General features: G+C 63.5%; 52 protein-coding genes and 1 other RNA gene (2 of these 53 cut by a window edge). 29 read left to right on the forward strand and 24 right to left on the reverse strand.

What is annotated here, in order from left to right; all coding sequences use genetic code 11:
- On the forward strand, positions 1–1,025 hold the 3' portion of the coding sequence (locus tag GGR23_RS03760) for an aminopeptidase P family protein (RefSeq protein WP_183364749.1). It extends 811 nt beyond the left edge of the window; the window shows 1,025 of its 1,836 coding nt (coding positions 812–1,836); its start codon lies beyond the left edge, outside the window; the stop codon is at positions 1,023–1,025.
- Between the two features lie 79 nt (positions 1,026–1,104).
- Here GGR23_RS03760 and GGR23_RS03765 read toward each other — a convergent pair whose 3' ends face one another.
- Complete coding sequence (locus tag GGR23_RS03765; protein ID WP_183364750.1) at positions 1,105–1,419, reverse strand: AzlD family protein; 315 nt, start codon at positions 1,417–1,419, stop codon at positions 1,105–1,107.
- A 3-nt stretch (positions 1,420–1,422) separates the two neighbouring features.
- Positions 1,423–2,130 carry an AzlC family ABC transporter permease gene (locus GGR23_RS03770; RefSeq protein WP_183364751.1) on the reverse strand — a complete coding sequence of 236 codons (708 nt, stop codon included), beginning with the start codon at positions 2,128–2,130 and terminating at the stop codon, positions 1,423–1,425.
- 239 nt (positions 2,131–2,369) lie between these two features.
- On the opposite strand from GGR23_RS03770, the gene GGR23_RS03775 reads away from it, so the two are divergent.
- Positions 2,370–2,633, forward strand: coding sequence for a DUF2164 domain-containing protein (locus tag GGR23_RS03775; RefSeq protein WP_183364752.1), 264 nt, complete (start codon positions 2,370–2,372; stop codon positions 2,631–2,633).
- Positions 2,634–2,696: 63 nt separating this feature from the next.
- Here the strand turns inward: GGR23_RS03775 and GGR23_RS03780 are convergent, their stop codons facing one another.
- The 5 genes from GGR23_RS03780 to GGR23_RS03800 all read right to left on the reverse strand — a co-directional run bounded on the left by GGR23_RS03780 (position 2,697) and on the right by GGR23_RS03800 (position 8,435).
- Positions 2,697–3,092, reverse strand: a complete 396-nt coding sequence (locus GGR23_RS03780; protein ID WP_183364753.1) for a hypothetical protein — start codon at positions 3,090–3,092, stop codon at positions 2,697–2,699.
- Between the two features lie 13 nt (positions 3,093–3,105).
- The gene (panB, locus tag GGR23_RS03785; RefSeq protein ID WP_183364754.1) at positions 3,106–3,936 is read right to left on the reverse strand and encodes a 3-methyl-2-oxobutanoate hydroxymethyltransferase; all 831 of its coding nucleotides are present in this window, start codon (positions 3,934–3,936) and stop codon (positions 3,106–3,108) included.
- Position 3,937: 1 nt separating this feature from the next.
- Positions 3,938–4,813 (reverse strand): pantoate--beta-alanine ligase, encoded by an 876-nt coding sequence (panC, locus tag GGR23_RS03790; protein WP_183364755.1) that lies wholly within the window; start codon positions 4,811–4,813, stop codon positions 3,938–3,940.
- Positions 4,814–4,957: 144 nt separating this feature from the next.
- Positions 4,958–5,593, reverse strand: coding sequence for a bifunctional nicotinamidase/pyrazinamidase (pncA, locus tag GGR23_RS03795; protein ID WP_183364756.1), 636 nt, complete (start codon positions 5,591–5,593; stop codon positions 4,958–4,960).
- Between the two features lie 97 nt (positions 5,594–5,690).
- Entirely contained in the window at positions 5,691–8,435 is a 2,745-nt protein-coding gene (locus GGR23_RS03800; RefSeq protein WP_183364757.1) for a M16 family metallopeptidase, read from the reverse strand.
- A gap of 159 nt (positions 8,436–8,594) precedes the next feature.
- Here GGR23_RS03800 and GGR23_RS03805 point away from each other — a divergent pair, with 159 nt between their 5' ends.
- Positions 8,595–8,927 (forward strand): ArsR/SmtB family transcription factor, encoded by a 333-nt coding sequence (locus GGR23_RS03805; protein ID WP_183364758.1) that lies wholly within the window; start codon positions 8,595–8,597, stop codon positions 8,925–8,927.
- Positions 8,927–9,391: an SRPBCC domain-containing protein gene (locus tag GGR23_RS03810; RefSeq protein ID WP_183364759.1), complete on the forward strand. Its 465-nt coding sequence runs from the start codon at positions 8,927–8,929 to the stop codon at positions 9,389–9,391. Before GGR23_RS03805 ends, GGR23_RS03810 begins: the two co-directional genes overlap by 1 nt.
- A 68-nt stretch (positions 9,392–9,459) precedes the next feature.
- On the opposite strand, the gene GGR23_RS03815 is transcribed toward GGR23_RS03810, so the two are convergent.
- Complete coding sequence (locus GGR23_RS03815; protein WP_183364760.1) at positions 9,460–11,922, reverse strand: ATP-dependent helicase; 2,463 nt, start codon at positions 11,920–11,922, stop codon at positions 9,460–9,462.
- A gap of 235 nt (positions 11,923–12,157) precedes the next feature.
- On the opposite strand from GGR23_RS03815, the gene GGR23_RS03820 reads away from it, so the two are divergent.
- Together GGR23_RS03820 and GGR23_RS03825 are read left to right on the forward strand one after the other, a co-directional pair.
- Positions 12,158–13,306, forward strand: a complete 1,149-nt coding sequence (locus GGR23_RS03820) for an efflux RND transporter periplasmic adaptor subunit (RefSeq protein ID WP_183364761.1) — start codon at positions 12,158–12,160, stop codon at positions 13,304–13,306.
- Positions 13,303–16,476, forward strand: a complete 3,174-nt coding sequence (locus GGR23_RS03825; RefSeq protein ID WP_183364762.1) for an efflux RND transporter permease subunit — start codon at positions 13,303–13,305, stop codon at positions 16,474–16,476. The genes GGR23_RS03820 and GGR23_RS03825 overlap by 4 nt, the downstream gene beginning before the upstream one ends.
- On the opposite strand, the gene GGR23_RS03830 is transcribed toward GGR23_RS03825, so the two are convergent.
- Positions 16,477–17,349, reverse strand: a complete 873-nt coding sequence (locus GGR23_RS03830) for a carbon-nitrogen hydrolase family protein (protein WP_183364763.1) — start codon at positions 17,347–17,349, stop codon at positions 16,477–16,479.
- A complete protein-coding gene (locus GGR23_RS03835) occupies positions 17,346–17,933 on the reverse strand; it encodes a GNAT family N-acetyltransferase (protein WP_183364764.1) in 588 nt (195 codons plus the stop codon). The genes GGR23_RS03830 and GGR23_RS03835 overlap by 4 nt, the downstream gene beginning before the upstream one ends.
- Positions 17,934–18,019: 86 nt before the next feature.
- On the opposite strand from GGR23_RS03835, the gene GGR23_RS03840 reads away from it, so the two are divergent.
- The 4 genes from GGR23_RS03840 to GGR23_RS03855 all read left to right on the forward strand — a co-directional run bounded on the left by GGR23_RS03840 (position 18,020) and on the right by GGR23_RS03855 (position 24,554).
- Complete coding sequence (locus tag GGR23_RS03840) at positions 18,020–18,421, forward strand: ketosteroid isomerase-related protein (RefSeq protein WP_183364765.1); 402 nt, start codon at positions 18,020–18,022, stop codon at positions 18,419–18,421.
- A gap of 113 nt (positions 18,422–18,534) precedes the next feature.
- Positions 18,535–19,200: a YiaD family glycine zipper/OmpA-like lipoprotein gene (locus GGR23_RS03845; RefSeq protein WP_183364766.1), complete on the forward strand. Its 666-nt coding sequence runs from the start codon at positions 18,535–18,537 to the stop codon at positions 19,198–19,200.
- 34 nt (positions 19,201–19,234) lie between these two features.
- Positions 19,235–20,635 (forward strand): FAD-binding oxidoreductase, encoded by a 1,401-nt coding sequence (locus tag GGR23_RS03850; RefSeq protein WP_210296824.1) that lies wholly within the window; start codon positions 19,235–19,237, stop codon positions 20,633–20,635.
- A gap of 190 nt (positions 20,636–20,825) precedes the next feature.
- A complete protein-coding gene (locus tag GGR23_RS03855; protein ID WP_343066597.1) occupies positions 20,826–24,554 on the forward strand; it encodes an AsmA family protein in 3,729 nt (1,242 codons plus the stop codon).
- Here the strand turns inward: GGR23_RS03855 and GGR23_RS03860 are convergent, their stop codons facing one another.
- The 4 genes from GGR23_RS03860 to ssrA form a co-directional block, all read right to left on the reverse strand.
- Positions 24,555–24,767, reverse strand: a complete 213-nt coding sequence (locus GGR23_RS03860) for a ribbon-helix-helix domain-containing protein (RefSeq protein WP_183364769.1) — start codon at positions 24,765–24,767, stop codon at positions 24,555–24,557. It lies immediately after the preceding gene.
- 83 nt (positions 24,768–24,850) lie between these two features.
- Positions 24,851–25,054 (reverse strand): DUF4169 family protein, encoded by a 204-nt coding sequence (locus GGR23_RS03865; RefSeq protein WP_183364770.1) that lies wholly within the window; start codon positions 25,052–25,054, stop codon positions 24,851–24,853.
- 7 nt (positions 25,055–25,061) lie between these two features.
- A complete protein-coding gene (locus GGR23_RS03870) occupies positions 25,062–25,565 on the reverse strand; it encodes an SspB family protein (RefSeq protein ID WP_183364924.1) in 504 nt (167 codons plus the stop codon).
- Between the two features lie 251 nt (positions 25,566–25,816).
- Positions 25,817–26,180: a transfer-messenger RNA gene (gene ssrA / locus GGR23_RS03875) on the reverse strand.
- A gap of 106 nt (positions 26,181–26,286) precedes the next feature.
- On the opposite strand from ssrA, the gene GGR23_RS03880 reads away from it, so the two are divergent.
- The 7 genes from GGR23_RS03880 to GGR23_RS03910 all read left to right on the forward strand — a co-directional run bounded on the left by GGR23_RS03880 (position 26,287) and on the right by GGR23_RS03910 (position 35,911).
- The gene (locus GGR23_RS03880; protein ID WP_183364771.1) at positions 26,287–27,201 is read left to right on the forward strand and encodes a thymidylate synthase; all 915 of its coding nucleotides are present in this window, start codon (positions 26,287–26,289) and stop codon (positions 27,199–27,201) included.
- 126 nt (positions 27,202–27,327) lie between these two features.
- Entirely contained in the window at positions 27,328–27,873 is a 546-nt protein-coding gene (locus tag GGR23_RS03885; protein WP_183364772.1) for a dihydrofolate reductase, read from the forward strand.
- A 168-nt stretch (positions 27,874–28,041) separates the two neighbouring features.
- The gene (gene hflK, locus GGR23_RS03890; RefSeq protein WP_183364773.1) at positions 28,042–29,151 is read left to right on the forward strand and encodes an FtsH protease activity modulator HflK; all 1,110 of its coding nucleotides are present in this window, start codon (positions 28,042–28,044) and stop codon (positions 29,149–29,151) included.
- Positions 29,151–30,095 carry a protease modulator HflC gene (hflC, locus tag GGR23_RS03895; RefSeq protein WP_183364774.1) on the forward strand — a complete coding sequence of 315 codons (945 nt, stop codon included), beginning with the start codon at positions 29,151–29,153 and terminating at the stop codon, positions 30,093–30,095. The genes hflK and hflC overlap by 1 nt, the downstream gene beginning before the upstream one ends.
- 191 nt (positions 30,096–30,286) lie before the next feature.
- Positions 30,287–31,915: a Do family serine endopeptidase gene (locus GGR23_RS03900; protein ID WP_183364775.1), complete on the forward strand. Its 1,629-nt coding sequence runs from the start codon at positions 30,287–30,289 to the stop codon at positions 31,913–31,915.
- Between the two features lie 220 nt (positions 31,916–32,135).
- Positions 32,136–34,022 carry a calcium-binding protein gene (locus tag GGR23_RS03905; protein ID WP_183364776.1) on the forward strand — a complete coding sequence of 629 codons (1,887 nt, stop codon included), beginning with the start codon at positions 32,136–32,138 and terminating at the stop codon, positions 34,020–34,022.
- Positions 34,023–34,072: 50 nt separating this feature from the next.
- Positions 34,073–35,911 carry a M10 family metallopeptidase gene (locus tag GGR23_RS03910; protein WP_183364777.1) on the forward strand — a complete coding sequence of 613 codons (1,839 nt, stop codon included), beginning with the start codon at positions 34,073–34,075 and terminating at the stop codon, positions 35,909–35,911.
- A 7-nt stretch (positions 35,912–35,918) separates the two neighbouring features.
- Here GGR23_RS03910 and serB read toward each other — a convergent pair whose 3' ends face one another.
- Positions 35,919–36,806 carry a phosphoserine phosphatase SerB gene (gene serB, locus GGR23_RS03915; protein ID WP_183364778.1) on the reverse strand — a complete coding sequence of 296 codons (888 nt, stop codon included), beginning with the start codon at positions 36,804–36,806 and terminating at the stop codon, positions 35,919–35,921.
- 17 nt (positions 36,807–36,823) lie between these two features.
- On the opposite strand from serB, the gene miaA reads away from it, so the two are divergent.
- Together miaA and GGR23_RS03925 are read left to right on the forward strand one after the other, a co-directional pair.
- Complete coding sequence (gene miaA, locus GGR23_RS03920; protein WP_183364779.1) at positions 36,824–37,711, forward strand: tRNA (adenosine(37)-N6)-dimethylallyltransferase MiaA; 888 nt, start codon at positions 36,824–36,826, stop codon at positions 37,709–37,711.
- Between the two features lie 93 nt (positions 37,712–37,804).
- A complete protein-coding gene (locus tag GGR23_RS03925) occupies positions 37,805–40,834 on the forward strand; it encodes a calcium-binding protein (RefSeq protein WP_183364780.1) in 3,030 nt (1,009 codons plus the stop codon).
- Between the two features lie 57 nt (positions 40,835–40,891).
- On the opposite strand, the gene GGR23_RS03930 is transcribed toward GGR23_RS03925, so the two are convergent.
- Positions 40,892–42,976 carry an ATP-binding protein gene (locus GGR23_RS03930; RefSeq protein ID WP_246364886.1) on the reverse strand — a complete coding sequence of 695 codons (2,085 nt, stop codon included), beginning with the start codon at positions 42,974–42,976 and terminating at the stop codon, positions 40,892–40,894.
- A 438-nt stretch (positions 42,977–43,414) separates the two neighbouring features.
- Between GGR23_RS03930 and GGR23_RS03935 the strand changes: the two genes are divergently transcribed.
- The 6 genes from GGR23_RS03935 to GGR23_RS03960 all read left to right on the forward strand — a co-directional run bounded on the left by GGR23_RS03935 (position 43,415) and on the right by GGR23_RS03960 (position 48,296).
- Positions 43,415–45,193 (forward strand): acetolactate synthase 3 large subunit, encoded by a 1,779-nt coding sequence (locus tag GGR23_RS03935; protein WP_183364782.1) that lies wholly within the window; start codon positions 43,415–43,417, stop codon positions 45,191–45,193.
- 24 nt (positions 45,194–45,217) lie between these two features.
- Positions 45,218–45,790: an acetolactate synthase small subunit gene (gene ilvN / locus GGR23_RS03940; protein WP_183364783.1), complete on the forward strand. Its 573-nt coding sequence runs from the start codon at positions 45,218–45,220 to the stop codon at positions 45,788–45,790.
- Between the two features lie 236 nt (positions 45,791–46,026).
- Positions 46,027–46,623 carry a LysE family translocator gene (locus GGR23_RS03945; protein WP_183364784.1) on the forward strand — a complete coding sequence of 199 codons (597 nt, stop codon included), beginning with the start codon at positions 46,027–46,029 and terminating at the stop codon, positions 46,621–46,623.
- Entirely contained in the window at positions 46,620–47,273 is a 654-nt protein-coding gene (nthA, locus tag GGR23_RS03950) for a nitrile hydratase subunit alpha (RefSeq protein WP_183364785.1), read from the forward strand. Before GGR23_RS03945 ends, nthA begins: the two co-directional genes overlap by 4 nt.
- Complete coding sequence (gene nthB / locus GGR23_RS03955) at positions 47,270–47,929, forward strand: nitrile hydratase subunit beta (protein ID WP_183364786.1); 660 nt, start codon at positions 47,270–47,272, stop codon at positions 47,927–47,929. Before nthA ends, nthB begins: the two co-directional genes overlap by 4 nt.
- Positions 47,916–48,296 (forward strand): nitrile hydratase accessory protein, encoded by a 381-nt coding sequence (locus tag GGR23_RS03960; RefSeq protein ID WP_183364787.1) that lies wholly within the window; start codon positions 47,916–47,918, stop codon positions 48,294–48,296. Before nthB ends, GGR23_RS03960 begins: the two co-directional genes overlap by 14 nt.
- A 4-nt stretch (positions 48,297–48,300) precedes the next feature.
- Here the strand turns inward: GGR23_RS03960 and GGR23_RS03965 are convergent, their stop codons facing one another.
- On the reverse strand, positions 48,301–48,876 hold the full coding sequence (locus GGR23_RS03965; RefSeq protein WP_183364788.1) for a TetR family transcriptional regulator: 576 nt from the start codon (positions 48,874–48,876) through the stop codon (positions 48,301–48,303).
- Between the two features lie 76 nt (positions 48,877–48,952).
- Here GGR23_RS03965 and GGR23_RS03970 point away from each other — a divergent pair, with 76 nt between their 5' ends.
- Positions 48,953–50,071, forward strand: a complete 1,119-nt coding sequence (locus tag GGR23_RS03970; RefSeq protein WP_183364789.1) for a DUF418 domain-containing protein — start codon at positions 48,953–48,955, stop codon at positions 50,069–50,071.
- 3 nt (positions 50,072–50,074) lie between these two features.
- On the opposite strand, the gene GGR23_RS03975 is transcribed toward GGR23_RS03970, so the two are convergent.
- On the reverse strand, positions 50,075–51,109 hold the full coding sequence (locus GGR23_RS03975) for a polysaccharide deacetylase family protein (protein WP_183364790.1): 1,035 nt from the start codon (positions 51,107–51,109) through the stop codon (positions 50,075–50,077).
- A gap of 157 nt (positions 51,110–51,266) precedes the next feature.
- Here GGR23_RS03975 and GGR23_RS03980 point away from each other — a divergent pair, with 157 nt between their 5' ends.
- Positions 51,267–52,394: an ATP-dependent DNA helicase gene (locus GGR23_RS03980; RefSeq protein WP_183364791.1), complete on the forward strand. Its 1,128-nt coding sequence runs from the start codon at positions 51,267–51,269 to the stop codon at positions 52,392–52,394.
- Positions 52,395–52,477: 83 nt separating this feature from the next.
- Here GGR23_RS03980 and GGR23_RS03985 read toward each other — a convergent pair whose 3' ends face one another.
- Complete coding sequence (locus GGR23_RS03985) at positions 52,478–53,164, reverse strand: MerR family transcriptional regulator (protein WP_246364890.1); 687 nt, start codon at positions 53,162–53,164, stop codon at positions 52,478–52,480.
- Positions 53,165–53,574: 410 nt separating this feature from the next.
- Here GGR23_RS03985 and GGR23_RS03990 point away from each other — a divergent pair, with 410 nt between their 5' ends.
- On the forward strand, positions 53,575–54,327 hold the full coding sequence (locus GGR23_RS03990) for a pyridoxine 5'-phosphate synthase (protein ID WP_183364792.1): 753 nt from the start codon (positions 53,575–53,577) through the stop codon (positions 54,325–54,327).
- Positions 54,328–54,339: 12 nt separating this feature from the next.
- Here GGR23_RS03990 and GGR23_RS03995 read toward each other — a convergent pair whose 3' ends face one another.
- The gene (locus GGR23_RS03995; protein WP_183364793.1) at positions 54,340–54,846 is read right to left on the reverse strand and encodes an L-2-amino-thiazoline-4-carboxylic acid hydrolase; all 507 of its coding nucleotides are present in this window, start codon (positions 54,844–54,846) and stop codon (positions 54,340–54,342) included.
- A gap of 64 nt (positions 54,847–54,910) precedes the next feature.
- Positions 54,911–55,624, reverse strand: coding sequence for an aspartate/glutamate racemase family protein (locus GGR23_RS04000; RefSeq protein WP_183364794.1), 714 nt, complete (start codon positions 55,622–55,624; stop codon positions 54,911–54,913).
- Positions 55,625–55,774: 150 nt separating this feature from the next.
- On the opposite strand from GGR23_RS04000, the gene GGR23_RS04005 reads away from it, so the two are divergent.
- Positions 55,775–56,239, forward strand: a complete 465-nt coding sequence (locus GGR23_RS04005) for an Lrp/AsnC ligand binding domain-containing protein (protein ID WP_183364795.1) — start codon at positions 55,775–55,777, stop codon at positions 56,237–56,239.
- A 6-nt stretch (positions 56,240–56,245) separates the two neighbouring features.
- Here GGR23_RS04005 and GGR23_RS04010 read toward each other — a convergent pair whose 3' ends face one another.
- From GGR23_RS04010 to GGR23_RS04020, 3 genes are all read right to left on the reverse strand, one after another.
- Positions 56,246–56,677 carry an ion channel gene (locus tag GGR23_RS04010; protein WP_183364796.1) on the reverse strand — a complete coding sequence of 144 codons (432 nt, stop codon included), beginning with the start codon at positions 56,675–56,677 and terminating at the stop codon, positions 56,246–56,248.
- Positions 56,678–56,819: 142 nt separating this feature from the next.
- Positions 56,820–57,185 carry a DUF4087 domain-containing protein gene (locus GGR23_RS04015; RefSeq protein ID WP_183364797.1) on the reverse strand — a complete coding sequence of 122 codons (366 nt, stop codon included), beginning with the start codon at positions 57,183–57,185 and terminating at the stop codon, positions 56,820–56,822.
- 14 nt (positions 57,186–57,199) lie between these two features.
- On the reverse strand, positions 57,200–57,202 hold the 3' portion of the coding sequence (locus GGR23_RS04020; protein WP_183364798.1) for a hypothetical protein. It continues 444 nt past the right edge of the window; the window shows 3 of its 447 coding nt (coding positions 445–447); the start codon falls outside the window, past its right edge; it ends in the stop codon at positions 57,200–57,202.

Consider the following 57,202-nt stretch of genomic DNA (forward strand, 5'->3'; position numbering starts at 1 on the left):
TGGCTGGCGAAGGCAAGCGGATTGCCGTCGACCCCGACCTGACACCCTATGCGCTCGTGCGTCTGATCCGCGATGCGGGCGGCGAGGTTGTCGAAGCGGGCGATCCCGCGAAAATTCCGCGCGCCTGCAAGAATCAGGCGGAGATCAATGGTTCGGCGGCGGCCCATCTGCAGGATGGCGCTGCCATGGTGGAGTTCCTCGCCTGGCTCTCTGCCGTGAAGCCCGGCACCCTCACCGAAATCGATGCGGCAAAGCGCCTCGAAGCCTGCCGCCGCGCGGTCGGCGAGCGGATGCAGAACCCGCTGAAGGACATCTCTTTCGACACGATTGCCGGCGCTGGCGAGCACGCGGCCATCATGCATTATCGCGTCACGACCGATACGGACCGGATCATCGCACCCGGTGAACTGTTCCTGATCGATTCCGGCGGACAGTATATCAACGGGACGACCGACATCACCCGTACCGTCGGCATCGGCGAGGTGCCGGAGGAGCAGCGCCGCTTCTTCACGCTGGTGCTGAAGGGGATGATTGCCATTTCCACCGCCCGCTTCCCCAAGGGCACGCGCGGACAGGATCTCGACCCGCTCGCGCGCATCGCGCTGTGGAAGGCGGGCGCGGACTATGCCCACGGCACCGGGCATGGCGTCGGCTCCTATCTCTCCGTCCACGAGGGGCCGCAGCGCATCTCACGGCTCGGCACGCAGGAACTGCTGCCGGGCATGATCCTTTCGAACGAGCCCGGCTATTACCGGCCCGGCGCCTTCGGCATCCGCATCGAGAACCTCATCTTCGTCAGGGAGGCGGAGGAGATCGAGGGCGGCGACATGGCGATGCTCGGCTTCGAGACGCTGACCTTCTGCCCCATCGACCGGTCGCTGATCGTGACTGCGCTGCTGACCCGGGAGGAGCTTTTCTGGATCGATGCCTATCACGCGGAAACGCGGGAGCGTCTCCTGCCCCTCATCGAAGACGAGGCTGTACGCCAATGGCTCGTCGAGGCGACGGCGCCGCTCAGAAACTGATTCAGGAAAACCGGCCGCCGCGCAGAAACTGATTCAGCGGGCGGCCGCAACGTGTTGAAATCGAAGCGGTGCGGCCGGCTTACCAGCCGCCGCCGTGGCGCAGGGCCATGACCACAACCCAGCCTGCGGCCAGCATGGTCAGCACATTGAAGCGCAGCCCGACAACGAGCGCGACGGCCATGGCGATCTTCAGCTCCGGCCCGCCGGCATAGAAGTTCGGCGCGACGAGTGTCGTCAGAACGGCCGCGGGAACGGCGTTCAGCGCCGCATCGAGCCGGGGCGGGATGGTTTTCATCCGCGTGATCAGAAAATAGCCGCCGATACGGGTGGCGAAGGTGGCAACTGCTGCTGCCAGAATGAGAATCAGCATGTCGAGGTGCAGGAAGCCGTCCATGGATCAGGCCTCCTCGACGGTTGCGGGTGCGGACGCCTTGACCGGCATCAGCGCCGCCACGATCACGCCGGCAAGCGCCCCGACACTCACATGCCAGGGCGAGCCGATGTAGCGGTAGGCAAGAATCGACCCGATGGCCGCCGTCAGCGCGACGGGCAGGAAATTGTCCCGCTTGCGGAAGCCGAAGACCAGCCCGAGGAAATAGACCGGCAGCAGGACATCGAGCCCGATGACCTTGGGGTCGGTGATGAGGTTCCCCAGGAGCGCGCCGATCAGCGTTACCACGAGCCACGGCACATAGATGATCGTGCCGAGCCCCATATACCAGGCGAAGGTGACCGCGCGGCCGCTTTCCCCCCGTTTCACGGTCTCCGCAAACTGCGGGTCGGTAAGCAGGAAGAAGGTGAGGAATTTCTGCATTCCGTTGAAATGCAGGATGAAGCGGGTCATGGCGGCAGAATAGAGAATATGCCGGAAATTGACCGCGAAGATCGAAAGTATGATCAGCCAGGGCTGAACGCGATGGCCGAAGAGCTCGAGGCCGACCAGCTGGCTTGCCCCGGCAAAGACGGTGGCGCTCATCAGCGTCGCCTCGAAGATCGTCTGCCCATTCTGCACCGCCACCGCGCCGAAAAGGGCGCCGAAGGGAGCGGCGGACAGCACGATGGGAACGCCGACGCGCATGCCCTCGCGGAAATCGGAACCGGTCATGAAGGAGAACCTTTCGAAACGAATATCCTGAAGTAGCCGCAGAGGGGGCTCTGCACAAACGTCTTTGGCTGATGCCCCCATTTATTCTGCTTATCGTTATGGACCGCCTCCATCTTCGGGCAAGCCAGCCCCCCGAAGATCGGCTGCAAGGGACTATGAGAGTCCATCAACGAGGATCACGCCATCATGACGATGGACCGGCTGCGCCGGCAGTGCTCTTTCGAGAGGTTCAGGAGTTCATGAAAAAGGTCGAATTCTCCAAGGAACAGAAAACCGCCATTGCCCGACGCGTGCAGCGCTACTTCATGGAGCAGCTGGATGCGGAGATCGGAACCGTGTCGGCCATATTCCTACTTGATTTCTTTGCCGACGAAATCGGCGGGCATTTCTATAATCGTGGCCTGATCGATGCCCATGAAGCGCTCGCTGCCCGCCTCGACGATGTTTTCGACGAGGTCTGGAAGCTCGAGATGCAGACGGCGCCCGTTCACCACAACGCCTGAAGGGCCCCAATCAGAGAAAAGGTAGCGCCGCAGCGCTGCCTTTTTTCGTTGGGAGGACATCATTCATCTGCGCCCGGGCAACCTGCCTTCCAGGGCAGGCATGAGGGCGAAGACGATCTGGCCGGCCAGACCTGCTGCCCCCTCCGGCGTCGACAGCGCCGCCAGAAATGCGCCGATGCCCGCGCCGGTCAGCACCGCGGAAAGAAGATACTCCGCCAGCATCAGAAGACAGAAGGCGAGAAAGCCCATCCCCAGCCGTAGAGGCAGGGCAGGGTTTACCGGCCGAAGCCGGAGAACGAGCCTGAGCGCAGCCCAGGAGAGGGCCAGTATCAGCGGCAGCTCGATCAGCACCGCGCCAAGCGCACCTGTCACGGGCGCAACAACAAGCACCCGCAGGGTGCCTATCAAGGCTCCCGCTGCAAAGACCAGCACGAAATAGAGGAAGGCGGCACGCGGCATGGCACGCCCTTCGTCAGAGCGGCTGCTTCTTCATCTGGAACGTATGCTCCGGGCCGGGGAACGACCGGGCCTTGACCTCGGCTGCATAGTCCTCGACGGCCCTGGAGATCACCGGCGCCAGAGAAGCGAAGTGCTTCACGAAGCGCGGCTTGAAATCCGTGAAGACACCCAGCATGTCGTCCACCACGAGGACCTGACCGTCACAGGCGGGCGAGGCGCCGATTCCGATGGTGGGAATGGGGCAGTCATCGCTGATTTCGCGGGCGAGCGGCTCTATCGTCCCCTCGACGACCATCGAAAAGGCGCCGGAATGACCGACCGCAAGCGCATCGCGCTTGATCTTTTCCGCTTCAGCAGTGGTCCGGCCCAGGGAGCGGTAACCGCCCGACGCATTCACCTGCTGCGGCATGAGGCCGACATGGCCCATGACGGGAATGCCGCGGAGGGTGAGGAAGGATATCGTCTCGGCCATCTCCGCGCCGCCTTCCAGCTTCACGCCGTCACAGCCGGTTTCCTTCATCAGCCGGGCCGCATTGCGGAAGGCCTGTTCCGGTCCCTCCTGATAGGAGCCGAACGGCATGTCCACGATGACGCAGGCATTCTCCACGCCCCGCATCACGGCCTGGCCATGCGCGATCATCATCTCCATGGTCACGGGGATCGTGTTGGGCAGCCCGTAAAGCACCATGCCAAGGCTGTCGCCGACAAGCAGGAGATCGCAATGCGGGTCGAGCAGCTTGGCAATCGGCGTGGTATAGGCCGTGAGGCTGACCACGGGCCGAACGCCCTTCAACGCAGTGATATCGGCGGTGGTGAGCCGCTTCTTGCGAACAGCCATGCTCATGTCAGGCAGCCTTCGTTATGGGAGCGATTGCCTTGCGGCCGATCACGCGATTGTCGAGAAGCTTGGTCCGGCCGAAGCGGACGAAGAGCAGGAGCAGAACCGGCCCGTCGACGCGATCGAGGGCCTCGAGCGTCTCCGGATGGCGAAGGGCCACCACTTCCGGATCCGCCAGCGGCTCGCGGCGGATGAAGTCCCGGATCGCGGCCTCGAAGGCCTTGATGTCAGTCATCCCGCTGCGGAAGAGGCGCTCGGCCTCTTCGAGGGCATGCGGCACGATCACGGCCGCCTTGCGCTCTTCGGGCGTCAGATAGACATTGCGGGACGAGCAGGCGAGGCCGTCCTTCTCGCGCACCGTTTCGACGGGGACGACGCGGACCGGCATCGCCAGATCCTTCACCATGCGCTGGATGATGGTGACCTGCTGGTAGTCCTTCTCGCCGAAATAGGCGGCATCGGGCTGCACGATGTTGAAAAGCTTGGTGACGACCGTTGCCACGCCGGCAAAATGGCCGGGGCGCACGGAGCCTTCGAGTTCGGAACCGAGGCGCGGCACGTCGACCACCGTCTGCATAGGCTCCGGATACATGTCCTCCACCTCGGGCGCGAAGAGGATGTCGACGCCGCCGGAAACGAGCAGGGCGCTGTCGCGCGGAAGGTCGCGGGGATATCGGGCGAGGTCCTCGTTCGCACCGAACTGCAGCGGGTTCACGAAGATGGACACGACCGTCACATCATTTTCTGCGCGGGAATGGGCAACGAGCGACATGTGGCCGTCATGAAGATAGCCCATTGTGGGAACGAGACCGATGCTGCGGCCTGCCTTGCGATGGGCGGAAACGAGTTCGCGCAGCCGGGCGATAGTCTTGACGGTTTCCAACTCCAGCCCTCCCTCTGCCGGGTTAGCGCGGGATCAAGGCCCGCGGGCGTCCATGGGTTCTGTGGTAAACTGTGCAGTGCAAAAAAGCAAACCCAACATTTGGGCAACTGTCCAAAAGGCGGGCAGGGATTGCCTTCTCCGGCGTCACCGGGAGGCTTCGGCGAGAATGTCCGCACTCGTCACGACCGGCACGCCTGCCGCCCGCATCTGCGAAACGGCGGCCTCGACTCCCTCAGGAGAAATGCCGCGGGAGAGGTCCGAGACGAAGCGGACCCTGACGCCGGGCAGGAGCTCGAGAGCGTCGAGAACCGAGAATTTCACGCAGTAATCCGTTGCCAGTCCGCCGATGTCGAGTGCCGTGACGCCCCGGCGCCGGATCTCGTCGGCGAGGCCGGTGAGGGCTGAGCGATCATTGTCCCGGAAGGCGGAATAGCTATCCACGCCAATATCTTGGCCCTTCTTCTGGACAAAGTGAATCCGGCTTTTCTCAAGTTGTGGATGAAAGTCGGCGTCCTCCGTCCCCCGGACGCAGTGGTCGGGCCAGAGCATCTGCGGCTTGCCTGACAGCGTGCCCATTTCGAAGGGCCGTGCGTGCGGATGCTGGGAGGCGAAGCTGCCGTGATTGGCAGGATGCCAGTCCTGCGAGGCGAGGATGAGGTCATAGCCGCCATCCCGCATCAGCCGGTTGGCCACGGGTATCACCTGATCGCCTTCCGCAACGGGCAGGTTTCCGCCCGGGCAGAACCCGTTCTGCAGATCGACAAGAAGCAAAGCCTTCATCAGCGCCATCCTTTCTTTGCGCTGCAACATGGCAAGGCCCGGCGGCCACGGCAAGAGCGGCGGCAGAAAAAGACCGCCCTCATGCTCGGCAAGGCCGTCACTTCATCTGTTTCGGATCGCCCGCAACCGAGATCGCGATCGGCTGGGCTGCGATGCGGCTTGCCTGCGCCTGAACGTCCTGAAGCGTCAGATCGTCGATCCGCTTCAGGTAGGTTGCCAGATCGCCAAGCGTGTAGCCGGTGGATTCGAGCCCCACCACGAGGCCGGCCAGACTGCTGCCATTGGCCGTGGCGGACAGAAACTCCGACTTCATCGTCTTGCGGGCGGTTTCGAATTCCTCCGGCGTGATGGGCCGGGTTGCCATCTCCTTCACGATCCTGCGGATTTCGCCGAGGGAATCGCTGGTGTGAGCGGTGTCGACCGCGGCCTGGATGTAGAGAAGGGCATTGTCCAGTCCGCGCGTTCCCTGCGTTTCCGCGCTGATGCCGTAGGACCAGCCCTTCTCCTCGCGAAGAACGAGGTTGAGACGGCTCTTGAAGGTGCCGCCGAGGATGCGGACCGCGAGGTCGAATGCGGGGCCGTCCGCGGTTTCGGGAGAGGGGGCCTTCATCGCCGCGATGATCATGCTCTGCGTCGCGCCTTCGACAGGCCGCCTGGTCAGGCCCTCCGCGACCGTCGGACGGACGGGCTCGGGCGAAAGGGGGGCATTGCGTCCGCCTGTCCAGCCGGCAAAGGCCTTGTCGAGACGAGCCTTCACATCGTCGGCATCGAGGGCGGCGACGACATGGACCGTTGCCCGCTCGGGCTGCACCAGTCCGTCGAAGATGCTGCGCGCCCGCTCCGGTGTCAGCGCCTGCAGGCCCTCCGCGGTGCTTTCGCGCGCTTCTGCCGCATTCGCCGGATAGATCTGGCCGACAAGGCCGCGGAGGGCCTGATAGCCGGGATCCAGCCTGCGCTGTTCGATGCCGGTCATCGCACCCTCGATCATCGCCTTCCATTCCTTGGCATCGAAGCGGGGGCGCATGATCGCCTGCGAAAGATAGAATGCGGCAGTGTCGAATTTTTTCAGCGGTGCGGAGGCGCCAAGGACGGAGCGATAGGCCCCCGCATTGCCGCTGAGGCTTATCCCCTCCTGCTTCAGTTTTTGATCGAGTGACACCAGGGGCGTATCTCCCAGTCCGCGGCTGCCGATCCCGAGCGCGATGTCGGCAAGGGCAGGCTCCGCTGCGGTCGTTCCGCCCGGGACGACGATCGCTATGCTTGCCCGCTGCGCGTCGCTGCTCTTGTAGACGAGCAGTTTCGCACCGTTTGCCAGCACGCGCTCCGACATCTCCGGCAACTCAAGGCCCGCAACCGCGTCCATTTCGAGCTTCGGCATGGGAATGTCGGGTCGCGCCGGGGCCTCTTCCGGCTGGAGCGCACCGGTCGAATCCGCCAGCGCCGGGGGATAGGTGGCATTGCGTGGTCCCGGGAGCAGCCGCACGGAGACGGCGGGTCTGTCGAGCAGCGACTTCAGCAGATCGGTCAACTCCTCCGGGGTGACCTCCCGGGCGAGCGTTTCCTGATCGCGCCAGGTCGCGGCATCTCCTCCCCAGGCGGCGGCATTGGCAAGGCCGATGGCAAAGCCGAGCGGCGAGTTGGGCAGGTTGTCGAGGCCCTCCTTGAGTTGCGACCGCGCCGCATCGAGAGCTTCCGGGGAAATGCCCTCCGCCGCGATGGCACCGAGCGTTGTCCTGAGTGCCGTCTCCAGCTTCTCGACAGGCACGCCCTTTGCGGCCGATGCGCTGACGGAGAAGGTGCCACCCAGGTTGCGAAACTCGAAGCCTGCCCCTGCCGAATTCGCAATGCGCTCGTCGATGACCAGCTTCTGCTGGAGCGAGCTTTTGCCCGTGGAAAGCACTGCCCCCAGCAACATGTGCTCGACCGCTTCCTTCGACAGTCCTTCCGGACCGGGCCAGGCCATGCTGATCGCGGGCTCGGTGACGGCATCCTTGAAGACGAGCTGCTTCGGCTCGCCAAGGGGCGGCACAGGGCCGGCTTCGGAACCCAGTCCGATCTTCTCGAGCATCCGGTTGAACCACCGGGTGACTGCCCAGCCGCGATCGGGTGCCGGGATGAGGCCGAAGGTCAGCTCGATGTCCGCTTTAGCCCGCGTCACATCGAAATTTCCTGAAATCGCCAGTGTGGCCCGATCCGGCAGGTAGTTGAGCCGGTGGAAGGCGACCACATCCTCGAGGCGGGCCGCCTGCAGGTCCTTGATCGAGCCGATCACCGCATGGGCATAGGGATGGCCGGCAGGAGCGAGCTCGACATTCATCTGCTCGACAGCCGCGCCGCCGGGCGAATCCAGCGTGTTCTGCCGCATTTCGTTGAGGACGACCGCGCGCTGGTTGTCGAGATCTTCCTGCGTCACGCCATTGGCAAGATTGGCCATGCGGTCGGCTTCCAGCCGGATGAATTCCGGCAGGGCCTCCTTCGGGCCGGTGTTGTGATAGGTCGTCGAATCCCATTCCGTGTAGGCATTGTTTTCTCCGCCGACGGCGGAGATGGCCGCATCGTAATCGGGCACGTCGGGCGTGCCTTCGAACATCAGGTGCTCGAAGAGATGGGCAAAGCCCGAACGACCCGGTTTTTCATCGGCCGATCCCACTTCGTAAAGCACGACCGTGCTGACCGTCTGGGAATTGCGCGTCGGAGCCAGAACCACCGTCAGCCCGTTTTCCAGCTTGTACTGTTCTATCTCGGGTGCCTGCTGCTCCGCGCCCAGCGGCAGCGGGAAGGAAAGCGTCGCGGCCAGAAGCGAGGCGGACACGATACGGGCGAGAGGCGATCTGATCAGCATGAGGTTTCCGGTTCCAGACATGGGTCCGCGAGGGCTGCGGGATCATAGCGGCCAAACTGGGGCGGAAAAGCCGCGACACTACGCAGGGCACAAGAAATACGGCCGCTTGACATATCCATAGCTGTAAAGTTATATAACTCAAAAGTTATGGAGTGCGGCATGCAGAATCTCGATCAGTCCTTCAATGCGCTGGCTGACCCGACCAGGCGTGCGATCCTGGCGCGGCTGGCGCGCGGTGAGGCGACCGTGCTGGAGCTTGCGGCGCCGTTTTCCATGTCTCAGCCTGCAATCTCCAAGCATCTGAAGGTGCTGGAGGGGGCAGGGCTGGTATCCCGGCGGGTGGACGGCACACGCCGGCCGTGCCGTCTGGAGCCGGCAGCGCTGGATGCGATCGACCGGTGGATCGCCGATCTCAGACGGGTTCTGGAAACCAATTACAGCCGACTGGACGCCTTGCTGGCGGATATCGAAATGAACGAAGGAGAAGCATGATGACCGGACTGACCCTGAAACGTGACGGCGACCGGCAAGTGGTCGTGACCCGCCGCTTCGCCGCCCGGCCCGAACTCGTCTACCGCGCCCACACCGAGCCGGCTCTCCTGCAGAAATGGCTGCTTGGGCCCGAGGGCTGGACCATGCCGGTCTGCATCAGTGAACCCCGTCCCGGCGGCGCCATCCGTTTCGAATGGTCCGACGGGCAGGGCAATGGCTTCTACCTGACAGGCGAATACCTGGAACTCGAACCCTTCAGGCGCATCCGCCATGTGGAACGCATGTTCCTGCCGGATCCGACGCCCGACAACCACGTCGAGACCACGTTCGAGGCCGATGGCGGCGGAACGCTGATGACGCTCCGCATGACCCTTCCGGATGCCGCCACCGTCGAGGCCATGCTCGCAACCGGCATGGAACACGGCATGGAAGCAAGCTACAAGCGGCTTGAAGGGGTGGTTTGATAGGGATCGGCCTTGTGCTCGCAGGGGAGAGGATTTCTTCAATCTAGGACTGGCGGGCAAGCAAGCCTTCACCCAACCTTCTCGACAAATCCCTCCAGCACCCGCTTCTCGCCGGCCTTGTCGAAATCGATGGTGAGCTTGTTGCCTTCGATGTTCCTGATGTTGCCGTTGCCGAATTTCAGGTGGAAGACCCGCTCGCCGACGCTGAAGCGCGAGGGCGTGTCGGAAACGGATTTTGCCACCAGCTCGCCGTCGATGGTGCGCCCCCGCGGGCCGCTTTCGCCATAGCCGATCCGCTCCACCTGATGGCCGGAGCGGGTGCCCCAGTTGTCGCGCGTGGAGGAATTCGCGTTCTGCTGGGCCCGCTTCCAGCCGGGCGAATTGTAGGAATTGGCAAAGGGATCGGCCCGGTCGAAGCGCGACTGGCCGTAGCCGCCACGCCCGCCATAGCCGCCATAGGAGGTTTCCGATTCCGCCACGTCCACATGGGCAGGCGGAAGCTCGTCCAGGAAGCGCGAGGGCAGGGTCGACTGCCAGAGGCCATGGATGCGCCGGTTCGACACGAACCAGATATGGCAGCGGCGCTTTGCCCGGGTGATGCCCACATAGGCGAGCCGGCGCTCCTCTTCCAGCCCGGCACGGCCGCCTTCGTCGAGTGCGCGCTGGTGCGGGAAGAGGCCTTCCTCCCAGCCGGGCAGGAAGACGGTGTCGAATTCCAGGCCCTTGGCGGAATGGAGGGTCATGATCGAGACGGCGTCCATCTCCTCGTTCTGCTCGGCATCCATGACGAGGGCCACGTGCTCCAGGAAGCCGCGCAGGCTCTCGAAGGCTTCCATCGAGCGGATGAGTTCCTTGAGGTTCTCCAGCCGCCCCGGAGCTTCCGCAGATTTGTCCGCCTGCCACATGGCGGTATAGCCGCTTTCGTCGAGGATCTGCTCGGCAAGTTCCGTATGCGGGGTGTTTTCCAGCAGGCCCTGCCAGCGCCTGAAATCCGTCACGACGTCGAAAAGCGCCTTGCGGGCCTTGGGCTTCAGCTCGTCCGTCTCGATGATGTCGGCGGCGGCCTGCAGCATCGGGATATCCCGGGCCCGGGCATAGTCGTGCAGGGTGCGCACGGTGGTATCGCCAAGTCCGCGCTTCGGCGTGTTGATGATGCGCTCGAAGGCGAGATCGTCCGCCGGCTGGCACACAAGCCGGAAATAGGCCATGGCATCGCGGATTTCGAGCCGCTCGTAGAAGCGCGGACCGCCGATGACCCGGTAGTTGAGACCGAGCGTTACGAAGCGATCTTCGAACTCGCGCATCTGGAACGAGGCGCGCACCAGGATCGCCATGTCGTTCAGATTGTGCTTCTGGCGCTGAAGCTGTTCGATTTCCTCGCCAACGGCGCGCGCTTCCTCTTCGGAATCCCAGGCGGCATGGACGATGACCTTCTCGTCGTCGGGATCGGTGCGCTCGGTGAAGAGCGTCTTTCCGAGGCGCCCCTCGTTGTGCGCGATCAGATGGCCGGCGGCACCGAGAATATGCTCGGTCGAGCGGTAGTTGCGCTCGAGCTTGATCACCTTGGCGCCTGGAAAATCCTTCTCGAAGCGCAGGATGTTGTCCACTTCGGCACCGCGCCAGCCATAGATCGACTGGTCGTCATCGCCGACACAGCAGACATTCTGCGGCTCGCCCTTGGGGCGCTGGGCCAGGAGGCGCAGCCACATGTACTGCGCCGTATTCGTGTCCTGATACTCGTCGACGAGAATGTAGCGGAATTTCTGGTGATATTCCTTCAGGATGTCGGGGTTCTGGCGGAAGATCGCGATCGGGTGAAGCAGAAGATCGCCGAAATCGCAGGCATTCAGCGTCTTGAGCCGGTTCTGGTAGGCGGCGTAGAGCTGGCGGCCCTTGCCGTTGGCAAAGGCCCGCGCGTCCCCCTCGGGAATATCGGCCGGGAGAAGCCCCTTGTTCTTCCAGCCATCAATCATGCCGGCAAACTGGCGGGCAGGCCAGCGCTTGTCATCGAGCCCTTCCGCCTGGATCAGCTGCTTGATGAGGCGGATGACGTCGTCCGTATCGAGAATGGTGAAATCGGAGCGCAGACCCGCCAGTTCCGCGTGACGGCGCAGGAGCTTCACGCCGATCGAGTGGAAGGTGCCCAGCCAGGGCATGCCTTCCACCGCATGGCCGGCAAACACTCCGATGCGCTCCTTCATCTCGCGGGCGGCCTTGTTGGTGAAGGTCACAGCAAGGATCTGGCTCGGCCAGGCACGGCCGGTGGCGAGAATGTGGGCGATGCGGGTGGTGAGCACGCGGGTCTTGCCGGTTCCGGCGCCGGCAAGCACCAGAACCGGGCCATCGACGCTTTCCACCGCTTCCCGCTGTTCCGGGTTCAGCGTCGCGAGGTAATCGGGCGCAGCCGGGCTCGCCCCACGCGCGGCGAGCGCACGGGCCGCGATGCCGGACGGCTGCGGCTGCGCGGGCTTTGCCGGCTGCGGCGCCTGATCCTCATCGAAGAAGGGAATGTCGTCGTATATATTTGTCATGGGCGGTAATGTAGCGATTATCCCGGGAAAGGCCAGAATCAATGTTCGCCTTTCATTCCGCCGGATGGCCTACAGGCTTTGGACGGGAAGTCAACAAACCTTACGAAATCTTCATCTTCCGCCAGCGCTTCGCTGCTTGCCCCCTACGTCAAAAAAACCATATTGGATCCGCTATTACAGGGATCGATCCGGCCGCCCGGAGCCGCCGGGCCGGCCATCAATACCGGAGTGACGCATGAGAATCGCAAAGCAGCTGGCGCTGAGCCTGGCCGTTCTGGTCGTGGGCGGAGCCGTGGCGGTCTGGTACACGCCGGAAGGGGCTGCGCTTCTGGCGCGCGCCAGCGGCAAGCCGGCAGCCGGGCAGGGCGAGGGAGCTGCGGCAGGACGGGGGCAGGGCGCGGGCGGACAGGGACAGGGGCAGGGCCGTCGTGCGGACGGGCCGCCGCTGGTCGTGGTCGCAGCGGTGACGGAAGGGGTCGCCAATGCGCGGCTCGACGCCATCGGCACCGGTCAGGCGCTGAATTCGGTGACCGTGATGCCGCAGGGCAGCGGTGTCGTCACCCGCCTCGACGTCAAGCCGGGCGACAAGGTAAAGGCGGGCCAGCTGCTCGGCCAGCTCGACAACCAGGCGGAGCTTCTTGCCCGCGACAAGGCGGCGGTGACCCTGAAGGGCTCGCTCGAAACCAAGAAGACCTATGAAGGCTCCAATGCCTCCATCACCCGGCTGCAGCAGTTCACCGCCGGTGTGACCGCGGAGGAAGCGCAGCTGGAGCTGAACATCGCGGAAACGAACCTCAAGCGCCGTGACATCCTGGCGCCGGCCGACGGCGTGGCCGGGATCGTGCAGGTCAGCATGGGCGCCTATGTGACGCCCTCGACACCGATTGTCGTGATAGACGACCGCTCCTCCCTGCTCGTCGATTTCTATGTGCCGGAGCATTTCGTCTCCTTTCTGAAGCCCGGCATGGCACTGGAGGCGCGGACGATTGCCTTCCCCGGCGAAGTGTTCAAGGGCGAGATCGCGGCGCTCGACAACCAGATGGATGCCGTCAGCCGCACCATCCGCGTGCGGGCGCGGATCGACAATGGAGACGATCGCCTGCGCGGCGGCATGTCCTTCACCGTCACGCTTCGCTTCGAGGGCGAGCGTTATCCGGCAGTCGATCCTCTGGCTGTCCAGTGGGATGGCGAAGGCGCTTATGTCTGGCGTCTCGGCGAGGGAGACAAGGCGGAGAAGGTGAGGGGATCGGTGGTCCAGCGGGATGCGGACCGCGTCCTGTTCAAGGCGGACATCAAGCCGGGCGACCGTCTGGTCACCGAGGGCGTGCAGCGCCTTCGTCCGGGAATGGCCGTCCGTGTCGACAATGGCGGAGCCGGTGCATGACGAGCGAGAGCAAGGAACCCCACGACCGGGCGGAGCCCGCCCGCCCGGAACCGGCAGCAGCTCCTTCCGCCACCGACAGCTTCACCGCGCTCTTCGTGCGCCGGCCCGTACTGGCGCTTGTATTCAACGCGCTGATGGTGGTGGCGGGCCTCGCCGCCTATTTCGGTATAGAAGTGCGCGAGCTGCCCGATGTCGACCGCCCCGTCATAACGGTCAACACGACCTTTTCCGGTGCCTCCCCCGAGACCGTGGACGACCGCCTCAGCCGCGTCATCGAAAGCGCGGTGTCCCGCGTGTCCGGTCTGAAATCCATTTCGTCCTCATCGTCCTACGGATCGAGCCGCGTGACGCTGGAATTCGTGACCGGAACAGACATCAACGTGGCCTCGACGGATGTGCGCAACGCGCTTTCCCGCGCTGCCGGGCAATTGCCCGAAGAGGCCGAAGAGCCGCAGGTGGTCAAGGCCGATGCCGACAGCCAGCCGGTCATGCGGCTTGCGATCACCTCCGACACGCTGGGGATGGACGATCTGACCCAGCTCGTCGAGGACGAGATTTCGGATCGCCTGGCCGCGGTTCAGGGCGTGGCGGACGTGGAAACCTACGGCAATGCCGAGAAGGTCTATCGCATCGATGTGGATCAGGCGGCACTGGCAAGTCGCGGGCTGACCTTTTCGGATCTGCAGAGCGCGCTGTCCGACGTGGCGCTCGATGTACCGGCGGGCTCGCTTTCCGGCGGCAAGCAGGAGCTTGTGGTGCGCGCCGCGGTGGATCTCACCGATCCGGAAGCCTTCCGCCGGCTTGTGGTCAAGGACCGGGTCACGCTGGGCGATGTCGCGACAATCACGGTCGGCCCGGAAGACGGCAGCTCTGCTCTTCGGGCGAATGGACGCGCCGGCATCGGTCTTGGCATCATCCGGCAGGCACAGTCGAACACGCTCGATATCTCGAATGGCGTGAAGCAGGTCGTTGCGGATCTGCAGGCATCCCTGCCCAAGGGAACCACTCTCGCAATTACCAGTGACGACGCGGCCTTCATCCGCGGCTCCATCCATGAAGTGGTGAATGCGCTGGTGCTGGCCTGCGTCATCGTGGTGGTGGTCCTCTATCTTTTCCTCCGCGACTGGCGCGCGACGATCATTCCGGCGGTCACATTGCCGGTGGCGCTGGTGGGGACGCTGGCTGCCGTCTGGCTTGCCGGCTTCTCTATCAACATTCTCACGCTGCTGGCGGTGGTTCTGGCAACCGGCATGGTGGTGGACGACGCCATCGTCGTCCTGGAAAACATCGTGCGCCGGATGCACGAAGGCATGAGCGCGCGGGCGGCGGCGGTGATCGGCACGCGGCAGGTGTTCTTCGCCGTGATTGCCACGACGCTGACGCTCGCCTCTGTTTTCGTGCCGCTGTCCTTCCTGCCAGGCCAGGTGGGCGGGTTGTTCAAGGAGTTCGGCTTCGTGCTGGCCTTCTCGGTGCTCCTCTCCTCGATCGTGTCGCTGACGCTCTGCCCGATGCTGGCATCGCGGATGCTGAAAGGCGGCCGGGACGAGGGGGAAAAGCCGAGTGCCATCGGCGATGCCTTCTCCAATCTCTACATGCGCAGTGTCCGCGCCTGCCTCGGTGCGCCTGCCGTCGTCATTGCCGTCTCCGTCGTCTTCGCAGCCTTCGCCTATGTGGCCTTTACCCGTGTTCCGCAGGAACTGACGCCGCGCGAAGACCGCTCGATGGTCATGCTCCGGGTACAGGCGCCGGAAGGGGTGAGCCTCGATTACATGCGCGACCAGATCCGCCGCATCGAGGAAAACCTCCTGCCGTTGCGCAAATCGGGGGAAATCGCCAACACCTTCTCCATCTCGGGGCAGGGTGGCAGTGCCAACAGCGGGTTTGTGGTGCTGACCCTCAGCCCGTGGGAGGCGCGCACGCGCACCCAGAACGACATCGCGAGCGACATCAGCCGCCTGACTTCCACCATCCCCGGCGTCCGTGTGACGGCCTTCCAGTCGAACAGCCTGCGCATTCGCGGCGCCGGCAGCGGCCTGCAGGTCGCGCTTCTCGGCAACGACCGCGGGGTTCTCAACGAGACGGCCACCAAGCTTGTGGCAGCCCTCGACGACACCGGCCTTTTCGAGGCACCGCGCCTGTCGAACGATGCGGCGCGGCCGCAGATCACGGTCGACATCGACCGCGACCGTGCGGCGAGCCTCGGCGTTTCCACCAGCACGGTCTCGCTGACGCTTCAGGCGCTTCTTGCAGGGTACAAGACCGGCGAGGTCCATACCGGCGGCAAGCTCTATCCGATCCGCCTCACTGCGGAGAGCCGCCCCGTGAACGATCCCGGCGATCTCGAGAACGTCTTCCTGCGGGCAGGCGATGGCCGGGTGGTGCCGCTTTCGGCCATTGCCAGCTTCGAGGAGAAGTCCGTGCCGCCGCAGCTCACCCGCGAGCAGCAGCTGGCGAGCGTCTCCATCACCGCGGGCCTCAAGGAGGGGGTCACCCTTGGCCAGGCGGTGGCGCGAACGAACGCGCTGGCGGAGAGCCTCCTGCCGCAGGGGGTGCGGATGATCCCGCTGTCGGAGGCGGCAACGCTGCAGGAAAACTCCAGCGGCATGTTCACCACCTTCGGCTTTGCGATCCTGATCATCTTCCTCGTGCTGGCCGCCCAGTTCGAAAGCGGCATCAGCGCGCTGGTGATCATGACGACAGTACCGCTCGGGCTCGCCTGCGCCGCCTTTGCACTCGTTCTGACGGGCACCAGCCTCAACATCTACAGCCAGATCGGCCTCGTGCTTCTGGTGGGCGTAATGGCGAAGAACGGCATCCTGATCGTCGAGTTCGCCAACCAGCTGCGCGACCACGGGCGCAGCGTGAGGGAGGCGATCGAGGAGGCCTGCCGGCTGCGCTTGCGGCCTGTCATGATGACGATGATCTGCACCATCCTCGGGGGCGTGCCGCTCGTGCTTGCCACCGGGGCCGGGGCGGAAGCGCGCGTGGCGCTGGGATGGGTCATCGTGGGCGGGCTGGGTCTCGCGGTCATCGTAACGCTCTATGTCACGCCCGTGGCCTATCTCCTGCTCGCCCGCTTCTCCAAGCCTCATGCGGATGAGGAGCGGCGGCTCTCGGAAGAGATGCAGCAGGCCTCCGCGCTTCCGGTGACCGGCGGCGCCGGCATCTGATCAAATGCGTTCGAACTGCTCCGGCCAGTCGCGATTCGTCGCGACCTGGCCCTCGTGTCGCAGGCGGCGCACCTCGGAGAGGTCGATGTCGGTGATCAGCCAGCGGCTTTCGCGGGGCTGCAGCTCGGCGCTTTCCGCAAAGACGCCGCTTGCCGGCATGCCGTAGTCGGACGGCACGTACAACGCCGCGCGGCCCACATTCTCGTCGACGGCGGGAGACCAGGGCGCTGAGCCTACCGTGGGCGAGACCAGAACGGCGATCTGGTTTTCCAGCGCGCGGGCCTGCGCGCCCACGCGAACCCGGAAATAGCCGGCCTCCTTGTCGGTGCAGGAGGGGGCGAGGATCATGTCCGCGCCGCCTTCGGACAGGGTGCGCGCCAGCATCGGAAATTCGTTGTCGTAGCAGATGAGGATGCCGAACCGGCCGATGGGGGTCTCGAAGAGCGTCAGTCCCTTGCCGCCGGAGATGTTCCACTGCTCGCGCTCGAAGCGGGTCATCATGAGCTTGTCCTGCGTGCCGATGAGACCATCCGGCCCGAAGAACCATGCACGGTTGCGATAGAGACCGTCCCCGTCGAGCACGGGTGCGGATCCGTTGACCAGGTAGACGCCGAGGTTCCGGGCGATTTCCTCCGAAAGCTCGACGAAGCGGGGGATCAGCGGCTGCATGGCCTTGAGCGATCCGTGCAGGTCGGAGCGCAGGTCGGGCGGAAGCTGCCCGGTGAGAACCATGGCGGAATATTCCGGCAGGACGAGCAGCTGTGCCCCCTTGTCGGCAGCGTCGCGGCAGAGCGTCATCAGGCTGTGGGCATAGGCGTCCCAGGTTTCGATGAGATCGATCGAATATTGGCAGGCTGCAACGCGAAGGGTCATGAGAGGTCCTTAAGCCAGAAGGAAAGGGGTTTTCCGGTTTCCTGCGCATCGCCGATGTCGCGCCAGCGAAACTCGGCGACGAGCTCGGGGTGATGCACGAATCCGCGCCTGCCCCAGAAGGCATGCAGGGGCACATAATCCGCCGGTCGCGCAGGGTGATGCGGCGGACGCTCGACGGCGCAGAAGGCGAGCGTCGAAAACCGGCCGAGGCGCCGGGCATGGGCCTCGCGCTCCTCGAAGAAACGCACGCCGATGCCCCGTCCCCGATAGCTTTCGAGAAGCACGCTTTCCCCGAAATAGAAAATCCCGGCAGGATCGCGCCCCGAGGCGAGGAACGGCGCCTTCACCTCGTCCGTCTCGTCTGCCATGGGCAGGCCGGTGGAAGCGCCGACGATCTCCCCGCCCTCAAAGGCCAGAACGAATACGCTGTCAGGCGAGGCCGCGTAGGTGGCCAGATAGGTTTCCTCGTAATCCGCCGACCCTTCGTACAGATACGGAAATGCGCGAAACACCGTCATCCGGAGCCGGGCGAGATGGGGGATGCAGGGCGCGATGTCCTTGCCCACGAAGGTCTGGATATTCATGCGAAGGGCGTTTTCATCGGTTTTTGCGGCCGGTATAGCTTTAAGCGGGGCAGTCCCCGCACGTCGAAATTGACATGGAGGAAGTCATGAACGCAACCGAGATTATCCGTGCCTATTACGATGCCTTCAACCGGCGCGACATGGATGCGTTCTTCGATCTGCTCGATGACAACGTGATCCATGACGTGAACCAGGGCGGACGGGAAATCGGCAAGGAGGCCTTCCGCCGCTTCATGGGCAACATGAATGCCGCCTACAAGGAAGAGCTGCACGACATGGTTATCTTCACCAACGAGGACGGCACCCGGGCAGCTGCGGAATTCCAGCTTACCGGCACCTATACCGAAACCTCGGAAGGGTTTCCGGAAGCGCACGGACAGACCTACAAGCTTCTCGTGGGGGCATTCTTCGAGATCCGCAACGGCAAGATCGCCCGGGTCACGAACTACTACAATGTGAACGACTGGCTGAGGCAGGTGCGCGGCTGAGCGTCGCCTGGAACTCCGCACGGGTTCCCCCCACCCAAATTCACGCATTGCTCATGAAAATGCCGCGATTTGTGCTATGGGCTTCAGCAAACACTTTCACGGAGCCTGATTCCATGCTGAAGCGCATTGCCCTTGTTGCTCTTGCCGCCACCTATCTCGCGGGCTGCACCACCACCGACCCCTATACGGGTGAGCAGAAGATGTCGAACACCGCTGGCGGCGCCATGTTGGGCGCGGGCGTTGGCGCGCTGGCCGGCCTTGCGGTCGGCGGCAACGCCGTGGAGCGCCGCAACGGTGCGCTCATCGGCGCGGCTCTGGGCGGTCTCGCCGGCGGCGCGATCGGCAACTACATGGACAACCAGGAGGCCGAGCTGCGGGCGCAGCTTCAGGGTACCGGCATCTCCGTCACCCGTGCCGGCGACCGCATCATTCTCAACATGCCCTCCAACATCACCTTCAACGTGGATCAGGACGGCCTGAAGCCCGGCTTCTTCCCGACGCTGAATTCGGTGGCTCTGGTGCTGAGGAAATTCGACAAGACGCTGATCGACATCAACGGCCACACGGACTCCACCGGCAGCGCGGCCCACAACCAGGATCTGTCGGAGCGCCGCGCGCTTGCGGTCGCAAGCTATCTCGGCGGCCAGGGCATCGAGCAGCGCCGCATCTCTGCCGTCGGCTTCGGGGCCTCCCGCCCGATCGCGTCCAACGCATCGGAAGCAGGACGCGCCCAGAACCGGCGCGTGGAAATCCTGATCGCACCGATCAACGCCGGCTGATCCGGCATACGCAACAGCCGGGAGAGGAGTGCGCATGAAGGCCGACGCCAAACCCGGGCTGCGAAACGAAGCGGGGCTCAGGGCCCTGCTTCCGGAGCTTTCCGCCCGCTTCGGCGGGCGATTGCAGACGGGCGAGGCGGTGCGCGCCCACCACGCGCACACCACCACCTATCTTCCCGCGCAGCTGCCGGACGGCGTGGTCTTCGTGGAAAGCCGGGAGGATGTCATCGATGCCGTGCGCCTGGCCGCGCGACATGGGGTTCCTCTCGTTCCCTTCGGTACCGGCTCTTCGCTTGAAGGGCAGGTCAACGCGCCCTCCGGCGGTATATCGCTCGATTTCTCCGGCATGGCGCGGGTGCTTTCGGTCAGTCCCGGCGATCTCGACTGTACTGTCGAGCCCGGCATTACCCGCGAGGCGCTCAACGTCGCGCTGCGCGACACGGGCCTGTTCTTCCCGATCGATCCCGGCGCCAATGCCTCCATCGGCGGCATGGTCTCCACCCGGGCTTCCGGCACCAATGCGGTGCGATACGGCACCATGAAGGACAACGTCCTTTCCCTGACCGTCGTCACCGCCGATGGCGAGGAGATCCGCACGGCGCGGCGGGCGCGCAAGTCTTCCGCCGGCTATGACATGACACGGCTGTTCGTCGGGGCAGAAGGAACGCTCGGCATCATCACGTCGGTCACGCTTCGCCTTCAGGGCATTCCGGAGGTCATCGCAGGCGGTGTCTGCCAGTTCGAAGATCTGGAAGCGGCTTGCAACGCGGTGATGACGACCATTCAGCTGGGGATTCCGGTGGCGCGCATCGAGTTGCTCGATCCGGTCCAGATCAGGGCGTGCAATCTCTATTCGGGCCTTGCCCATGCGGAGTTGCCAACCCTCTTCGTCGAGTTTCACGGCAGCAAGGCATCGGTCGACCTGCAGTCGGCGGAGTTTTCCGCCATCGTCACCGAATTCGGCGGATCGCCCTTCGAATGGACGGTCGACGCTGCGGAGAGGGCGAGGCTCTGGAAGGCGCGTCACAATGCCTACTGGGCAGCCCGTGCGCTTGCGCCCCATCTCGATGCCGTCTCCACCGATGTCTGCGTCCCCATATCGAGGCTGGCGGACTGCGTGTCGCAGACCCGCGCGGATATCGCCGAACACGGGTTTCTGGCCCCCATCGTCGGTCACGCCGGCGACGGGAATTTCCATGTGCTGCTGCTCTTCGACGGCAAGTCTGCCGAGGAGGTGGAAAGGGCGGAGGCGTTTCTCCTCCGGCTCAACGATCGTGCGCTCGCGATGGACGGCACCTGCACCGGCGAACATGGCATCGGGCAGGGCAAGAAATCCTTCCTCGCAGCCGAGCTGGGCGGCACCGTCGATCTGATGCGGCAGGTCAAGCAGGCGCTCGATCCGGAGGGCATCTTCAATCCGGGCAAGATCTTCTGACGCGCGTCGCGCGGCGGGCACCTTGTTCGGCCGGTCGTCGGCGGCAATCCACAGGCATCCGGCGGCTGCGCCCATCTTCCCGGCACGCGGAGCAACGCCTGTTGTTCCCTTTCGGTTTTCATTGTTCTAGGGTCCTCGCGACGGTAAAGCGGTGGGGCTCCTTCCCTCCAGATTTCTGGGTGATTTTTCGGTGCTAGGTCGAATTCTGGTTTTCCTCGGTGGACTGTTGGTCCTGCTGCTTTTTGCGGCATTGCTGGCGCCGCTCTTCGTGGACTGGACCGGTTTTCGCCAGCAGTTCGAGGATCAAGCGAGCCGCATCATCGGCAAAAAGGTCGTGGTGCACGGCTCGGTCGACGCGCGGATCCTGCCGTTCCCGTCGATAACGATGAACGACGTCTGGGTGGGAAGCGAGCCCGACGGAAAGCCGCAGGTGCGGGTCGCGCGTTTCTCGATGGATGCCGAGCTCGCACCGGTTCTCTCGGGCGAAGCGCTGATTTTCGACATGCGCATCGAAGACATGGAAGCGCGTATCCGCCTGCTGCCCGACGGCACCCTGGACTGGATGCGGGGCAGCCGTCCTGTCATTCCGGCCCGCAGCATCGTCCTGGAGAACGTGCGCCTGCGCAACGGCAACATCACCTTCATCGACGAGCAGTCCGGCCGCACCCGCAAGCTGACGGCGGTCAATGCCGCCATGTCGGCGAAATCGCTCGCCGGCCCCTGGAAGGCGGTCGGTGACGCGGTGCTCGACGGTGAACCCGGACGCTTCTCGATTTCCACCAATCTGACGGAAGAGAAGGACGAGGGGATCTATCTTCGCGCCCGTGTGATGCCGACCAACCGGCCGGTGGGGGCCGAGCTGGAGGGGCAACTCGCCCTTGTCGACGGAAAGCCCCGCTACAAGGGCAGCTTTCTCGCCTTTCTGCAGCAGAGCGAGGAAAGCCAGAAGGCGGACCCCGCAAGGCCCGCGCCCCGCCTCAAGGGCTCGTTCGAGCTGACCAACGAGAAGATCCGCATTCCCGAGTACCGGCTCGAGGTGGGCGATGTCGCCGACCCCTATGTGGTGACCGGGGAGGCGACGCTCGATACGGGCAAGGACCAGGAATTCCTGCTGCTGGCCGACGGACAGCAGATCGACGTCGCGCGCATCGACTACAGCGGATCCTCCGGCAAGACCGGACGCGACCCCGGCGATACGGTGCGCAAGCGCTTCGAGCATTTTGCCGAGATAGCCGCCAGCATTCCCATTCCTTCCGTGCCAGGACGGGCAAGCCTCAAGCTCCCCGCCATCGTGATCGGCGAAACGTCGATACGGGACGTGCGGCTCGACGTGCGGCCCACATCCGGCGGCTGGGTGGTGGACAATGCCATCGCAACGCTGCCCGGGCGCACCATGCTGGAGGCCAAGGGTGTGCTCGGCCTCAAGGGCGCGACGAGCTTCAACGGGCACATGACGGTTGCGTCACGGCAGCCTTCCGGCCTCTCCACCTGGATGTCGGGGCAGGTCGATCCCGTCATTCGCGACATGCAGGCGCTCGGCTTCGAGGCGGACGTGCGGCTGACTCCGGAGCTGCAGCGTTTCGACCGGCTGGAACTGCAGATGGGGGATGCCACGCTGAAGGGCAAGGTGGAGCGCCAGTCCGTCGGCGGCCAGCCACCGTCGCTGACGGTGGTTCTATCGGGCAACCGCATCGATCTGGACGGATTGAGGGGTCTTGCCACCCTTTTCGGCAAGGACGGAAAAGCCGATCTGAGTGGCCACGCCATCGCCGCCGAGCTGAAGGCAGAGCGCTTCGCCGCCTTCGGCATGGAAGCCCGCCAGACGGAAACCGTCTTCACCCTGGCAAACAGCGCCCTCTCCATCGAGCGCTTCAGCACCAAGGATCTCGCCGGTGCGCAGATCAACGCCATCGGCAGGGCCGATTTCGGCAAGGACGGTTTCGATGCCAATGGCCGCCTTGGCTTCAAGGCCGCAGATCCAGCGCCGTTCCTGGCGATGATCGCGCAGAAACTGCCCGCCGATCCCCTGCTCGGTCACCTCCTGCGTCACGCCGCCTGGTTTGCCGACACGGAGCTGAAGGTGACGCTCGCTGCCGGAGGGAAGGACCAGACGGGCCTATCGGTCAAGCTTGCGGGGACGAGCAATGGCAGCCGTCTCGATCTCGATCTCGGCCTCGCCAATCCCGCCTCCTATCCGAAGGGCGCCGGGCTGAACCTGCAGGCCACGCTGGAAAACCCCAGGGCAAACGTCCTGCTGGGCCAGGCGGGTCTCGAACCCTTGCCCTTCGATGCGACGGAAAAGGGCGTGCTGTCGCTGCGGCTCGCCGAAACCAAGGAGGGCGACAATGACGTTCAGCTCGCCTTCAATGCGGGCAAGACGTCCTTTTCGCTGAAGGGCAAGGCAAACTATGCCGCCGATCCGGGCCTGACCGGCCAGTTCGTGACCGCCGTCGAAAGCGACGATGCCACGCCCTATCTGCTGATGACCGGCATCGCCTTGCCCCGCATGGGGCTTGGGCTGCCGGGAAAGCTCGCGGCCAATCTCTCGGTCGGTCCCGATACCATCGAGATGGCAGACCTGCAGGGGCAGGTTGGCGGGAATGCTCTTTCGGGGCGGTTCTCGATCGACCGGAAAAGCGAGAGCCTGAAGGCGAGCGGTGCGCTTGCGCTCACCGATGCCGATCTTGGCTGGATTGCGGAAACGGTCTACGGCCCGGTCTTCGACGCGGAAGGGGGGCTGTCCGCGGATACCTTCGGCGACAGCATCCTCTCGGGCATGAAGCTGTCCGTCGATCTTTCGGCGCAGACCTTCGACCCCGACTTCGCGCCGCCCATCCGCAACTGGAAGAGCAGGTTGACCGCCTCCGACGGGGAACTCGTTCTGGGCGATGTTTCCGGAGAATGGGCGGGCGGCAGCCTTGCAGGCTCGGCGCGGCTCGGCAATACGGGTGGCTCGGGTTACCTGCAGGTCAACATCAATGCCGAGAACGGCGTCATACCGGCCTTGACCTGGTACAGGGGCATTACCCCCGTGGCAGATGGACGCTTCGCGCTCAAGATCTCGGGCGAGGCGGCCGGCAAGAGCATGGCGGAGCTGGCAAAGGGCCTCGGCGGATCGGGTGAACTGCGCCTGAACGGACTTGCCATCAATGGCCTCAACCTTGGCCTCTTGCCGCCGGTGCTGGCAGAGATGGACAAGACGGAGGGCGAGATCGATACCGCGCGGGTCGAGGCGCTGGCGCGCAGCCTGCTGACCAGCGGCACGGCAAAGCTCGGCGACGTGACGCTGCCCTTCTCGCTGGGCGGCGGCAGTCTGGTTGTCCAGCCGGTCACGGTGAACACACCCGAAGCGGCACTCACCGGCGAGGGCGAGATCGATGTCGCCGAGGGTAGCCTGCGCTCGTCGCTGACGGTGGCGCTGGCACCGGGAGCGAATGCGGTGGAGGGGGCCGATCCGCAACTGAGGCTCGATTTCAACGGCCCGCTTGACGCTCCATCCATGAGCGTCGACACCCTTGCCCTGACCAACTTCCTCTCCCTGCGCGCATTCGAGCGGGAACGGCACCGGGTAGAGCGTCTGCAGGCGATCGCTCTCGAGAAGCTCCGCCTTCGGAGGGAGGCGGCCTACTATCAGGCCCGGGCTGAGGAGCGCGAGCGTATCCGCAAGGAAGAGGAGGCCAGGCGCAAGGCCGAAGCGGAGGAAGCCGCCAGGGCGCGCGCCGAAGCTGAGCAGAAAGCCAGGGCAGAGGCGGAACAGGAGGCGGATCGTCAGCGTCAGCGGCTCAATCGCCCGCTGGACACCCCTCCGAACCTGGAGTTCGAAGGGCCCTCGGCCCCGGGCGCCATCGGTCCCGCCATGCCGGTCATGCCCGGCCAGGAAGTCATCCGCGGGACGGATCTGCCACCGCCGTCGCCCTGATCAGCCGCGTTCTGCCTTCAGCGTTTCAAGCACGTGCAGCCGCAAGGCCGAGGACAGGTTTCCTCCCGTCCGCCCGTCGTCTATCTCCGCGATCAGCGCGGCAAGCGCGATCCCGCGCCTGGCGGCGAGCGCCTTCAGCTCCTCGAAGAAGGCTTCCTCGAGCGAGAAGCTGGTGCGGTGACCGTGAAGGGTGGTGGAGTATTTCCGGATCATCGGCTGAGCCCCGCTTCGACCGCTGTGCGAAGGAGATCACGAACTGATTCCGAAATATCGTGCAAGGGCTTGAACCGACGGAGCTATTTTGTGTCGCCGGTATCGTCCCGGGAGGAGAGGCGGCCCTGATCGAGCCGCTTGTCCGCCTGCTCGTTGAGCGCCCGGGTCAGCGTCTTCTCGGCCTTGGTGCGGCCGAAGGTCAGGCGGTTCTGCTCCGCCTGTTTTTCCTTCTCGGACCGCGCCCTGGCCTTGCGGGCCATGCGGAGATTGATGATCTCGCCGGCCATGGTGATGTCACTGCTTCTTGCGGAAGGAATCGAGCGAGATGACGGAGCCCGCCTTCTTCTCCTCGTCGGCGGCAGCGGGCTTTGCTTCGGTTTCCACCTTCTCGACCGGGTAAGCGGTGATCTCGGCCGATTCGACCTGCTCCTCGCCCGCAGCCGGGACGTCGAATTCCATCTCGAAGTTCACGGAAGGATCGTAGAAGCCGCGGATGGCATTGAAGGGGATGACCAGCTTTTCCGGGGTGTCGGAGAAGGAAAGCCCGATCTCGAAGCTGGTGTCGGTGACCTTGAGATCCCAGAACTGGTGCTGGATGACGATGGTCATCTGCTCGGCATACTTGGCCTTCAGATGCTGGGAGAGGCGCACGCCCGGCGCGCCGGTCAGGAAGGTGATGTAGAAGTGATGATCGCCGGGCAGGCGGCCGGTAGCGGCAACTTCGGAGAGCACCTTGCGGATGACGCCGCGCAATGCGTCCTGTGCCAGAATATCGTAACGGATATGATCCTGCCCCATCGCTTCCTGTCTTTCCATTCTTGCCGTTCTCGATGCCGAACGGTCCTTCTGCCAAGTCTGGTAGAGCGCCGCCATCCTAAGGGCAATCCCTTTAAGAAAATGAATGCGGATTGCGTCAAAGTGAATCGCCGCAGCAATGCGGCGACGGCCGGACGCCCAAGCGCCTTTATGCCACTTGTCGCAACGGGAAAAAACCCCTTGCGGAGCGGCCGGGCCAAGATGTTCGAAAAAAATGATGGCGGAGGAGGGTAGGTGAAGGCTTCTGTTGCCAGGTGCCTTCGGACCCCGCCTCAGGGTGCTAACCGAGAGGACTTAGGTCGGGTTTCCCGCACCGCCATTAGGCAGCGAGAGCATAACCCTTAGCGTTGTTGTCGTTTGCAACTACACTTTTTGACCCGATAACGGCGGTATCATGCCGAGCAAAAGAACGATCTTTACACCCTTGTCGATCCTATTTCGCCCCCATCACAAGCCGCCCCGAGCGGCGGTTTGTGGTGGAGGCGCCGGGTACCGCCCCCGGGTCCAATAGGCTTATTTCATCGCCAGTTTATTGCCATAGCCGATCCGAAGACCGGCAAGGCACATATAGGCGCTCCCGGCGCTGCTGAAAAGAGGCCCCGTCACAAAAGCCCGACCGAAAGCTATGGAAATGTCGGCGCGGGCCATTGGCCGGAGGGCCTGCGGGATGTAAGGCTTCGGGCGAGCATTGAGGAGACGCGCGATGAGACATCCCGAGGAGCAGTATCTCGACATCGTCAGGCATCTTCTGGAAAAGGGCGACAGACGCATCGACCGCACCGGTGTCGGAACGCTCTCCATGTTCGGCGCGATGATGCGCTTCGATCTGTCTGCCGGGGATTTTCCGGTGTTCACCACGAAGAAGGTGTTCTGGAAGACCGCCGTCAAGGAGATGCTCTGGTTTCTCACCGGGCAAACCAACATCCAGTCGCTGCTGCGGGAAAACATCCGCATCTGGACGGACTGGCCGCTCGACAAATACCGCAAGGCAACCGGCGAGGCGATATCGCAGGAGGATTTCGAGGCACGGATCCTGGCGGACGACGCGTTTGCCGAAACATGGGGCGATCTGGGCCCCGTCTACGGCAAGCAGTGGCGGCGCTGGCGCGATGCCGAAGGCCGCGAACATGATCAGGTGGCCGGCATCATCGACACGCTGAAGACGAATCCCTCCAGCCGGCGGATGCTTTTCCATGCGTGGAACGTGGCCGAGCTGGACCAGATGGCGCTGCATCCGTGCCACATGACCTATCAGTTCCACGTTGCCGGCCTGGGCCAGGACGATCGCAGACCGCGGCTGTCGCTGATGGTCCTTCAGCGCTCCTGCGACATTCTTCTGGGCGCTCCCTTCAACATCTGCCAGCAGGCGGCACTGCTTGCGATGGTGGCACAGCAGGTCGACATGGAGCCGGGAGAGCTGATCTGGGCGGGCGGGGACGTGCATCTCTACCTCAATCACCTCGAACAGGCGCGCGAGCAGGTTTCCCGCAGGCCATACCCGTTTCCGAAGGTCCGGCTGGCGCGCAAGCCCGACAGCATCGATGCTTACCGCATCGAGGATTTCGAGGTTTCGGGCTATGTCTCGCATGACCGGATCGATGCGCCGGTCGCGGTTTGATGCCATCCGGACGAAATTCCGCCGCGCCGCTTGAAAGGACACGGGCGGCGCCTTCATCTTCTCACGACGGTTGCCCGCCCCCAGACAGCCAAGCCGGCTGAACGCCGCCCCTTACAGGAGATTGCCATGACCGAGCCCACGACCGAAAAACTGCCGCCGCTGGCCATCAGCTTCGTCGTCGCAATCGCGCAGAACGGCATCATCGGCCATGAGGGCGACCTGCCCTGGAAGCTCTCTTCCGATCTGAAGCGGTTCAAGGCGCTGACGCTCGGGAAACCGGTTGTCATGGGTCGCAAGACCTATCAGTCCATCGGCAAGCCGTTGCCGGGCCGCGAGAACATCGTCATCACCCGCGACAGGTCCTTCCGGGCGGAGGGGGTGCATGTCGTGGGGTCGGTCGAAGAGGCGCTGGAGCTCGGCGAGCGACTTGCCCGGCGCGATGGCGGCCACGAGGTGGCCGTCATCGGGGGCGGGCAGATCTACGCCCAGACCCTCGATCGTGCCACGGTGCTGCACGTGACCCATGTGGAGAGCGAGCTCGAGGGCGATACCCGCTTTCCGCGCATCGACCCGGACATCTGGCAATCGGGCGACGAAGAGCACATTCCCGTCGGTCCGAAGGATATCTATCCGACCCGTTTCGTCAGCTACAGGCGGCGGAACGGCGCCTGAAACGCTGAAAACCTGACTTTCCGGCACCTATTTTCGCTCGGGGCGGCCGGCTGCGGCGATAAGTTGCGGCCTGCGCGTTGAAAGCGTGCCGTGCGATACCTATAACGGATGAGGAGCTGCGCCGGTCCTGCCGGGCGCGGTGCGAGATACAACGGCTAAGAGGTTTTGATGCCCTGGAGCAATCAGAATGGCGGCGGCGGCCCATGGGGCGGCGGCGGTGGTGGTAACGACAAGGGACCCTGGGGGCAGGGGCCGAACCGGCCTCGGGGCGGCAATGGCGGTCCGCCCGACCTGGACGACATCATCCGGCGCAGTCAGGACCGGTTGCGCGACGTGGTTCCCGGCGGCTTCAACGGCGGCATGATCCTGATCGTGATTGCGGCCGTCGCAATTTTCTGGCTCATCCAGTGCATCTATACGGTCCAGCCGGACGAACGCGGCGTCGAGCTTCGCTTCGGACGCCCGAAGGACGAGGTTTCGCTTCCCGGCCTGCATTTCCATGTCTGGCCCTTCGAAAGCGTCGAGGTCGTCAAGATCACCGAGCAGCAGCAGAATGTGGGTTCGAAGGCCAATTCCGGCTCGGCGACCGGCCTGATGCTGTCGGGCGACCAGAACATCGTCAACGTGCAGTTCTCGGTTCTCTTCACCGTCAGCGACCCGAAGGCCTTCCTCTTCAATCTTGAAGAGCCGGTCGAGACCCTTCAGCAGGTTTCGGAAAGCGCCATGCGCGAGGTGGTTGGCCGGCGTCCGGCGCAGGACATCTTCCGCGACAACCGTCAGCAGATCGCCCAGGAGGTGAAGAACACCATCCAGACGACCATGGACCATTACCGGTCCGGGATTTCTGTCAATGCGGTCGCGATCGAGGATGCGGCACCGCCGCGCGAAGTTTCGAACGCCTTCGACGAAGTGCAGCGCGCCGAACAGGACGAGAGCCGCTTCATCGAACTTGCCAACCAGTACACGAACCAGCAGCTCGGCCAGGCACGCGGCCAGGCGGCGCAGAACATCGAAGAGGCTGCCGCCTACAAGGACCGCGTCGTGAAGGAAGCCATGGGTGAAGCCGCCCGCTTCACCGCCGTCTACGAGCAGTACAAGAACGCACCCGAGGTGACCCGCAAGCGGCTCTATCTCGAAACCATGGAGGGTGTCCTGAAGAATTCGAAGCGCATCATGATTGATGGCCAGCAGCAGGGTGTCGTGCCCTATCTGCCCCTGACGGAGCTGGCCAAGCCGGCAACCGGCCAGGCACAGGGCCAGGCGCAGGGAGGCAACTGATGAACGCCAATCGTCTTCCCGTGATCATCGGCGTCATCGCCGCGCTTTTCGTGGTCTTCTATTCGTCCTTCTTCGTGGTCAATGCCCGCGAACAGGCGCTGGTGCTGCGCTTCGGCCAGATCCGCGACGTGAAGAAGGAGCCGGGCATCTATTTCAAGCTGCCCTTCGCCTTCATGGATGCGGACCGGGTACAGTACATTCCCATGCAGGCGCTTCGTTTCGTCCTGGACAATATCCGCGTCCAGGTTAAGGGCGGCAAGTTCTACGAGGTCGATGCCTTCGTGGTCTACCGCGTGACCGATGCCCGCCGTTTCCGCGAAACGGTTTCCGCCGACCGCGAGGCTGCCGAGGCGCGGCTTCGCACCCGTCTCGATGCATCGCTGCGCCGTGTCTACGGTCTGCGTGATTTCGATGCGGCGCTTTCGGATGCGCGCGTTTCGATGATGACCGAGGTGCGCAAGGACATCGCTGCCGACGCCCAGTCGCTCGGGATCGCCGTCGAGGACGTCCGCATCCGCCGGACCGATCTGACGCAGGAGGTCTCGCAGCAGACCTATGACCGCATGACCGCGGAACGCCTGGCGGAAGCCGAGTTCATCCGTGCCCGAGGCAAGGAAGAGGGCCAGCGGCGCCGCGCCAAGGCCGATCGCCAGGTGGTCGAGCTTCTCGCAGACTCCAACCGCGAGGCCGAAATCCTGCGCGGTCAGGGCGATGCGGAGCGCAACCGCATCCTCGGCGATGCCTATGGCAAGGACCAGGCCTTCTTCGAGTTCTACCGGTCCATGCGCGCCTATGGCAGCTCTGTGGGGCAGGCGGGTACGACCATGGTGATCGGGCCGAACTCCGAATTCTTCCGCTACTTCAACAGCGCCGACGGCACGCCACCGGCTGCGCCGCCAGCGGCGCCCGCCGGGCAGGTTCCGGCTGCAGCGCCGGCACCCTGAGCGGGCGCCCGGAAGACAGGAAACGGATGTGAGGGAGGCGCGGCCATGAAAAGGCCGCGCCTCTCGTGTTTTCAGGGAGCCGACGGCGGTTGTTGTGGGCGGAGCGACGCTGATAAGGTCAGCTCCGGTCCGCCCCGGCGGCATGCCGATTCGGCATGAGAGTTTGCGTTACCGCAGAGGATGCTAGAGACATGACCGCACGCCTTTTCCCTTCGATCCGCCGCCTGCTGGCAACGGTTTCCTGTGCTGTCCTGTCCCTGTCCGTCGCGGCAACGGGCGCGCCTTCTGCCGCCCGCGCCGCCTCCGCTGCCGCGATTGCCGCAACGCCTGCCGGTCCGAAATCGGTGGCCGATCTTGCGGAGGGACTGCTGGACGCAGTGGTCAACATCTCCACCTCGCAGAACGTGAAGGACGATGAGGGCGCGCCGGCGCCGCAGGTGCAGGAGGGGGCACCCTTCCAGGATCTCTTCGACGACTATTACAAGGGCGAAGGCAAGGATTCCCGGAGCCACACCGTGAGCTCGCTTGGTTCCGGCTTCGTGATCGATCCCGCCGGATACATTGTCACGAACAACCATGTGATCGAAGGGGCGGACGATATCGAGGTCATCTTCCCGAAAGGCAACAAGCTCAAGGCGAAGCTGATCGGAACCGATGTGAAGACCGATCTTTCGCTGCTCAAGGTCGAATCAAAGGTCCCGCTGAAAGCCGTTTCCTTCGGCGATTCCCGCAAGATCCGGATCGGAGACTGGGTGATGGCGATCGGCAATCCCTTCGGTCTCGGAGGGTCCGTCTCGATCGGTATTGTGTCCGCCCGCGGGCGCAACATCAATGCGGGCCCCTACGACAATTTCATCCAGACCGATGCCGCTATCAACAAGGGCAATTCCGGCGGCCCGCTGTTCAACATGTATGGCGAGGTCATCGGCATCAATACGGCAATCATCTCGCCGAGCGGCGGGTCGATCGGCATCGGCTTCTCTGTGCCCTCCGAAATCGCCTCGACCGTCATCGACCAGCTCAAGCAGTATGGCGAAACGCGCCGGGGCTGGCTCGGCGTTCGCGTCCAGCCCGTCACCGAAGACATCGCGGCCAGCCTCGGCCTCGACAAGATCGCCGGCGCGCTGGTTTCCGGCATCGTAAAGGGCGGCCCCGTCGAGAATGGCCCCATCCGGACGGGCGACATCATCATGACATTCGACGGCAAGCCCGTTGCCGAAATGCGCGACCTTCTGCGTCTCGTTGCCGAAAGCCCGACAGGCAAGGAAGTCGCCGTGGAGCTGATCCGCGACGGCAAGCCGCTGACGGTGACCGTCAAGCTCGGCCGTCTGGACGACAAGGCCGATCCGGCCACGCCTTCGGATCCGGGCGAGTCCCTGCCGGATGGCGGGCAGGGCGAGGATGGCGACATCATGCAGCCCGACGAGCAACCGATGCCGGCGCCGCAGGAAGAGATGCAGCCCCTGCCGGAGCTCAAGGATGGGGCATCCGGCGAAGGGGCAACCGATGGCGAGGAGATCGCCGGCGATGTTCTCGGCATGATTCTCGGGCCGCTGGACGAGGCCGCGCGGAAGGAATTCGGCATTGCAAAGACCGTGAACGGCGTCGTCGTCGAAGATGTGGTCGAGGGATCGGCTGCCGCGGGCAAGGGCATCGTCAGGGGCGACACCCTGGTGGAAGTGGCGCAGACCGCAGTGAAGGGCGCCGGCACGGTGGCCGAGAAGATCGCCGAACTCAAGCGGGAAGGGCGCCGCAACGCCCTGCTTCTCGTCGCATCGCCCAATGGCGATCTCAGGACCGTCGCCCTCGCCATCGAATGATGCGGACCGTCGGGTCAGCCCTGTTTGTCTTCGTCCGGGAAAAAACGCCGTGAAGACGCTTGCCTTTCTGTAGTTCCTAATATTAGTATTTCTTCAGGTTGCTCCCTGACGCGTGGCCCTGTGCATTTCAGCCTTTCCGCACGCGGGCGTCATCGGACGGCCTCCACTTATTGAAAGGCCGGCGGCGCCTGGCCAGAGAAATTTCCAGAGGCAGAAGTTCATGGCCAAGTATACCGTTTTCATCGCCACGCCCCCGCTTCCCGACCGGGCAGATTACGTGCCGGCGCTGGCAGAGCTTCTGGATTTCGCCAGCGCGCAAACCATCGGCACCCCAACCGAAACCTCCTGGTCGCTCCGGGACATCAACAACGTGACCTTGACCGTCAACGGCACGGGCTTCACGCGCAACAGCACGGACCAGCTGCCCGATGGCGGAACCGTTACGGGCTTCACGCTCTACGCGCCCGACGGGACGACAGTCGTCGCGAAGCTGGAGGACATCTCCCGGAACGCCGCCGACTTCGCATCGGCCTTTCTCGGCTTCGGCAATCCCTGGGACTTCCTGCGCTGGCTGATGGAAGGCAACGACACCATGAATGGTGGTGACGCCGACGACGACCTGCTGTCCTTTGGCGGCAACGACGTGCTTACGGGCGGTGGCGGCGACGACTATCTGAGCGGCGGTGCCGGGAGGGATGAATTCCATGGCGGTGCCGGGAACGACACGATCAGCTACGAGGATGCATCCTGGACGGAAGGAGCGAGGCAGGGAATCGATCTCGATGTGGCCCGCGGAACCGTCATCGACCCCTGGGGAAACACGGAAAGCTTTGACGGCGTGGAGACCTTCAGGGGGTCCGCCTTTGCCGACAAGATCGTCGGCAGCGATGCGGACGAGTCGTTCGTCGGCTTCGCCGGCCGGGACCGGTTCGAGGGCGGCAATGGCACCGACACGGTGAACTATCGGCCCGAAACGGATCGGGGTGCCGGCAAGGGAGCGGTGGTGGACCTTTCGATGGGGCAGGCCATCGACGGATTCGGGTTCCTGGATACGCTGATTTCGATCGAGAATGTCGCCGGCTCCAAGCTCGACGACATCATCACCGGCAGCGACGGGGAGAATACCATCCGGGGAAACGAGGGCGCGGATCGGGTCTTCGGTCGGGGCGGCGCGGATATCGTCTATGGCGATTCCGGCAATGACGCGCTCAAGGGTGAGGAAGGCGCCGACCGCCTCTATGGCGGCGAAGGAGACGACCGCCTGGAGGGCGGGGCCGACAGCGATACCCTCGGCGGCGACGACGGAAATGACACCCTGCTCGGTGGAATGGGCAACGATACCCTGTCCGGCGGCACTGGCAACGATAACCTCGACGGCGGAACCGAGGACGACACGCTCAACGGCGACGATGGCAATGATATGCTCCAGGGCGGAGGCGGCCTCGATACGCTGAACGGCGGCGGCGGGAATGACCGGATCAGCGGTGGAGCGGGCAACGATGTCGCAAATGGCGGCATCGGCAATGACATTCTGCATGGCGATGGCGACAACGATACCCTTCGCGGCAATGAAAACGACGATTCCCTTTTCGGTGATGACGGGATGGATTTCCTCTCCGGCGATGCCGGCAACGACATGCTCGACGGGGGAGCGGCGGAGGACGACCTGCAGGGCGGGATCGGCAACGATCGCCTGTTCGGAGGCGAAGGCGCCGACCGGCTGAATGGCGGCGACGGCAACGACACCCTGTCCGGCGGGCTCGGCCGCGATGCGCTGACGGGCGGCAAGGGGATGGATCACTTTCAGTTCTCGGTGGCGCCGACGGGGCTCAACCTCGACCGGATCGCGGATTTCGTCGTGGCGGACGATACCATCGACCTCGGCAGGTCGATCTTCACCAAGCTGAAGGGGGCGAAGAGTTTCACCAAGGATTATCTGGCGATCGGCAGCAAGGCCGCCGATGCCAACGACCACATCATCTACAATCCCAAAGACGGGACCCTCTGGTACGATGCCGACGGCAACGGGCGAGGGGCCGCGGTGCAGATCGCGGACATCGGCAAGAACCTCAAGCTGACGGCGGCCGACTTCAACCTCATTGCGTGACCAGTCGGGACATCTGTTTTTATTATTCTTTTTGAAGGACCGTGCTTCCCATGGCGGGATTGAAGACGCCCAGCATCTGGCTCGACCGGACCGATGACCCCCGGTTGAATGGCCTTCTTTCCGGCGCGAAATGGGATAGCTGGAACATCACCTATTCCTTTCCCGAGAGCACCGACTCCTACCCGGACAGCAAGGAGGCCGGCTGGAATTTCATTCCCACGACGGAAGAGCAGCGCAAGGTTGCGCTCTTTTCGCTCGAACTCGACAATGACAACACGGCCGACGACGGCTTCTCGGTCGAAGGATTTACGTCGCTGAACATGTCCCGGGGCGACGAGACCAGCGCAACCGTCCGGATCGCCCAGTCTTCGCTCCCGCGCACAGCCTATGCCTATCTGCCCGATTCAACGTCCGATGCGGGGGATGTGTGGATGGGCATCAACCACGATTACTCGAGGCCGGTGGCGGGCAATTACGAATGGCATACGGTCATGCACGAGATCGGGCACGCGCTCGGCCTCAAGCACGGCCATGAGCAGGACGGAATGTGGGAGCCGCTCCCTCTCGAGTGGGACACGCTCGAATACACCATCATGACCTACCGGACCTATGTGGGATCGCCGACCTCGGGAGGATACGCCTACGAGAATTTCGGTGCGCCCCAGACCTTCATGGCACTCGACATTTACGCGCTCCAGCATCTCTACGGTGCAAACTATACGGTCAACAGCGGAAACACGACCTACCGGTGGAACCCCGTCGACGGCACCACCCTCGTCAATGGAAAGGCAGCGATCACGCCCGGTGACAACAGGATCTTCGCCACCATCTGGGACGGCGGCGGCATCGACACCTACGATCTCTCGGCCTATTCCACGCCCCTGCAGATCGATCTCGCACCGGGCGGGGCATCGAAGTTCAGCGAGGTGCAGACCGTCGATCTCGGACGCCAGAACAAGGCGCGCGGCAATATCTATAATGCCTTCCTTTTCAAGGATAACCCGGCCTCGCTGATTGAAAATGCGCTCGGCGGCTCGGGAAACGACACGATCAGCGGCAATGTCGCGAACAACCGGCTGGTCGGAAATGGCGGGGCCGACACGCTCTACGGTCTCGCGGGCAAGGACATCCTCGAGGGCGGTGCCGGTGCCGACCGGCTCGACGGCGGCGTCGGGGCCGATCTCATGAAGGGCGGCGCGGGCAACGACATCTACTCTGTGGACAACCTTCTCGACACGGTCGACGAAACCGCCGGCGACGGGATGGACGTCGTCTATTCCTCCGTCGCCTGGAGCCTGACGGCCGGCCGGCAGATGATCGGATCCGTGGAGAACCTCACGCTTCTGGGCACCGCATCCATCAACGGCACCGGCAATGCGCTCGCCAATATCCTGACCGGCAATGGCGGCAACAACAGCCTGTCCGGTCTCGACGGCGCGGATACGCTGAAAGGTCTGGCGGGAAACGACAGCCTGTTCGGCGGCAACGGCATCGATTATCTGTCCGGCGATCAGGGGGACGACCGCCTTTCGGGCGGCTTGGGTGCCGACCGTTTGGCCGGGGGCCTCGGGCGGGATCTCTTCTGCTTCGACAGCCTGTTCCGGGCACCGGGCAACATCGATACGATCATGGATTTCAGCGTGCTTGACGATACGCTGGCGCTCAGCCGATCGGTCTTTACCAGTCTCAAGCCGGCGAAGACCTTTCTCAAGACCTTCCTTTCGGTGACGGGCAGCGCGCTCGATCGGGACGATTACATCGTCTACAACAGCGCGAACGGCAAGCTCTTCTACGATGCCGATGGCAACGGGAAGGGAGCGGCCCTCCAGTTCGCGCAGCTGTCTTCCAAGCTGCAGCTTACCTATCTGGATTTCCAGCTGACGGCCTGAGGAGCGCTTACGCCACGAATTCGTGCCGCCGATAGCCCTGGATGTAGAGGAGCGCCGTGAGGTCGCCGTGATCGATGCGGATGCGGGCCTGCGCCGCAACGGCGGGCTTTGCATGAAGCGCAACGCCGCTGCCGGCAAGCTGGAGCATGGCGAGGTCGTTTGCGCCATCCCCGACCGCGAGCACGTCGGCAGAGGTGATGCCGCGGCGCCCCGTGAGGCGCAGCAGCGCCTGCGCCTTCGCTTCCTTGCCGAGAATGGGTTCGGCGACCACGCCGGTCAGCACGCCGCCCTCATGCAGCAGTTCGTTGGCCTGGTTCTCGTCGAAGCCGAGCATGGCCGCGACGGGGCCGGTGAACAGGGTGAAGCCGCCCGAGACCAGGGCGGTATAGGCGCCGCGCGCCCGCATGGTGGCCACCAGCTCCCGCCCGCCCGGCGTCAGCGTGATGCGGCTGCGGATGACATCGTCGATGACCGAAAGCGGCAAGCCCTTGAGCAGCGCCACGCGCTCGCGAAGCGCCGGCTCGAAGGCAATCTCGCCATTCATGGCGCGGGCTGTGATCAGCGAAACCTCTTCCTTCAGCCCCACTTCCGCGGCCAGTTCATCGATGCATTCCTGGCCGATCATGGTGGAATCCATGTCGGCGATCAGCATCTGCTTGCGCCGCGCATCGGCATCCTGCACCACCACATCCACGGGCGCGCCGTCCACAAGGGCCGCGAGCGCCGCGCGGGCTTCGCTCGCATCCGCACCATCCCGCAGCACCAGATCGCAGGCCACGCCATCCGCCAGCCAGTAAAGTCCGGATGCCTTCAAGGCATCTGCGGCCTTTTCGCCGAGGGCGGGAGAGAGTACAGGGTTGAGCGGATTGGCAATCAACGTGGCGACCAAGGCCATGGGGGAGAACCCTTTACGTGAGCGATATCGATGCGATCCTGATAACCGGGCCGACCGCCAGCGGCAAGTCTCAGCATGCGCTGGAATGGGCGCGCAAGACCGGCGGCGCGGTGGTGAATGCCGACAGCATGCAGGTCTACGATACGCTCCGCGTTCTCACGGCCCGGCCATCTGAAGAGGAAATGGAAGGCATCGACCACCTGCTCTATGGCCATGTTCCCGCTTCCCGTGCCTATTCGACCGGCGCCTGGCTTCGCGACATGGAAGCCGTTCTCGCGCGGCTGCGAAGCGAGGGGCGCATGCCCGTCATCGTCGGCGGAACCGGGCTTTACTTCAAGGCGCTGACGGAAGGGCTTTCCGAGATGCCCGCCATTCCGCCCGCCGTCAGGGAGAGGGTGAGGGCGCGCCTGGAAGCGCTCGGGCCGGAAGCCCTGCACGCAGAACTTGCAGATATCGATTCGCCCGCGGCGGAAAGGATCGGCCGGCAGGACGGGCAGAGGATCGCCCGGGCGATCGAGGTGTTCGAAGCCTCGGGACAGACCCTCACCGGTCTGCAGCGCGCCAGCGCGCCGCCGCTGGTCGATCCCGCCCGAGCCCTCAAGATGGTCATCCTGCCGGACAGGGCCATTCTGGCAGACCGCATCAATCGCCGCTTCGAGCGCATGCTTGCAGGAGAGGCCATTGCCGAAGTGGAGGCGCTGCTTCGGCTTTCTCTGCCGGACACGCTCCCGGTGATGCGCGCCATCGGCGTCCCCGAAATCCGCGAGCACCTTGCCGGCCGGCTGGGTTTCGACGCGGTGCGCGAAAGGGGCGCCGCCGCCACCCGGCAATATGCCAAGCGCCAGATGACCTGGTTCCGGAACCAGATGGATGATGGGTGGGAGCGAATTTCGGCAGCCCAATGACGAAAAACAGCGTGCAATAAATTAGATTGTATTTATCTTCTAATGCTCTATCATAAATCCACGGATGCTAATTTGTGATCCAAGGAGGCTGTTATGGGTGTTAACGGTTCATCTGATCTTGTAGGCCATACGAATGCTCCCCGATTTCGCGCGATAGGCGACGAGCGGCTGATCTCCGCAACCGAGTTCGAAAGTCTCAAGGCATCTTTGCTAAACCAGAGAAATCACGATGCGGTCTGGTATCCAGATGGCAGTTCCATTCAAATTACAAAGGCTTTTGACGAAGACGCGCGTTTTTGGGTTGGATTTATTTATCTGTCGGAATCCGCGAGCGAAGTTGTTAAATGGCTTAAACTGGCACCCATGAACAAAAATTTTGTTCCTGATAAGTACTTGCTGGTCGGCGCTGATGGCAGCCTCACGGCAATCTGGTCGGATTTGGACGAAAAAGGAGCGCGCCTATACAAGACAATGACCCTCTCGGCAGAGAGCGATCTTGTGGCGATGGGAGCGGGGCGCGACTATGTTTTGGGCACGGTAGGCGCCGATGATATCCACGTTTCTCCCGGCGGCCTCAATGCGGGGGATTACATCGATGGCCGCGGTGGCGACAACACGCTCGTTCTGGATGGGCCGGCTACGCTCGATATCACCCTTCCCCAGGTATTCGAGAAAATCGACCATATCCGTCTGTCGGATGGGGATGACACGCTTGTCGTCACGCAGGAGCGCCTAAACGGTGTGGAAACCATAGATGGTGGCGGCGGCTTCGATACGCTCCGTCTCAAGGAGCCGGGCATAGTGGAATTCATTTCCCACAGGCTCTCCGGTATCGAGCGTGTGCTTGGAACCGACGGCGACGACAAAATCTATGCCGCCGACGAAAATGACACCATAGACGGCGGCGGCGGGAACGATGTGCTTGACGGCGGAAGCGGGGACGACGTCCTCTCGGGCGGCAGCGGCAACGATCGCCTCGAGGGCGGAGCCGGTGCCGACAGGATGGCCGGAGGCATGGGGAACGATACCTACGTCGTGGACAATCCTGCCGATACGGTGACCGAGGCCGCAGGCGAAGGCGACGATACCGTACGCACTGCGATCAGCTATACGCTCTCTGCCAATGTCGAGAACCTGGTCCTCGAAGGAGACCGGAAACTCACCGGCGCCGGCAACGATCTCGATAACATGATCTTTGCCAACAATGCCGGAAACACGCTGTACGGATATGCCGGTCGCGACCAGCTCGTGGGCGGGAAGGGGCAGGATCTGCTCGATGGGGGCGCCGGCGCCGATATCATGCAGGGTGGCGATGGTGCCGATACCTATATCGTGGACGACGCTCGAGACATGGTCGACGAGACAGGCGGGCAGAACTGGATCGATACGATCCGCGCCCGGATCGACATAGATCTCAATGCACGCACCATTATCGGCGATGTGGAAAACGTTATCCTCGAAGGTGCGGGAAACCTCAGCGCGACCGGTAACTCCCTTGCAAACAGGCTGACCGGCAATGAGTTTGCGAACCGGCTCGACGGAGGGGCGGGTGCCGATTATCTCGCCGGGGGAGGAGGGAACGACACTTACGTGCTGGATAATGTCGGCGACATTGTCGATGAGGAGGGGGCGGGCGGCCTCGACAGCATCGAAAGCTCCGTCAACGTCGATCTGAATGGAAGCAATATCAAGGGTTCTATCGAAAACGTAACCTTGCTCGGGGCGCTGCATCTCACCGCTTTCGGCAATCAGTTAGACAATGTTCTCATCGGTAACGAGGGCGACAACATTCTCGACGGGCGCGAAGGAGCCGACCTGATGCGCGGCGGTGCCGGCAATGATATCTATTATGTAGACGATGCTCGGGACCGTGTCGATGAAACCGGAGGGGCAGGCAATGACCGAGTTATATCTCGAGTAAGCCTTGACCTTTCGGCCGATTTTGGATTGTCGCAAGTTGAGAACTTGCTCCTTACCGCTTTAAGCGAAATCAACGGTAGGGGTAATGCGTTGAATAACGCGATCGCTGGAAACGATGCAGCCAACTCGATCTATGGCGCCGCCGGGAATGACGAGCTCGTTGGCAACGGTGGTAATGACAGGCTGTACGGGGAAGACGGCGATGATGGCGTGTCCGGCGGCGATGGCGACGACGTGGTTGATGGGGGAAGCGGTAATGACCGTCTCTATGGAGGCAGTGGAAGCGACTCTCTCAATGGCGGTTCAGGTGGCGATAGCATGTCCGGGGATGGTGGCTCCGACACCTATTACGTAGACTCCGCCCTGGATCGCGTCATCGAGAACGACTTCAGTGCGGCCGGGGGAACCGATACGGTCTACAGCGCCGTGAGCTACATTCTCAACAATGTGGATGCCGGCGCGGTCGAGAACCTGGTCCTGACCGGGACGGCGCTGAACGGAACCGGCAACGGCATAGACAATACCATCACGGGAAATGCCTATGGCAATACGCTCGATGGCGGCGCGGGCGCCGATGTGATGATCGGTGGTGCCGGAAATGATGTCTACGTCGTCGACAACCTGCGCGATCTCGTCAACGAACAGGCCAATGCCGGTGCGGGGACCGATACGGTCTACGCCTCCGTCAATTTCAACATGAACGCCACCTCGCAGGTGCTCGGCCTTGTGGAGAACCTTGTTCTCACGGGCAGTGCCGTGCGCGGCGACGGCAATGCCTCCGGCAATGTCATGACCGGTAACAGCATGGCGAACCAGCTCTTCGGCTGGGCCGGCGACGATGTCATCAATGGCGGGGCGGGCTACGACACGCTGACGGGCGGTGCGGGACGCGACAGCTTCCTGTTTTCCGCCGATGTCGGGCGCTATGACGTGATCACGGATTTCTCGGTGGCCGACGACACGATACGCCTCGACCACAACGTGTTCAGCGCGCTCGGCCAGAGTTCCGGCTGGCTCAGGAGCGACGCCTTCACCATCTCCACGGTAAGCGCCGCTGCCGACGCGGGCGACCGCATCATCTACGATCGTGACAGCGGCTATCTCTATTATGACGTCAACGGAACCGGGGGCGGGGGGCTGAACTGCTTCGCCAAGATAGCCCCCTATCTTGCACTCACCGCCGCCGATTTCCTGATCGTGTAAGGGCTTTGCCGGAGGAGGGGGCCGCGGCAGGGCCCTCTCTTTCTGGCCATTTCTCGATCAGTCGCGCCGGAGGCTGCTCAGCGGCTTCCTGAGGATGCTTTCGCGCAAGGAAAGCCGCTCGCGCGGCGGCTCCGTCGCCGTGGCAGAACGTTCTGCCTGGCCTGCCCCCTGCGGCTGTGCGCCGGTGCCCTGGCCGTAGCGCAGCGGCGGTGGTTCCGGCGGCTCGCCGGTCGGAGGCATGGTGGTGCGGAAGACGGTCGGCTGCTGCTGCGGCGGTTCGCGGAAAACGTCCGCGCGGGCATAGGGTGCGGGTTCCGCGGGGCCTTTCGGCAGCATGTCGGGCCGGTACGGCTCGTCGGTCGCGCCTGCCGTCGCCCAGCTGAAGCCGGCCTCGGCAAGCTGCTGGTGCGGCTCGAACTGGTCGAGATCCTCGTCTTCCATGTCGGTATCCTGCGCACCGAAGGACTGCGGTCCCGTATAGGAGTGCTTCAGATTGCCGATATCGATCGGCGAGACCGCGCGCATGCGGGTCACCACCGTGCGCAGATCGACGCTGTCTGCCGTCTCCTCGTCGCGCGAGCTCTCCGTCACGCTGCCTGCCTTTGGCAGGATGGACGCATCCACGCGCTCGAAACGCATCCGCATCGGCACCGCGATGGCCTCGCCGAAGGCAATGGCCTCACCGTTGCCGATGGACGAAATGAAATTGGTGATGGAGACCGAGGAATTCGGGATGGCCGAGCGGATGATCTCCTTGTCCTTCTCGTTGGCGAGGCGCATGGCAAAAAGGGTGGAGCACTGGGAGAGGATCGTCTGGTCCAGCTCGCCCGGGCGCTGCGTGATGATGCCGAGCGAAACGCCGTATTTGCGGCCTTCCTTCGCGATGCGGGCGATGGCGCTTCGGGTGGGGAAGAAGCCGAGATTGGGATCGGCGGGCACGTAGCGGTGCGCCTCTTCGCACACCACCAGCATGTGCAGGCCGCCATTGCTCCACAGCGCGATTTCGAAGGCCATGCGGCACAGAACCGAGGCGACCGAATTCACCACTTCCGACGGGATGCCCGCCAGCTGGAAGGTGCTGATCGGCCTGCCATTTCCGGGAATGCGGAAAATATGGGCGATGGTCTCCATGATCGTGTCGGTGATCGTGTTGCTGGAGAACATGAAATGGTAGCGCGGATCGTTGATCGCGGCGAGAACGCGCATCTTCAGCGAGCGCAGCACGGGCTTTTCATTGCGCCCTTCCAGCCGGCCGATGCGCTCGTCGATGAGCGCCAGCAGGTCTGCCATGCGGTAGGGCACGGGCGTATCCGCGGTCATCGAGCTCTTTTCGGTCTGGCGCCGCATCAGCCCGCCTTCGCCGCCGCCGCGGAAGCTGCGCTTCGCCTCGGGGATGAGGTCGCGCAGGATGTCCAGCTCCTCCGGCACCGGCGGCCGGCCGCGGAACACCACCTCGGCGAACTCCTCCAGCCGCATCAGCCAGAAGGGCAGGTCGAGCGTGTCTGTATCGATGACCACCGCGTCATTGGGGAAGGCGGCCGCAAATTCGTTGTGCGGATCGAGGATCAGAACGCGCAGCTTGGGGTCCGAGGCGATCGCCTTGTGCAGAAGAAGGGAAACGGCCGTCGACTTGCCGACGCCCGTCGAGCCGACCACGGCAAAGTGCTTGGACAGCATCGAGGGAATGTGGATCGTCGCCGAGACGCTCTCGTCCTGCGAAAGCGTCCCGATCTGCTGGTTTTCCTGCGCCCGGCTGGCATAGATGCGCTCCAGGTCGGAGCCGCGGATGCGGTGGGCAATAGAGCCGAGGTAAGGATAGCAGGAGATGCCGGTCGAGAATTCCTCGCGTCCGTCGTCGTAGACGCGCACCTCGCCGAGCAGCTCCACTTCCACGAAGAAATTGTTGTCGCCGTTCTCGCCCCAGTGCTGGTCTTCCATCTGCATGGAATAGGCCATGGCAACGACGCGGTTCTGGCCGACGCTGATGGAGATCAGGCGCCCCACGGACCAAAGCTCGGTCAGATCCGTTCCGCCCTGTTCCGCGACGGCAGAGATGGTGGCGCGCGAGCCGTTGCACGACACCACGCGGCCGAGAAACCGGTTCCCCGGCTTCAAAATGTCTCTGCGGTCATCATCTGTCATGGGGCCAGCATCGGATCGAAGGGGCATCGGCATTCGCTTCTCCCGGTCATGGGATGACGGGCGCGACCTGCAGGCGCCCGCGCGGGGTGATCCCGCTCTCGCCGGAAAGGTAGATTGGGGAGCCTTAACAACTGGTGTAGCAACCAACCGGAAGTGGGTCTACTTTCGAATTTTCGCATGCGAGGGCGATAAAACCCGTCCGCGCTTGGTTGACGCCCCGCAAGATTCTGTCTATCAATGCCGGCCATGAACAACTTTGTTACTCTTATTGTGGTGGGACCGCGCATGGGCAGGATGGTGTAACCATCCGGCGTCAGCCACCCATGCGCGAAACGACAGGCTCCTAAAGGAGCCTTTTTTTATGTCTCAATCCGGGCTAATAGGCCCACAACGGACGGGCCGAGCGAGCCCATAACCCTTGAACAAGCGGAACCAGGCATGACGGGCAAAGACAATCAGATGACCGGCGCGGAAATCGTTCTCCAGGCGCTGAAGGACAACGGGGTCGAGCACATCTTCGGCTATCCGGGCGGGGCCGTGCTCCCGATCTATGACGAGATCTTCCAGCAGGACGACATCCAGCACATTCTCGTCCGTCACGAGCAGGGCGCAGGTCATGCCGCGGAAGGCTATGCGCGCTCCACCGGCAAGGTCGGCGTCATGCTGGTAACCTCGGGCCCGGGTGCGACCAACGCGGTCACGCCCCTCCAGGACGCGCTGATGGACAGCGTGCCGCTCGTCTGCCTGTCCGGCCAGGTGCCCACCACGCTCATCGGATCGGACGCCTTCCAGGAATGCGACACGGTCGGCATCACGCGCCCCTGCACCAAGCACAACTGGCTGGTCAAGGACGTCAACGATCTCGCCCGCATCATCCATGAAGCCTTCCGCATCGCCCAGACCGGCCGCCCGGGCCCCGTCGTCGTCGATATCCCGAAGGACATCCAGTTCGCCACCGGCACCTACACGCCGCCTGCGGATCATGTCGCGCAGAAGAGCTACCAGCCGAAGGTCCAGGGCGATCTGAATGCGATCAAGGCTGCCGTCGAGCTGATGGCGACGGCCCGTCGCCCGGTCATCTATTCCGGCGGCGGCGTGGTCAATTCCGGTCCGGAAGCGTCCAAGCTGCTGCGCGAGCTGGTGGAACTCACCGGCTTCCCGATCACCTCCACGCTGATGGGCCTCGGCTGCTATCCGGCCTCGGGCAAGAACTGGCTCGGCATGCTCGGCATGCACGGTTCCTACGAAGCCAACATGACCATGCATGATTGCGATGTGATGGTCTGCATCGGCGCCCGCTTCGACGACCGCATCACCGGCCGCCTGAATGCATTTTCGCCGAACTCTAAGAAGATCCACATCGACATCGATCCGTCCTCGATCAACAAGAACGTCCGCGTCGATGTCGGCGTCGTCGGCGACATCACCCATGTTCTCGAAGACATGGTCCGCCTGTGGCGCGCCCTGCCGAAGAAGCCGGAAGCCGGCCAGCTGGCCGACTGGTGGAGCCAGATCGACAAGTGGCGTGCGCGCAAGTCCTTCGCCTATACGAAGAGCAACGATGTGATCATGCCGCAATATGCCATCGAGCGGCTCTATGAGCTGACGAAGGATCGCGACACCTACATCACCACCGAAGTCGGCCAGCACCAGATGTGGGCGGCCCAGTATTTCGGCTTCGAGCAGCCGAACCGCTGGATGACCTCGGGCGGCCTCGGCACCATGGGCTACGGCCTGCCGGCAGCGCTCGGCGTGCAGATCGCCCATCCGGAAAGCCTCGTCATCGATATCGCCGGCGATGCCTCCATCCAGATGTGCATCCAGGAAATGTCTGCGGCCATCCAGTACAACGCGCCGATCAAGATCTTCATCCTGAACAACCAGTACATGGGCATGGTGCGCCAGTGGCAGCAGCTGCTGCACGGAAACCGTCTGTCCAACTCCTATACCGAAGCCATGCCCGACTTCGTGAAGCTGGCCGAAGCCTATGGCGCAGTCGGCATCCGCTGCGAAAAGCCGGACGAGCTGGATGACGCCATCCTCGAGATGATCAACGTCAAGAAGCCGGTCATCTTCGATTGCCGCGTCGCGAACCTTGCCAACTGCTTCCCGATGATACCGTCGGGCAAGGCGCACAACGAAATGCTGCTGCCGGACGAGGCAACCGACGAAGCCGTCGCCAATGCCATCGATGCCAAGGGCCGCCAGCTGGTCTGACCGAGAACCTGAAGGAGCAAGATCATGAACGCACATCTTCAACCCACGGGTTCGGCCTACTTCATCTCGAAGGAAACCCAGACCGTCGAAAGCCACACGCTGTCCGTCCTCGTGGACAACGAGCCCGGTGTCCTCGCCCGTGTCATCGGCCTCTTCTCCGGCCGCGGTTACAACATCGAGAGCCTGACGGTCTCGGAGACGGAGCACCAGGCGCATCTGTCGCGCATCACCATCGTCACGCGCGGCACGCCGCACGTTCTCGAGCAGATCAAGGCGCAGCTGGAGCGCATCGTGCCGGTTCACCGGGTGGTGGATCTCACGGTCCGCGCCCGGGACCTCGGACACGAGCGTCCGCTCGAGCGCGAGCTGGCGCTGGTCAAGGTCTCCGGCGTGGGCGAAAGCCGCGTCGAGGCGCTTCGCCTTGCCGATGCCTTCCGCGCCAATGTCATCGACGCGAACATCGAGCATTTCGTCTTCGAGATCACCGGCAAGGTGTCGAAGATCGACCAGTTCATCGCGATCATGAAGCCGCTCGGTCTCATCGAGGTGTGCCGCACCGGCATCGCGGCCATGAACCGCGGCCCGCAGGGCATGTAATTAGCCCTTCCCGCGCGTTCGGCGGGCGCCTTCGGGCGCCCGTTTTCGTTGCGGTTCATGCAGGAAAAAGAGTCTCTTGCGGGGTGATCCTCACAGGCCGATTCATTCTCTTCACAAAGTGATTCAGCGACCGTCCGCTTCGCTTTTGTCCTCCTGACAATTCCCCGGTGGACAGTGCCTGCCGCATGTCTATTCTGTCGGCCTTTTCCGGACTCTCTTCCTTTGGATCCCCTTTGATGACCTGGGACATATTCACGGCCCTTTGCCTGTTTGCGCTGGCAACATCGATCACGCCCGGCCCGAACAACACCATGCTGCTCGCGTCCGGCGTCAATTTCGGCTTCGTGCGCACCATCCCGCACATGCTCGGCATAGGCGCTGGGTTCTTTACCCTGCTCATCGGTGTCGGCCTTGGCCTCGGTGCCCTTATCACCGGGTTTCCGGCCCTTCACCTGTTTCTGAAGGTGGCAGGCGGGGCCTATCTTCTCTACATCGCCTGGAAGATCGGCATGTCCCGCAGCCTCGGCGAAGCGAAGGAGGCCGGGCTGAAGCCGATGACTTTCCTGCAGGCGGCCGCTTTCCAGTGGGTCAACCCAAAGGCATGGGTCATGGCCATCACCGCGATGTCGACCTATGGCGACAGCGTTCACCCCTATCAGCGGGTGTTGCTCATCGGGCTGGTTTTCGCCATCGTGAACGTCCCGAGCGTGTCCACCTGGGCTGGCTTCGGATCGGTTCTGCGCGGCTGGCTTTCCGATCCCGTCCGGTTAAAGTGGTTCAACATCACCATGGCCCTGCTGCTCGTCGTCAGCCTGTGGCCGCTCCTGAAATGAGGCCTGCCTTGTCGCATCACCATCACCACCACGATCATGACCACGACCATCATCACGACAACCGCTATTCCGACATGGAAGCACGGGTGAGGGCGCTGGAGACCGTTCTGACCGAAAAGGGCCTGATCGATCCTGCAGCCATCGATGCGATCGTCGAGACCTACGAGACGCGGGTCGGTCCGCGCAATGGAGCGCGGGTGGTTGCGAAGGCATGGAGCGATCCTGCCTTTGCGGACTGGCTGAGGAAGGACGCGACGGCAGCGATTGCAAGTCTCGGCTTCACCGGCCGGCAGGGCGAGCACATGCGCGCCGTGTTCAACACGCCCGATGTTCACAATCTGGTCGTCTGCACGCTGTGCTCCTGCTACCCCTGGGCCGTGCTCGGGCTTCCGCCGGTCTGGTACAAGGCCCCCGCCTACCGCTCGCGCGCGGTCATGGACCCGAAGGGCGTGCTTGCCGAATTCGGCGTGACTCTGCCGGAGGGAACCGCCGTAAGGGTATGGGATTCGACGGCCGAGCTGCGTTATCTCGTCGTGCCGGTCAGACCTTCCGGTACGGAAGGCTGGAGCGAGGCGCAACTGGCCGATCTCGTCACCCGCGACAGCATGATCGGAACGGGTCTTGCGCTTTCCCCGGAGGCTTCGGCATGAACGGACCCCATGATCTCGGCGGCTTCCAGGGCTTCGGCCCGGTCAATCCTGAAAAGGACGAGCCTTACTTCCATGCGGAGTGGGAAAAACGGGCCCTGGGCGTCGTGCTGTCTGCCGGTGCCATGGGCCACTGGACCATCGACGAAAGCCGCCACGCCCGCGAAAACATTCCGCCGGCGGATTATCTGTCGGCGAGCTACTATGAAATATGGATCCGCGCGCTGGAAGTGCTTCTGGAGCGCCACGGTTTCGCGACCCGCGAGGAGATGGATCTGGGCGTGAAGCTTCAGGACGGCACGTCGCCCAAGCGGGTGCTGAAGGCGGACATGGTGCCGGCGGTGCTCGCAAGGGGCGGGCCCTGCGACCGGCCTGTCGATCGCGGACCGGCTTTCGCTCCGGGCGACCGCGTAAGGACGCGGAACATGCACCCGTCCGGCCACAACCGCCTGCCGCGCTACGCCAAGGGCAAGGTGGGCGTGGTGGAGGCCGTGCAAGGCGGGTTCGTCTATCCGGATACGAATGCCCATGGCGGCGGCGAGCAGCCGCAATGGGTCTACACCGTCGTGTTCACCGCGCCGGAATTGTGGGGCGAGGGCGCCGATCCGTTGCAGACCGTCTCCATCGATGCGTGGGAGGCCTATCTTGAGCGTGTGTGAAACGGCATCGCCACTGGTGCAGTCTCCCGGCCTGCCGAAATCCGCGGAAGGCGATCCGGTTTTTGCCGAACCCTGGCATGCCACGGCCTTCGCGCTCACGGTTCTCCTCCACCAGAAGGGCCTGTTCGCATGGTCCGAGTGGGCAGAGACCCTGTCTCGGGAAGTGAAGAAGCCGGGGCGGGCGCAGGACGGGAGCGACTATTTCGATGCCTGGGTGGAAGCGCTCTCCGCGCTGCTTGCTTCCAAGGGCGTTGCCGATGCCGCCGGCCTTCTCGACCTGCAGAAGAGCTGGCAGCGCGCCGCCGAGGCTACGCCTCATGGCACGCCGATCCGCCTCGAAAACGATCCACAGCGGCAATCCCTGTAACGGGTCAGTCGAAGGCCAGGCGGCGGATCGCCGCCATCAGGGCGGTTTCATCGATGGTGCCGGGGCCGCCCAGTAACTGCCTGATGGCCGCGCCTTCCACGAGATCGATGATCATGTCCGCGCGTTCCGGCCCGGCGGCAGCGGACGGCGAGGCTTTTGCGATGGCGTCGCGAAGCGCGCTCGCAAGCCGCTGCCGGTTGGCGACAAACCCCTCCCTGACGGCAGGATTGCGAAAGGATTCCGACAGGATCTCTGCCGCCAAAACGCCGTTTTCCGGCCGGCAGTACAGGCTGAAGCATTCTTTCGCGAAGGCCATCACCGGGGCCTCGCCTTCGCCTTGCGTCAGCAGGCCAATCAGGGCGTCGTTCTCCTCTGCCTCCAGCGTGGCGATGGCGGCGATCAGCTCCGGTTTTCCCGAGAAGTGATTGTAGAGGTTGCCGAGGCTGATGCCTGCCCGCTCCGCAATGTCGCGGATGCTGGTCTGGTGAAAGCCTTTCTCCAGGAAAAGGGCTGCCGCCACCTCGATGATCAGCCTTCGGCGCTCATCTGTGCGCAGCGTGCGGTTTTTCGCTTCGTCCACCACCGTGCCTCTTGCAAGCTCAGGAACCAACCCTTAAATGAATGAACGATCGTTCATTCATTTAAGGGTGGCCCGCATGTCAGTTTCTGTCCCTCAGGCATATGCGCCTGCAAGCCATTCGGGCAAGCAAAACCCGCAAGCGGTCACGAGAGGCAGGCTCGAGGGGCTGGATCTCGCGCGCTTTATCGCCTTCGCCGGCATGGTGATCGTGAATTTCGGCCTGGTCCTTGCGGCGGATGGCGGGGCGCATGGTGCTGCCGGCTCCTTCATATCCCTCTTCGAGGGCAGGGCTGCGGCGACCTTTGTGGTGCTTGCCGGGATCGGCTTTTCCCTCATGACGCATGATGGGGAGAAGTCCGATGCCTTCGGGCCACTCCTGAAGAGGGCGGGTTTTCTCATGGCGGCAGGGTTGCTCAACATGCTCGTCTTTCCGGCCGATATCCTGCACCTCTACGCGGTCTACTTCCTGCTTGGTCTGGCCTTCATCCGCCTGCCGTCTTCGGCGCTCACGGTCGCGCTTTGCCTTTGCGTCGTCTTCGCGACGGCAGCCCTCTTCGTCGTGGACTACGAGGCTGGATGGAACTGGTCCGACTACTCCTATGCGGACTTCTGGTCTGCGCAGGGCTTTCTCCGCAACCTCATGTTCAACGGATTTCATCCGGTCCTTCCCTGGTTCGGTTTCATGCTGTTCGGGTTCTTGCTCGCCCGGCTGCCCCTTGCGAACCGCCGAATGCAGGTCCGGATGATCCTGCTCGGTCTCGTCACCGCGGGTGCCGCAGCCTTTGCTTCGAACCTGCTTGCCTCCGCACCCTTCATCAAGGCCGCCGGACTGGTGGACGTTGTTCACATCAAGCCGATGCCACCTGGCCCGCTCTATGTGCTGTCCGGGCTCGGGACGGCATCCGTGGTGATTGGCCTTTGCCTTCTGGTCGCCGACCTTGCCGGCAGCCGCTTTCGCTTCCTGCTTGCGCCATTTCTGGCAACGGGGCGAATGACGCTCAGCCTCTATGTCGGCCACATCCTGATCGGAATGCTGGTCCTCGTCCTGCTCGGCTACGAAAACAGCGGTGAGGCCGGCGTGTCCCTGGTCGCGACGGCGGTCTTCGTCACGCTGTCCGTTGCCTTCGCCACGTCGTGGATGGCGCGTTTTCCGGCGGGCCCTCTGGAAATGCTGATGCGGCGGCTTACCGGTTGAGGGTCAACCCTTCAGCCTGAAGGGAATGCCGGAGATGAGGGCGCCGACATAGCGGCGCTTCTGGTAGAGACCGTTCAGGGAGACACGGCTGACCGCGGTCGGGCGCTTCATCGTTTCGGCAGTCAGCACCCCCGGCCGGGTGGTGACGGCAAGCGATACGCCGGCTTTTGTCGCGGCATCGAATTCGCGCGTTCCCACGGAGCAGGCGGTGCCGTAGGGATAGGCAAGGCAGGTGGCCTTTCGCCCGCCATAACGGCCCGCCATCTCCATCGACGCCTCGATCTCGTGAGAGAGCTGGGCCTCCGGCACGCGGGAAAGAACCGGATGGGTGAGCGTGTGGCCCCCGTAGCGGACGAGGGGGTCCTGCTCTGCCAGCTCCCGCAGCTCGGTTTCGGTCATGACCTCCCGGTCGACGATGCCCGTGGGGTCGACACCCGCCCGAAGGGCCGCTTCGTCCAGACGTTCGGTGACGCGCGTCTGGTCTCCGCCATTGACGGCCGCGCACAGCCGGTTGAAGGCATCCACCTTTTGCGCGTGGCTCTCCGCAGGCAGGCGCTCCCGCCCCTTGCCGAGGTCGATCTCCAGCCGGTCCACCCTGTTGAGCAGGGCGCCCGCCGTCTCCCACCACAGGGTAACCTTGCGGTCGACAAAGCCGGGGGTGACGAAGATGGTGTAAGGGATCGCGTGGCGTCGGAAGATCGGGGCTGCATGGACGCGGTTGTTGCGGTAGCCGTCGTCCAGCGTGAAAGCCACGAAGCGGCGCCTGTCGCCGGGGTCCGCCAGGCGGTGCGGCAGGTCTTCCAGGGCGATCGGGGTCAATCCTGCCGCGAGGCATTCCTCCACCACTGCTTGCAGGAACTCCGGCGTGACCTCCAGATGGCCATTCGGCTCGAAAGCCTGCGGGGTTCGGGGGCGGACATGGTGCAGCGTGAAGATCAGACCGCGTCCTGCTGCCGCTGGCATGAGCTTGCCAAGCCGGAGCGCCGATATCGCCTCCAGCCCACCGATGATGGCAGCTTGCTTCAGTAGGTTCTTCAATGGTCGGCCCAGGTCACGCTTTTGCGGCAGACTGACATTGAAAGTTGTAACAGCGAGTAAATATAAACACTACATAGTTTCGCACCCGTCTCCGAAAATGAGTACAAAACGGGAAAACCGCTTGCGTCCGCGAGCCGAATCCTGTCACGTCCCGCCCATGCAATTCGCACCGCAGCAAGATGAAGCCCTCAAGGCGGTCTCCCGTTGGCTGAAGGAGGGTCGGCAGCCAGTATTCCGCCTTTTCGGCTATGCCGGAACGGGCAAGACGACGCTTGCGCGCCATTTTGCCGAGCATGTCGATGGGGACGTGCTGTTTGCCGCCTTCACCGGCAAGGCCGCACAGGTGCTGCGCTCGCGCGGCGCGACGAATGCCAAGACCATCCACTCCCTGATCTACCGTCCGCGCGGGGAGGAAGAGGTGGAGGACGAGGAAACCGGCAAGACCTCCATTGCACCGATGTTCTCGATCAACCGGCAAAGCCCGCTGGCCAAGGCGGCGCTGATCGTGATCGACGAATGCTCGATGGTGGACGAGCAGCTTGGGCGCGACCTGATGAGCTTCGGCACGCCGATCCTGGTGCTCGGCGATCCCGGCCAGCTTCCGCCCGTCTCAGGGGGCGGCTTCTTCACCAACCAGGAGCCGGATTTCCTGCTGACGGAAATCCATCGTCAGGCGCGGGACAACCCGATCATCACGGTCGCGATGGATGTCCGCGAGGGCAAGGAGCTGATGTATGGCGATTACGGCACCGTGCAGATCATCGGGCGGTCCGACGTCAACCAGGACATGGTGCTTTCGGCCGATCAGGTTCTGGTCGGCACCAACAAGACCCGCCGCCGCTACAACCAGCGGCTTCGCCAGCTGAAGGGCTTCACATCCGAGTATCCGCAGTCCGGCGACAAGCTGGTCTGCCTGCGCAACGACCCGGCCAAGGGCCTGCTGAACGGATCGCTGTGGCAGGTCATGAGCTCCTCGCGCGAGACGGTGAAGCCCGGCATCAACCTCATGATCCGCCCCGAAGACGACGACATGGATCGCGGTGCGGCCAAGATCAAGCTGCTCAAGGCCGCCTTCGAGGAGAGCGACACGGAAATCCCCTGGACCACCCGCAAGCGCTATGACGAGTTCGATTACGGCTATGCACTGACGGTGCACAAGGCGCAGGGTTCGCAGTGGAACAAGGTCGTGCTGTTCGATGAAAGCTGGGCCTTCCGCGACAGCCGGGAGCGCTGGCTCTATACCGCGATCACGAGGGCCGCGAAGGAACTCATCATCGTGCGTTGAGCCGCCCTTGCGTCTCGTTTCATGCAAAGAGGACTAGGCAGAGGGGGAGGGTCCGCCGTCTCCCCCTCTGCGCCTCGTCGGAATTACTTGATGATTCCGAGAAGGACTGCCTTGGCGACCGCCTGGAAGCGGTTGTGCGCGTTGAATTTCTGGATGATGCCGGCTTCCAGTGCCTGAACCTCCCGAACCTCCATTGCCATGGACCGGGCGAGCCGTACCGGAGTGAGGCCCTCTGCCATCAGCTCCAGGCACTGGATTTCGAGCGGAGACAGCGCGCCGTCGCCCTCGTTGTCGTTGCCGGCCGCATGGGGATCCTCCGGCCGGTCCACCAGATGGGTGATCTGCTGCATCTGCCGGTGCACGGTCGACAGCGACGCCATCAGCTCCCGCTTGCGCACCATCAGCGCCTCCATGAAGAGGGCATCCGCCTCTTCCTGGCTGTCGGCCTGTTCCAGTTCGGCCATCAGTTCCTGGATCGTGGCGATGGGCATGCCCACTTCCCGCGCCAGCGTGATGATGGCCATCAGGTGCACGTCATGGGCATGGTAGACCCGCATCAGGCCAATGCGACCGGCCTTGATGAGATTCTTCTCCTCGTAGAAATGCAGGGTTCGGTGGGTGACGCCGAAGGCGTTGGCCATGTCGGCGATGGCAACGGGGCCTTCGGGCAGTCCTTCCGGAAGGCGAACGGCCGGCAAGAAGCGGGCGCGCCCCGGCTTTGCTTCGGGGGTATTCTCGCGATCCTCCGACCGCGCGTAGATTTCCCTCATGCTTTACCTCCAATCGCGCCGGTCTTTCGAAGCCGATGCGGGTCCCAATGAATGGTTCCGCAGCCTGGGGGCGGGGCAGCGGTAACCGCCAGATACCTTACGTGTTGCTCTGGACAGCCCGGTCAAGGATACAAGTCTCGATTCATCCGAGTTACGCCTGTGCCGATTAGGAACATCTTAGTCAGAAAACTGTGCTGGGTAAGTGTTATTTATTATCCCTTTTTATTCGCCACTTCGTCTGTAAGCCTGCCGGAACGGTACCGGAGCCGGGAAGCCGGGAAATGCTTCCGGATCAACGGGATTGATGGATTTATTTCGCAAAGGCGTTGGCGTCGCCCGTTGCCTTCGCTTACAACACACAGGGTGGTCCGATGCACAGTCGGACGCGTATCTTCAACCGGAATGCTGCCATGCCTGCAAAACTGTCCGTGAACCTGAACGCCATCGCCATGCTGCGCAATCGCCGCGACCTTCCATGGCCGAGCGTGACGGGTCTGGGCCGGATCGCGCTGCAGGCGGGGGCAGCCGGATTGACGGTGCATCCGCGGCCGGACCAGCGGCATATCCGCTTCAGCGACCTGCCGGACATTCGCGCCCTGATCGATGACGAGTTCCCGCACGCCGAATTCAACATGGAAGGCTATCCCACAGAGGAGTTCCTGGCGCTGTGTGAGAAGAACCAGCCGGAGCAGGTGACGCTGGTGCCCGACGACCCGTCCCAGGCGACCTCGGATCATGGCTGGAACTTCCGCCAGAGCCTCGACGTGCTCAAGCCCGTGGTGAAGCGCCTCAAGAGCGGTGGCATGCGGGTCTCGCTGTTCGCGGACGGCGACGGCGACGCGGAGGCGGTTGCCCTTGCGCGCGAAACGGGCGCCGACCGCATCGAGCTCTACACCGGACCCTATGGCGGAACCTACGATCACCCCGACAAGGCCATCGAGGAAATTGCCCGGCTGGGCGCGACCGCCGATGCGGCCCATGCCATCGGTCTCGGCGTGAATGCCGGCCATGACCTGACCGTTGCCAACCTGCCGGCACTGGTGAAGCGGATCCCCTATCTGGCGGAAGTGTCCATCGGCCATGGCCTCACGGCCGATGCGCTGGAATACGGAATGGCGGAAACCGTCCGGCGTTTCCGCCGGGCCTGCGGCGAGACCGTCTGAGGGAGATCGCCGCTATTCTTCGAGATGGTACTCGAAGTTGCAGCAGTCATCGCCCTGCATCAGCGTCTTGGTGCGGGATAGCTTGATCCGCGGATCATAGCCGGTGCAGAAGACGCCATCCCTGTTGCACGACAAGAGATGACCGATCTTGCCGAGACCCATCTCCCGGTAGGTCTCGGCATAGCGGCAGCGCTTCACCGTGTAATGAAATTCGGTATCGGTGGCCTTTACGACGTCGATGACGAGGGCATCGTCCTGGGTCCAGAGTGTCTGCAGTTCCTGAAACGTCCTCAGATTGGTGCCGCCGGGGGTGCGTGCTGCAAAATCCTCTCCCGCCCGGATGGCCGCCTTGCGGATGGCGGCATCCAGGATGGCCTCGGCCTGCTGCTGGCCGATCGCTTCCACCATCTCCTCATAAATCGGCTTGATGATCCCGGCCTCTATGCGCCGGCGGGCCAGGATACCGATCTCTCCTTCGGTGGGCGAGGGGGTAGAGGTCGCTTCGTCGCTCATGAACATGTTCCTCCGCGAATGCTGCTGACGATCACTAGCGCGGAAGAGGGGAGAGAGGAAGCGCCCGGCCTCAGGCCGCGCGATCCCTGGCGCTATCCCGAAGAGCGAAATCCACCGCCGCACGGGCATGGATGGCGGTCGAATCGAAGCCCGGCAGCGGGAGCCGGTCCGGGTCGATGAGAAGGCAGATCTCCGTGCAGCCGAGGATGACGCTGTCTGCGCCGGCGTCCCGTGCGGTTTCGATCAGACCCATCATCCTGCCGCGGGAAGCATCGCTCACCACGCCGCAGCACAGTTCGCCGAAGATGATGTCATGCGCGAGCGTTCGCCCGTCCGCATCGGGGACCATGACGTCGATGCCGAGGCCCTTCATGCGCTCGGCATAGAAGCCGTGCTCCATCGTATAGCGGGTGGCAAGCAGCAGGGGACGGCGGCGTCCTGCCGCCTTCAGGCTGGCCGCCGTCTCGTCGATGATGTGAATCAGCGGAACCGACAGGCGGGATGCCACGGCATCGGCGACCAGATGCATGGTGTTGGTGCAGATCAGCACGCAGGCTGCACCGCCCCGCTCCAGATTGACCGCCACATCGCCGAGGCGCCGCGCGGCGTCATCCCACCGGCCGGCCTTCTGGAGGGCGACAATATCGGCGAAGTTGACCGAATGCATGAGGACTTCCGCCGAGGAAAGGCCGCCAAGCCGCTCGCGGACAGCCTCGTTGATTGCGCGGTAATACACCGCCGAGCTTTCGAAGCTCATGCCGCCGATAAGGCCGATCGTCTTCATGTTGCCAGTCTCCCCGCAGGCCGTGTTGATTGATGCGACAAGTATGAGGCGTCAGCCATGCAAAGTGTTTGCAAATTTGCGCGCCTCTTGGCATCATCGCGCCGAAACGATGCGCATTATCGACAGGATGCGCAAAACAGGAGCGCCTGCGTGCTGGATGACCGTGATCAGAAGTTGCTGTTGTTGTTGCAGCGGGACGCGAGCCTCCCGGTGAGTGCGCTCGCCGAGAAGGTGGCGCTTTCGGTTTCCGCCTGCTCGCGGCGAATCCAGCGGCTCGAGGAGGAAGGGTACATCGAGCGGCGGATCGCCGTGCTGAACCGGGGGCGGATGGGCGTGCCCACCACGCTCTTTGCGCTGATCAAGACCGCACATCATGCAGATGGCTGGATCGAGCAGTTCAAGAAGGTCATCGCCGACATCCCCGAGATCGTCGAGGCGCATCGGCTGACAGGCACCTATGACTACATCCTGAAACTGGTGCTCCCGTCCGTCGAACATTACGACGTGATCTACAAGCAGATCGTCCGGCGGATCGAGCTCTTCGACGTCTCCGCCTCCATTTCCATGGAGCGGATGAAGGAGGGGCTGGAGCTTCCGGCGGGCTATGCCCGCTGAGGGTTCTCAGAAATGCTCGCCCGACCGGAAGGGGCCGAAACGCACGCCAGCCGCAACGAGATAGGCCGTCGACCACCCGATCAGCAGGAATCCGTTCACGCCTTCCATGGCCGCAAGCAGGCGCCATTCATGCGCGGGCACCACATCTCCATAGCCAACGGTCGAGAAGGTGATGGTGGACAGATAAAGCGCTGTGGGAAACGTATCCACGACACCGACCACCAGATAGAAGGCGGCCCAGAGCCAGACTTCGACCGACAGGACCAGCAGCAGGCCAAGAACCACGCTGTTCATGGCAAGGATGCGGCTGCGGTGACCATGCAGGCGAAACCGCGCGGTGAGCCAGCCGATGGCGCGGCTGACGAAAATCAGGCCGAAAGTGTGGATGAAAACCGTCGCCGTGATGACGATGGTGCCGATCAGCAGGTTGAGGAACACGTCGTGGCTCCGGAACGGGCGCGTCTCCGGGACGCGAAAGGGACGGATCGCCCTATCTATAACAAGGCATTCGCCCGTGACCAGTGCTTTCGGTCGGGCAGGCGGCGAGGCCGGTCCGGCCCCGCCAGGAAGAATGCGTCCATCATTCCGGTTTCGGAAGCGACTTGTCCTTGCTGCACTGGGAGATCTTCTTCTGGCTGAAGCTGTAGACGGCGGTAATCCGCTTGGCGGCGTGATCGGCTTCCACCTTCATGCAGCCGCAGGCATAACCGTAGTTGCCGTTGCTGGCCACGTAATCGCCGGCGGAGATGTCGCCGATATTCTCCATGCCGAGCGCCTCGTTCTCCGAGCCCTGTTCGGAAAGGGTCCAGTCTCCGTCCCGGTCCAGCAGGTACCAGTTGCCGGGCGTGGGGTTCATGACCCAGCCGCAACGGTTTTCCGGTGCCGCCAGGGCGCTGGAGGCACCGAGGCCGATAAGGGCGGCGAGAGCGAGACGTATCGTCTTCATGCAGGCATTTCCTTTCA

This window comes from Gellertiella hungarica, assembly GCF_014197145.1.
Lineage (GTDB): Bacteria > Pseudomonadota > Alphaproteobacteria > Rhizobiales > Rhizobiaceae > Gellertiella > Gellertiella hungarica.

Coding starts and splice junctions, on each gene's coding strand:
- GGR23_RS03765 (WP_183364750.1), bottom strand. CDS start 1,419: ATGGACGGCTTCCTGCACCTCGACATGCTGATTCTCATTCTGGCAGCA.
- GGR23_RS03770 (WP_183364751.1), bottom strand. CDS start 2,130: ATGACCGGTTCCGATTTCCGCGAGGGCATGCGCGTCGGCGTTCCCATC.
- GGR23_RS03775 (WP_183364752.1), top strand. CDS start 2,370: ATGAAAAAGGTCGAATTCTCCAAGGAACAGAAAACCGCCATTGCCCGA.
- GGR23_RS03780 (WP_183364753.1), bottom strand. CDS start 3,092: ATGCCGCGTGCCGCCTTCCTCTATTTCGTGCTGGTCTTTGCAGCGGGA.
- panB (WP_183364754.1), bottom strand. CDS start 3,936: ATGAGCATGGCTGTTCGCAAGAAGCGGCTCACCACCGCCGATATCACT.
- pncA (WP_183364756.1), bottom strand. CDS start 5,593: ATGAAGGCTTTGCTTCTTGTCGATCTGCAGAACGGGTTCTGCCCGGGC.
- GGR23_RS03800 (WP_183364757.1), bottom strand. CDS start 8,435: ATGCTGATCAGATCGCCTCTCGCCCGTATCGTGTCCGCCTCGCTTCTG.
- GGR23_RS03805 (WP_183364758.1), top strand. CDS start 8,595: ATGCAGAATCTCGATCAGTCCTTCAATGCGCTGGCTGACCCGACCAGG.
- GGR23_RS03810 (WP_183364759.1), top strand. CDS start 8,927: ATGACCGGACTGACCCTGAAACGTGACGGCGACCGGCAAGTGGTCGTG.
- GGR23_RS03815 (WP_183364760.1), bottom strand. CDS start 11,922: ATGACAAATATATACGACGACATTCCCTTCTTCGATGAGGATCAGGCG.
- GGR23_RS03820 (WP_183364761.1), top strand. CDS start 12,158: ATGAGAATCGCAAAGCAGCTGGCGCTGAGCCTGGCCGTTCTGGTCGTG.
- GGR23_RS03825 (WP_183364762.1), top strand. CDS start 13,303: ATGACGAGCGAGAGCAAGGAACCCCACGACCGGGCGGAGCCCGCCCGC.
- GGR23_RS03830 (WP_183364763.1), bottom strand. CDS start 17,349: ATGACCCTTCGCGTTGCAGCCTGCCAATATTCGATCGATCTCATCGAA.
- GGR23_RS03835 (WP_183364764.1), bottom strand. CDS start 17,933: ATGAATATCCAGACCTTCGTGGGCAAGGACATCGCGCCCTGCATCCCC.
- GGR23_RS03840 (WP_183364765.1), top strand. CDS start 18,020: ATGAACGCAACCGAGATTATCCGTGCCTATTACGATGCCTTCAACCGG.
- GGR23_RS03845 (WP_183364766.1), top strand. CDS start 18,535: ATGCTGAAGCGCATTGCCCTTGTTGCTCTTGCCGCCACCTATCTCGCG.
- GGR23_RS03850 (WP_210296824.1), top strand. CDS start 19,235: ATGAAGGCCGACGCCAAACCCGGGCTGCGAAACGAAGCGGGGCTCAGG.
- GGR23_RS03860 (WP_183364769.1), bottom strand. CDS start 24,767: ATGATCCGGAAATACTCCACCACCCTTCACGGTCACCGCACCAGCTTC.
- GGR23_RS03865 (WP_183364770.1), bottom strand. CDS start 25,054: ATGGCCGGCGAGATCATCAATCTCCGCATGGCCCGCAAGGCCAGGGCG.
- GGR23_RS03870 (WP_183364924.1), bottom strand. CDS start 25,565: ATGGGGCAGGATCATATCCGTTACGATATTCTGGCACAGGACGCATTG.
- GGR23_RS03880 (WP_183364771.1), top strand. CDS start 26,287: ATGAGACATCCCGAGGAGCAGTATCTCGACATCGTCAGGCATCTTCTG.
- GGR23_RS03885 (WP_183364772.1), top strand. CDS start 27,328: ATGACCGAGCCCACGACCGAAAAACTGCCGCCGCTGGCCATCAGCTTC.
- hflK (WP_183364773.1), top strand. CDS start 28,042: ATGCCCTGGAGCAATCAGAATGGCGGCGGCGGCCCATGGGGCGGCGGC.
- hflC (WP_183364774.1), top strand. CDS start 29,151: ATGAACGCCAATCGTCTTCCCGTGATCATCGGCGTCATCGCCGCGCTT.
- GGR23_RS03900 (WP_183364775.1), top strand. CDS start 30,287: ATGACCGCACGCCTTTTCCCTTCGATCCGCCGCCTGCTGGCAACGGTT.
- GGR23_RS03905 (WP_183364776.1), top strand. CDS start 32,136: ATGGCCAAGTATACCGTTTTCATCGCCACGCCCCCGCTTCCCGACCGG.
- GGR23_RS03910 (WP_183364777.1), top strand. CDS start 34,073: ATGGCGGGATTGAAGACGCCCAGCATCTGGCTCGACCGGACCGATGAC.
- serB (WP_183364778.1), bottom strand. CDS start 36,806: ATGGCCTTGGTCGCCACGTTGATTGCCAATCCGCTCAACCCTGTACTC.
- GGR23_RS03925 (WP_183364780.1), top strand. CDS start 37,805: ATGGGTGTTAACGGTTCATCTGATCTTGTAGGCCATACGAATGCTCCC.
- GGR23_RS03930 (WP_246364886.1), bottom strand. CDS start 42,976: ATGACAGATGATGACCGCAGAGACATTTTGAAGCCGGGGAACCGGTTT.
- GGR23_RS03935 (WP_183364782.1), top strand. CDS start 43,415: ATGACGGGCAAAGACAATCAGATGACCGGCGCGGAAATCGTTCTCCAG.
- ilvN (WP_183364783.1), top strand. CDS start 45,218: ATGAACGCACATCTTCAACCCACGGGTTCGGCCTACTTCATCTCGAAG.
- GGR23_RS03945 (WP_183364784.1), top strand. CDS start 46,027: ATGACCTGGGACATATTCACGGCCCTTTGCCTGTTTGCGCTGGCAACA.
- nthA (WP_183364785.1), top strand. CDS start 46,620: ATGAGGCCTGCCTTGTCGCATCACCATCACCACCACGATCATGACCAC.
- nthB (WP_183364786.1), top strand. CDS start 47,270: ATGAACGGACCCCATGATCTCGGCGGCTTCCAGGGCTTCGGCCCGGTC.
- GGR23_RS03970 (WP_183364789.1), top strand. CDS start 48,953: ATGTCAGTTTCTGTCCCTCAGGCATATGCGCCTGCAAGCCATTCGGGC.
- GGR23_RS03980 (WP_183364791.1), top strand. CDS start 51,267: ATGCAATTCGCACCGCAGCAAGATGAAGCCCTCAAGGCGGTCTCCCGT.
- GGR23_RS03985 (WP_246364890.1), bottom strand. CDS start 53,164: ATGAGGGAAATCTACGCGCGGTCGGAGGATCGCGAGAATACCCCCGAA.
- GGR23_RS03990 (WP_183364792.1), top strand. CDS start 53,575: ATGCCTGCAAAACTGTCCGTGAACCTGAACGCCATCGCCATGCTGCGC.
- GGR23_RS03995 (WP_183364793.1), bottom strand. CDS start 54,846: ATGTTCATGAGCGACGAAGCGACCTCTACCCCCTCGCCCACCGAAGGA.
- GGR23_RS04000 (WP_183364794.1), bottom strand. CDS start 55,624: ATGAAGACGATCGGCCTTATCGGCGGCATGAGCTTCGAAAGCTCGGCG.
- GGR23_RS04015 (WP_183364797.1), bottom strand. CDS start 57,185: ATGAAGACGATACGTCTCGCTCTCGCCGCCCTTATCGGCCTCGGTGCC.